This is a genomic window from Roseibium sp., assembly GCF_965233565.1.
GTDB lineage: Bacteria > Pseudomonadota > Alphaproteobacteria > Rhizobiales > Stappiaceae > Roseibium.
Window position 1 is genome coordinate 283,196 of the sequence record NZ_OZ247494.1, and the last position, 57,671, is coordinate 340,866.

The window sequence follows — 57,671 nt, forward strand, 5'->3', positions numbered from 1 at the left end:
ATCATGGCCAGCGCCTCGCATTGAGTCGGATTGACCTTGCCCGGCATGATCGACGAACCGGGTTCGTTGGAGGGGATCTTGAGCTCGAAGAAACCGCAGCGCGGGCCGCAGGACAGAAGACGAATATCGTTGGCAATCTTGAACAGGGACACCGCCAGCGTCCTGAGCGCCCCGCTCAGCATCACCAGCGCATCGTGACTGCCCTGGGCGGCGAACTTGTTCGGCGCGGAAACAAAGGGGAGCGCCGTCAGTTCGGCAATCCTGCGCGCAGCAAGATCGGCAAAATCCGGATGGGTGTTGATCCCCGTGCCGACGGCGGTGCCGCCCAGCGCCAAGGCATAGACATCCGTCAGGGCATGTTCAATCCGGTCGATATCCTGACGGATCATCTCCGCATAACCGGAGAATTCCTGGCCCAGCGTCAGCGGCGTCGCATCCTGCATGTGGGTGCGACCGATCTTGATGATATCGCTCCAGGCTTCCGCCTTGCGTTCCAGGCTCTTGTGGAGCGTTTCCACTCCCGGCAGAAGCCTGTCATTGACCTGCAGGGCGGCGGCCATATGCATCGCCGCCGGAAATGTGTCGTTCGAGGATTGCGACATGTTGACATGATCGTTGGGATGCACGGGTTCCTTGGATCCGAGCACCCCACCAGCCAGCGCTATGGCCCGGTTGGAGATCACCTCATTCACGTTCATGTTGGTCTGCGTTCCGCTGCCTGTCATCCAGACATGCAAGGGAAAGTGATCATCAAGCTTGCCGTCGGCTACTTCCGACGACGCCCTTGCAATCAGGTCGGCAAGATCCTCCCGCAGCAGTCCGAGCTCCGCGTTCGCACGTGCGGAGGCCTTTTTCAGGTAGCCATAGGCATGAACAAGCTCGATCGGCATCAGATCCGTGCCGATGGAAAAGTACTTTAAGGAGCGTTGCGTCTGGGCGCCCCAGTACTTGTCCTCCGGAACGTCGATTTCACCGAGGCTGTCGCTTTCGGTCCGCATGTCGCTCTCCTTCAGATACGGCCTAGGTCTCCACCAGAGCCGAGGTCAAACCGCTGCCCGGATCCTTCAACCCGTCGATGACATCGAAATGATGCCGGTCCGGATCCTCATGATAGCTGGCTGCCGGCCAGGCCTCGGCAAGCAGTTTCGATTGCCTGAGGAATTCCGGCCGCTCCGCTCCTCCAACCCAGGCAACGACCGGACAAGGGCCCGAAGGCTCCTTGAGCGCCGGGCTTTCCGCGACAGCATCCTCTTCGCTCATCCCGAAGCTCTCGTTCATCTTCGTCTTGCGCAGCGGCCGAAGGTCATGAAGCCCACTGACGGAGACGACCTTCTCGATCCGCTCCAGCACCTCCGGTTCCAACAGGCTGTCTTCGCACACCATACGGCTAACGAGATGACCTCCGGCGGAATGACCCGTCAAACGGATTGGACCGCTGACCCGGTTGGCCACCTTTGTGATCGCTTTTGCGATCTGGCGGGTGATATCGGCAATGCTTGCATGTGGCGCGAGATCATAGGACGGCAGGCAGGTGGTCCATCCCCTGGCGAGGGGGCCTGTGGCAAAATGAGACCAATAGGACTTGTCGAAGCGCATCCAGTAGCCGCCATGGACAAAAACCGCGAGCCCTCTCGATTTCCCCTCGGGATGAAAGACATCGAACCTGTGGCGCGCGCCCTCCCCGTAGACGACATCGATATCCTTCTTCATCCAGGATTTCCGGAAGGCCGCCGAATCGCTTTCCCAACGCGCTATAAAAACTTTTGCACCCGGTATATGGGCAGCGTTGGCATAAGCGTCGTCCCAATCGGTAATCGTCATCTCAGTCATAAATGGCCTCAGGTTTCCCTCTTCATCTTGTGGCCGGCATCCTGCACGATTTGCCGTGAAAGCGGAATGACTTGCTGCAAGACATGCTTGTCAAATCGATCAAGGCCGACCTAACGTCTTCTCCAACGAAGCATCTGGAGACTGAAACTGATGGTAACGCGCTGTTCGGACCGGGTAATCAATCTGGCGCAGTTCCTGACAAAAAACGCAGCACGCTGGCCCGACCGGCCTGCCATCGTCTCGGAGGGAACCACCTGGAGCTGGAAAGAACTCGACACCCGCGTGTCAGCTCTTGCGAACGCGCTTGTCTCCGAATACCGCCTCTCCAAGGGAGACAGCCTGCTGGTTCAGGCACAAAACTCCAGCCAGATGATCGAGATCATGCTGGCCGCTTTCCGGCTGGGTGCCATATGGGTACCCTGCAATTTCAGGCAGGCCCCCGCCGAAACCGCCTATGCCGCCGGAAAGGCAGCTGCAAAGGTGTTTGTCTGTGATGCGGCCTTCGCGGCACAGGCGGACGCGGTGAAGACCGCCTGCCCTGGTCTTTCGGGATGTATCAGCATTGGCGACAGCGGATTCGGCGCCGAGTATGAAGACCTGATCGATCGACACATGGGTGGCAAAGTCAGGAATGCCGAGGTCGACTATACCGATCCCTGCTGGCTGTTCTTCACATCGGGTTCCACGGGCCGGCCGAAAGCGGTGGTTCTGAGCCATGGCCAGATCGGATTTGTCTGTGTCAACTACATGGCCGACCTGATTCCCGGCACGACGGAAGAAGATGCCTCCCTGGTCATTGCACCGCTGTCTCACGGCGCCGGTCTCCAATTGATTGCCCAGCTCGCGGCGGGGTCGGCACATGTCCTGATGCCACCGGGCGGTTTTTCCCCGTCAATAGCGTTTGAGCTGATCCAACGGCACAAGGTCTCCAACCTGTTCACGGTCCCGACCATCGTCAAACGACTGGTCGAGGATCCGGCGGTAGACCGATACGACCATTCCAGCCTGCGCCATGTGATTTATGCGGGTGCGCCCATGTATCGGGAAGACCAGAAGACGGCTCTGAAGAAACTCGGGTCCGTGCTCGTCCAGTATTACGGGCTAGGCGAAGTCACCGGAAACATCACCGTGCTTAGGCCCCAGGACCACGTTCTGGAGGACGGGCCAACCGCCCGTGTCGGCACCTGCGGCACGGAACGCACCGGCATCGAAGTCTCCATCCAGGATGACGACGGCAACATTCTGGCACCGCATGAGACCGGAGAGGTCTGTGTCATCGGTGCCGCGGTCTGTGCCGGATACCTGGAAGATGAGGCAGCGAACGCCAAATCGTTTCGCAATGGCTGGTTCCGCACAGGCGACATCGGTCACATGGATGAGGCCCGGTTCCTCTATCTGACCGGTCGTGCCTCGGACATGTATATTTCAGGCGGATCCAACGTCTATCCGAAGGAAGTGGAAGAGGTCCTCCTGACCCATCCCGGACTCTCTGAAGTCGCGATTCTGGGCATCCCGGATCCGGAATGGGGGGAAATCGGACTGGCTGTCTGTGTACCCGTAGACGGTTCTTCACCCGATCCGGCCGAGCTATCCGATTTCCTGAACGGTCAGGTGGCACGCTACAAGATGCCTGCACGCTATCTGTTCATCGAGGAGATGCCGACCAGCGCCTATGGAAAGATAACCAAGAAGCTGGTCCGTGAACATTTGACTGAAAAGGGGCTGCTATGAGACGCCCGGCGCCAAAGTCCCTCGCCGAAATCCGTCATCCGGGTCCTAAGGCGGCAGACCGGCGCCCGTTCATTCCTTGTGCAGCTGAAGCCGTTTCCTTCGAGATCGCCTCTGACCGCCCTCTGCTGGAGGCGCTGGGCCACTGGGCCGAAGCGGAAGGCATTGATTCCGCCATCTTGAATCTCGGCGGTGTTGCCCTGGCTCCATTCGACTACGTCATGCCGGACAGAGCGATAGATGATCGTCATGCAGCCTGGTACAGCGACACCCGCTCCTGCGAGAAAGCCCGGCTTGAGGAAGCCGTTGCCGTGTTCGGTTGGCGCGACGGTGGCTGGTTCGCCCATATCCACGCCTTCTGGCTCGAGGGCGGACAGAAGCGATTGGGCCACCTTCTGCCGGACACATTGACCTTGGCAACAACGAGCACGCTCACCGGTTATGGTCTCAAGGGAGCCCGGTTTGAAGCTGCATTCGACCCGGAAACAGAGTTCACCCTGTTCCGCGTCAAGGAAACTGTAAGCCGCCACAGCGGATTGCCAATAAATGCTCTGATCGCGACCCTGGCACCGTTCGAAGACATTCACCAAAGTGTCGAAAGCCTTGCTGCAACACTCGGCACGCCGGCCTACGAGGTCATGGGACTCGGCAGCTTTGCTGGCGCATCCTTTCATGACACTGCGTCGATGACGGGACTCATATCGGAGATCCTGTTACGCCCGGGAGCTGGATCCCCGGAAGGCAAAGGACTGTCGATCCCCGTGCGTTGTGTTGATCTTGACGGCAATTACCACCAGGGAACGGTCCTCGCAGGCCAGGCCCCGACGCTGGTGACATGCGAACTCCTCATCCGGTCGGAGGACTCTTCCCCGTGAAACACACAGATGAACCACCTGAGCGCAGGATCAAACAGAGGGAACAGTAAGAGAACATTTACCCTTGCAGAACACAATGAGAACAGGTACTGTGTTCTTGATTTGTACCAGCCCATTCTGCGGTAGGGGATGCCGATATGCTGACGCGCAAGCAGTACGAACTGCTCATGTTCATTCATGAACGACTGAAGGAAACCGGTGTTCCGCCGTCTTTTGATGAAATGAAGGATGCGCTGGACCTCAGATCCAAGTCCGGCATTCACCGGCTCATTACCGCACTCGAAGAACGTGGCTTCATCCGCCGCCTGCCCAACAGGGCCCGCGCCATGGAAGTTGTCCGCCTGCCAGACTCAATCGCACCCGGTCTTGGCGCCCCGCGGCCGCGGGGCAGCTTCTCGCCAGAAGTCATCGAAGGCTCTCTCGGCAAGCCGGAGGCCCCCAAACCGGTCGAAGAACCAGTCGCCGCCGGAACCGAGATCCCCGTAATGGGCCGTATCGCGGCCGGTGTGCCGATCGAGGCGATCCAGACACACAGTCATTCGATCACCGTGCCACCGGAACTGCTTGGCAAAGGGGAGCATTATGCCCTGGAAGTCCGCGGCGACTCCATGATCGAGGCCGGCATCCTTGATGGCGACACGGTGCTGATCCGCAGGACGGACAGCGCCGACAGCGGTGATATCGTGGTCGCTCTTGTGGATGACGAGGAAGCGACCCTGAAACGCCTGCGCAAAAAAGGCGCCTCGATTGCGCTGGAGGCCGCAAACCCAGCTTACGAAACGCGTATTTTCGGCCCGGGACGCGTACGCGTTCAGGGGCGTCTGGTGGCCCTCTTCCGACAGTATTGATCTGTCCCGGAAACCGGTCACCGGGTCTTGTTGCCCTCTGATCGCCGGAGACTGCCATAGGTCACAGTCCCCGGAAGATGCCAGGGTCGTGGCGGGTCTGGAATGGCATGAACCAAGCGCTCAATGATGGTGGTCCTGCCATTTTCGGTTTCAGTTTCATTGTCGAGGCTACGCGCGGTGGCCTCGAGGGCCGGCCCCCTCGATTTCTGGCTTGAGAGCCAGATGGCCACAGCTCCGCGTCGTGTTCTGACCACCTGGTCAATCACGAGATCTGCACCGCAATTCTCCGGAACGATAAAATCGCTCACGACAATATCGGCATATCGACAATCATCCACCAATGCTTCGAGCGTTTTGGGGACGGCGAGAAAAACAGGTGTCGTCTTTCCCGTTGCGGCTTCGCTTGCTTGCTCATTGCCAAAAGCGCTGAAAACGCATCCTTGCGCGTCGCATCGCCTTTGGGACGCTATCATCCTGCGCGATCCAAGCGCCTGCGATGGAATGCCTTCAGCCTGAAACCAGAGTTCCGTCGCAAAAGAGCTTCTCCTGCCGGAATACCGCAGATTGCCTTCCTCATCTCGCGCGGCAAGTGATGCGCCTGTTGTCGCAATCTGAAGATCGGGCGGCCTTGCTTGCACAGCTGACCCCACTCCGCCTGCAAACAACAGCACCGCGACAAGACGCAGACGCCCCGGCAACAGAAGTCCGGTGAACAGGGAGCCAAGAAGCAATACGGCGGCCACTGCATCCAGTTTGCCGACAGCGCCCTGCCCCGCGTCCAGGGCGGAAGTGAACTCAGCCACGTCGAGCAGGATCGAAATCCCGAATGACATGACGGTCAAGGGAAGCACCGCCAGGCCGAAGGGCATCAGCACCAGCGCAAGAACGCCCATCGGCATCACCAGCAAGGTGAAAACAGGCATGCCCAGCATATTCCCGACCAAACCATAGGGGGCAACGCGGCCGAAGTGATGTGCACCGATTATCCCTGTGGCAAGCCCGGCGACCAACGCAGTCACAAACAGACCCGCCCCCCAGGCACCAACAGACCTGACAATGCGGGCTCGGAGGCCCTGATCTCGCGTCATTCCTTGAAAATCCGCCTCGCGACGCCGCCAGAGCTCATAAACAGCGACAAGACAAATGACCGCTGCAAAAGACATCTGAAATCCAGGGAAAAACAGTCGCTCGGGCGCAAGCGCCAACAGCACCAGAGCGGCCAGCGCAACACTGCGCAAAGTCAGGCCGCGTCGTCCCGCCAGGAGACCCAGAAAAACAAGTGCAATCATCAGGTAGGAACGCTGGGTGGCGACACTCGCACCTGACAGCAGCAGATAGAAAGTTGCTGCAAGAAGCGCAGCAACAGCCGCCCACTTGTGCGTCGGCCATCGCAGAGAAAGGGCTGGGAGCAAGGCCAGGAGCAGCAGGACCCCACCATAGGTTCCACCGGCAAAAAGTGCCATGTGAAGACCGGAAATCGCGAGAATATGTGCGAGACCGGAGGCACGCAGCGCTTCCTCCTGCTGCTCAGAGATGCCGCTGCGGTCTCCAACGAGCAGGGCGACAACCAAGGCTGTTTCCGGTCGGTCTCCCAGATCGGTTCGAATGCGGTTTGCAAGGTCGCCCCGAAGCTTCGCCACCATGGCAGCACCGCGCAGTTTCAGGCCACTTTCAGCTGGTCCGAGCATCTCGGCTGGGCCAAAACTGAAGCCCGTCGCTCCGATTTGCATGAAATAGGCCCGAAAGGAAAAGTCATAACCGCCTGGATGCACCGGACCGGGTGGCGGAAACAGGCGCCCTTTAAGTCGCACTCTCTCGCCAACCTGCCCGCCACTTTCCTTTGGAACGCGTAAGCGCAGCCTGTGTGGAAAGGCGTCGGCATCGATGGCCCTCCGCTTGACCGTCTCGACGGACAAGACCAACCGATCGTGCTTAGGGCCGAATTGGCGTTCCAGAACGATCCCGCCGACTTCAACAGTCATCGGCATTGCAAGTCTGGGCGCGTCAACCAGACTGCTGCGCAAACTCGCCGTCCCTAATCCCGCTGAAAAGGCCAACAAAAGGACGGAATACCAAGCAAGGGCCTGTCGGCGCCTTACGCGCAGCGCAATCAGAAAGGTACACAACCCGACGAGCAAGACTGCAATTCGGGACGGTTCGCTGGGGAGGAGGAAGTAGCCAGCAATCCCTGAAGCGAACGAAAAGGCAACCCATAGCAGCCCCTGCTCATCCCAGAACTGATCAAAAGTCGTCACCCTGGACTTCACGCGGACACTGTGACCGAACAGCCAGCCTTTCCGCCCACGGTCGACAACGTGGCCGAACGGTCTCCTTGCCGCTTCTATTTTGCGTTGGGTGTCGCTGGAGGCTTCCGCTTTTGAGCGGGTTTTATAGTCGATCTGAGGATCCGACCCCGTCGCCGACACGCCTCCTCGCTTTCAGCTCAAGAAACGGCAGAGCTTTCTATTTAGCCTTGCCGAAGCCTGTGCTAAGACCGCGCCACCAATCTGGCGCCTCTTGCGCCCACATTCTGACAGAGACTTTCAAAAAGCACCATGGCACACGACATCGTCACGCGTTTCGCACCGTCCCCGACCGGCTTCCTGCACATTGGCGGCGCCCGCACCGCGCTTTTCAACTGGCTGTTTGCCAAGCATCACGGTGGCAAGATGCTGCTGCGCATCGAAGACACAGACAGGGCGCGCTCGACCGAGGAAGCTGTCGAGGCCCTGATTGACGGTCTTACCTGGCTCGGCCTCGATTGGGACGGCGACCCGATTTCTCAGTTCTCACGCGTCGACCGGCACAAGGAAGTTGTTGAAGAGATGCTTGCGGCCGGCACGGCGTATCGCTGCTATTCCACTCCGGAAGAACTCGATGCCATGCGCGAAAAGGCCCGCGCAGAAGGCAAGCCGCCCCGTTATGACGGCACCTGGCGGAACAAGGACGCCTCAGAAGCGCCGCATGGAGCCAGCTTCGTTATCCGTATCAAGTCGCCTGAAGACGGCGAGACCGTTGTGGACGACATGGTCCAGGGCCGCGTGGTCATTCCCAACAAGGATCTCGATGACTTCGTGCTGATGCGTTCCGACGGAACCCCGACCTACATGCTGGCCGTCGTTGTTGACGATCACGACATGGGCATCACCCACATCATCCGCGGCGTTGACCACCTGACCAACGCGGCTCGCCAGACGTTGATCTTCCAGGCGCTCGGCTGGGATGTTCCGGCCATGGCGCATATTCCGCTGATCCACGGACCGGATGGGGCCAAGCTGTCCAAACGCCACGGCGCCACCGGTGCCGAAGCGTATCGCGCAATGGGCTATTTGCCCCAGGCCATGCGCAACTATCTCGCCCGGCTCGGCTGGAGTCATGGCGATGAAGAGATCATGTCGCTGGAAGACATGATCAAATGGTTCGGCATGGATGCTGTCGGCCAGTCCGCTGCCCGTTTCGACTTCAAGAAGCTGGAAAACCTGAACGGGCACTACATGCGCGCCACAGACGACGCAGAGCTGCTCGCAGATTGGAAGATTTGCCTCGCACACGCGGAAAACGGCGCCCCCGTTCTGGAATGGCTGTCGGATGCAGCCAATGAAAAAACGGCTCTGGCAGCCCTTCCCGGCCTGAAAGAACGGGCCAAGACGCTGGTCGAACTGACCGAGAGCGCCTCCTATCTGTGGCGCCAGCGTCCTCTCGACACGGACGAAAAAGCGGCAAAGATCCTCACTGATGACGCCAGGGCCATTTTGCGGGACCTGCATGAGGTCCTGTCCGGCGCTGCCGACTGGCAGGCAGAACCCCTTGAAACCGCCGTCAAAGCCTACGCGGAAGACAAGGAACTGAAACTGGGCAAAGTGGCCCAGCCGTTGCGCGCTGCACTTACAGGGCGTGGCACGTCACCGGGCATCTACGACGTTCTGATCGCACTTGGCAGGGACGAATCTCTGGCTCGCATCAACGATCAGGCTGCTTGAGCTGACAGGCGAAAGACCGCTTTCCGGCAGAATTCCGGGCGCTTGCCGTTTTGGCAAGGTTCGGAAAGCGGTCTTTGACCAAAGCGTTATATCGGCCAGCTTGCGGCAGTGCAGTAAATGGGCTACCCAAGACGCGAAAAATTCTCCAGTGCTGTCCGGCAGTGGGCATGCGCCCCTCATCCAGAGGGGTCAAACATCAGGACGGCACATCCGGTTAACGTAGAGGGGTTTCTGTATGGCCGACAACAACGCCAAGCTCAACGTCGGTGGCAACGACCACGATTTCGACGTTCTTGACGGATCCATCGGACCGTCGGTTGTGAACATCTCGTCCTTGTACAAGGACACTGGCATGTTCACCTATGACCCGGGCTTCACCTCAACCGCGTCTTGTGAATCCAAGATCACATACATTGATGGCGACGAAGGCACCCTGCTTTATCGCGGTTACCCGATTGAGCAGCTCGCGGATCACGGCGACTTCCTGGAATCCTGCTATCTGCTGCTGTACGGCGAGCTGCCGACCAAGGCGCAGAAAGACGACTTCGTCAATCGCGTCACCTATCACACCATGATCCACGAGCAGATGAACCGGTTCTTCTCCGGTTTCCGCCGTGACGCTCACCCGATGGCCATCATGGTCGGCACCGTCGGCGCCCTGTCTGCGTTCTATCATGACAGCACCGACATCACTGACCCGCATCAGCGCATGGTTGCTTCCCTGCGCATGATTGCGAAGATGCCGACCATCGCCGCAATGGCCTACAAGTATCATGTCGGCCAGCCATTCGTTTATCCGCGCAATGATCTCGGCTATGCCGCCAACTTCCTGCACATGTGCTTTGCAGTGCCTTGCGAGGAATACAAGGTGAACCCTGTCCTGGCCCGCGCCATGGACCGGATCTTCATCCTGCACGCCGACCACGAACAGAATGCGTCCACTTCCACGGTGCGTCTCGCAGGCTCTTCGGGCGCCAACCCGTTTGCCTGTATCGCTGCCGGCATTGCCTGCCTCTGGGGTCCGGCTCACGGCGGCGCTAACGAAGCTGCGCTCAACATGCTGTCTGAGATCGGCTCTGTTGACCGTATTCCGGAATTCGTTGCCCGTGCCAAGGACAAGAACGACCCGTTCCGCCTGATGGGCTTTGGTCACCGCGTCTACAAGAACTACGACCCGCGTGCGCGCATCATGCAGAAAACGACGCATGAAGTGCTCGGCGAGCTCGGCATCAAGGACGATCCGCTGCTCGACGTCGCCATGGAGCTGGAAAAAATCGCTCTCAATGACGAGTATTTCGTTGAGAAGAAGCTCTATCCGAACATCGACTTTTATTCCGGCATCACGCTGAGGGCACTTGGCTTCCCGACCACCATGTTCACCGTGCTGTTCGCCCTTGCGCGTACAGTCGGCTGGATTGCCCAGTGGAAGGAAATGGTTGAGGATCCGTCCCAGCGCATTGGCCGTCCGCGTCAGCTCTATACCGGCGCAACGAAGCGTGACTACACGCCGATCGACCAACGCCGCTGATAGATCCTCTGCCAGCCGGCAATAGAGACACGAATTTGAAAGCGTTCCCGAGATTCGGGAGCGCTTTCTTTTTTTCCCTAACGGAATCCGTGCATTTTGAAGAAAATATTTTCCGCTTTCCACCCAGCCAACGAAGACAGTTTCCAAAACCGAGTGTTGCCTGAATAAGCGGGACTCGAATTCTCCCCAAGCGCCAACAAAAGAGATTTCAATTCATTCTCAATCAAGAATTTTTTCTACTAATTTTTTAGTTTAAAAGATGAATAAGCTCCAGAAAAATGTAATTTAAGATCAATACTTAACATTATTGAAGGCTTGCAAATTTTTACAAATAATAAGGAATCTGTGTCTAGCATACTCCTCAATAAGTTCGCGTGGAACGCGCTCGGTGTCTTGAGGGGTAAATATGAATTTCCTGAAATTCGCTTCTGATCTGAAGTTTGGCGTAAAAGTCGGCGGCAGCTTTGCCGCTGTTGTTGCGCTTACAGGAATTGTCGGCGGCGTCGGCGCATACAGTGTGATGACCCTCTCTGAACGGATGGAAGTTGCCAAACAGTCGACCTCAACGATTGCACAGCTTCAAAATCTCGCCAGCAGACGCGAGAATTTCCTGTCAACGCAGGACACGGCATCAGCTGAGGAAGCACTCAAAAGCATTGGTTTTTTAGGCAGTGAACTGGAGGTTCTTCAGGCACAGCTCAAATCCGACCCTCAAGCCCAAGTGCCCGTTCAAGAGGCCGCCGATGCAGTGAAAGACTTCGGCGGCACCTTTCAGCAAGTCGTCAAACTGACTGAAGCTCAAAAGGCGAAACAGACACAGCTGGACAGCGCTGTTCAGAATCTAGAAGCCGCCGCATCGCAAATACTTGGCAAATCCCTGATGGCGCGCGACGGTGTCAGCCAGGACGAAACGAATGCGCGCAAGACCCTGGTTCTTGCCAACAAGGTCGGTCAGGCAGCAGCAGGGTTTCAGGAAGAATCGCTGACCTTGCAGAACCTGTTCAACGCCGCCGCGAACAACGCGAAACAGCTTGCCGACATCAAGGACCGGGTTGCAAAGCTGGTGCCGTCTGCAAAGCAAATGGCCGCAAACAGTTTTGAAGGTGTAGACCCCGGCAAGTTCTCGCAACTCGCTACAAAGACGGCCGAACTGGAACAGACCCTCGACAAACTGTCCCAGACCAAAGACTACATCGAGATCTTTGATCTGACGGACGCCGCCAAGGCAGGTTTCGAAACCCTGGTTTCTAGCGTCAAGGAAATCCGCGCACAGGCGAATGTCGCGATCGACAACGTCTATGATCAGGCAGACGAGATCAATCAGCGTTTCTACGTTGTCGACAGTGCCGCAGACACGGTCATGCAGATTGAAGCCGATGCGAATGCAGTAAAAGCCGCCGCCTTCTATTTCATGCTGAAGCCGGACGATGCCTCTGAGGCAGCAGTCACCAAAGGCATTGAAGATCTGAACAAGCTTGCCTCGCGCCTGGAAAAAAGCGCCAAGGATTTCCCTGCAATTGCCGACCAGGTACCCGCGGTCAAGGCGTCTCTGGTTTCGTTCGGTGCAAGTTTTGCCGAACTGGCGTCGAACCAGTTCGACCTCGCCAGCAAGATTGGCGAGATGAAGGAACAGTCGCAGACGGTCCAGGCGCGGATTTCAGAAATCTCCGCGGAACAAAGCGAGGCAGCCCAGGCTTCCAGTACCAGCGCGCTCGGCGTGATCACTCTTGCCCTTCTGGCTGCCGTTCTGGCCGGTGTTGGCATGGCGGTCGCCTTGAATTTTGCCGTGACACGGCCGCTGCGACGCACCACCGAGACCATGTCGCAGCTCGCCGATGGCAATACCGATGTTGATATCGATGGCGTCGAGCGTGGCGATGAGATTGGTGACATGAGCCGCACCATGCAAGTGTTCCGTGACAATGCCGTGGAACGGGTCCGACTTCAGTCAGAGACCGAACAGGAGCAGCAGTTGCGCGCTGAACGTCAGGCGCGTGTTGAAGACCTGATTTCGACTTTCCGTGAAAAGGCAACCGAAGTTCTTGGATCTGTTGGAGAAACAGCCACGACCCTCGACGGGACCGCACAGGACCTCAGCGCGATTGCCAGCCAGAGCTCAAGCCTTGCCGACAGCACTTATGGTGTGACCGACGAAGCCACCCAGAATGTTCAGACTGTCGCCAGTGCCGCCGAGGAACTGGCCGCTTCGATCGCGGAAATCTCGCGTCAGGTCAACCAGACAACCCAGGTCGTGGACCGGGCGACACAGGGTACCCAGGTCACCAACGAGAAGGTTCAGGGCCTGTCGACCGCAGCGACAAAGATCGGTGAAGTGGTCAGCCTGATCCAGGCCATTGCCGAACAGACAAATCTGCTGGCACTCAATGCAACAATTGAAGCTGCACGTGCCGGAGAAGCCGGCAAGGGCTTCGCCGTTGTCGCGGCAGAAGTGAAAGAGCTCGCCACGCAGACCTCCAAGGCGACGGAAGAAATCTCCTCGCAGATCTCCGAAATCCAGGGAGCGACCAAAGATGCCGTGACCGCGATCGAGGCGATCACGCAGACCATGGACGAAGTCAACGAGTACACCTCAACCATCGCAGCAGCTGTTGAACAGCAAGGTGCTGCGACCAACGAGATCTCCGTGAACGTCCAACGCGCTGCGGAAGGCACCGGTTCGGTGAAAACCAACATGTCGGATCTGTCACAGGCCGTCTCCCAGACCAGTCAGAACGCCAATCTGGTGCTGGGGGCCTCCAGCGAGCTGTCCCAGAAGACCGAGGGCCTGAAACAGGAAGTCAATCACTTCCTGGACAATGTGGCGAACGCCTGAACCAGACCCTTTTCAAAAAACAAACCCCGGAGGCGACGGCTTCCGGGGTTTTCTTTTTGCGTTCACGTCAGTGCCGCGTGAAGCCGGCTGGTGGTTTGAGCATTTTCCAACCAAATTGGTGCACTCTGCCGGAGCCAGTTTGGTCCAGGACCAAGAGAGCTGACGAAAAGCGTGCTGGCGCCACGGTCGAGACAGCTTCCGCAGGCAATGGGCCAAACACCCTTCGAATTCGTGTCTGGCCGGCGGCGTCTGCTTCGTCGGGCCGATTGTCCATAGCCCCGCTATGGCCTGCCCGCCCCTCCGCGCAGATCGTCTCGCCCGACCTTAAACAGGATGCGCCAATTTGGTGAGAAAATGCTCTAACTCTCAGGGAATGACTTCATGGCCGTCAGCACAACATCAGCCGCTGCTGCCCGCTGGCTGTAGCCATCCGGCAATCTCATTTCCACATCAAGACGTTTCAATTCCGCGATTTGCAGGTCGCGCTCAGGGCCTCCCCTGAGCAAGCCCACCAGATGGTCCGCCAGGATTTGGGGCTGAACTTCATCATCAAGAAATTCCGGGATCGCCTTGCTACCCAGGATGATATTCGGCAGTACGAAGGAATCCACGCTGGCGAACTTGAAGATCCTGTTCAGTTCCTTGATTCTCCGGAAAAACCAGTCGACCTTGTACGCGACCACCATTGGTACACCGGACAGCGCAAGCTCCAGGGAAACCGTACCGGAGGCAGCAAGCGCGGCGTGCGCCTGACGAAAGGCAGCCTTCTTGGCAGCGTCACCCGTCACGATGTCCGGTTGAACCGGCCAGCCGGCAACGCCATCTCGTACTCTGTTTTCCAGATGCGCAACTGCTGGAAGAACAATCCTGAGATTGGGAACTTGATCCACCACCAGTTTCAGGGTCTGACCGAAGTCTCCCAAAAGACGATCGATTTCGCTTCCTCGGCTGCCCGGCAAGACGACGAGAACGGGCTGTTTCTCCCCAAGCGGCGTCCGCTCCCCGTCCGATGGCCTGAGTTCGTCTGCTTTTTCGCAAAGTGGATGGCCGACATAGTGCGTTCTCGGCCCGCCAAGGCGTTTGTGAACTGCCGGTTCGAATGGCAGCAGTGCCAGCAGCTCATCCACATAGGCGCTCATCTTCTTCGCGCGGCCAGGCCGCCAGGCCCAGACCGACGGCGACACATAGCCAACCACGGGAATATGCGGTGCGCGCTTCCGCACGCGCTTTGCTACATTATGCGTGAAATCCGGGCTGTCGACGATCACCAACACGTCCGGTTTGGCCGCAATCACCGCGTTCACAGTCTGATACACGCGCCGCACAATGAGCGGCAACCTGGCGATCACAGCCGTCAGTCCCATAACAGAGACATCGCTCATATTGAAGAAACTGGTCAGACCGAGGCCAGTCATCTTCTCGCCTCCGACCCCACAATAGCGGACACCCTCACCAAGACGGTCATTCAGGGCCTTCATAAGCTCAGAGCCGAGCTGATCACCCGATTCTTCTCCGGCCACGATGCAGATGGTTGGCATCCGGCCGGTCATGACCGCCCCATTCCAGCAGAACGCGAAATACCGATCAGAAAGACTTTCGACTGGTTCGCCTTGCGGATTGTCTCTTCTCGCTCGGCAATCAATGCGCCATCCGCTTCCACCGCAATACCGGCAAGTCCCGCGGCAACCGCAAGATCGATGGTGTGCGGCCCCACAGCCGGAAGATCCACCCGAAGATCCTGATTGGGTTTGGCCGTTTTCACCAGAACACCTGAACGCCCCTTGTTCCGGATGCGGCCAATCTTCTTAAGATCGGCACAGCGTTGCAGCATTGCGTCCGTGCCTTCAGCCCCTTCCAGGGCAACAACCCGGCCCCCTATGGCGACAGCCGCCTGCCCGATATCCAGTTCTCCGAGCTTTTCGGTCGCCGCGAGAGCCAATTCGACGTCACGCCAATCGGCCTCCCTGGGCTGAACCTTGCCCAGAACTCCGCTTGAAGCCAACAGTTGCGGCGCAACGTCCTTGATCCCCACGACGCGGTATCCTTCCTTTTCAAACAGCCGGATGACCTTGGTCAGCAGACTGTCATCACCGCCAGCCAACGCGCGTATGATTGCCGGCAACCGTTTCAAGGTTCCGAAATCACCGAGGATGGACGTGAAATCAGGTCGTTTGGAAACGCCACCAATCAGCAGGACATCCTGGCAGTCATTGGTCTTCAAAAACCTGTACAGCCGGCCGATCTCACCCCAACCGAGTTCTGCGTGAGCGCGCACCCGGGTTGCCTGGTCCGCTTCTCCCCGGATGGCCACAATCCTGAAATCACGTCCCGCCGCAACAAGTCCGTCGGCCACCTGTCGCGGCAACGTGCCGTTCCCGGCAATCAGTGCAATACGCGGGGCACCTTGCAGGGTCCTGCCTGCCATGACTTCAATCTTCGCTGCGCGGCGTACAGAAGCGCCGGTCTTCCTTTTCCAGGATGAAATCGGTCACGGTTTTGACCAGAGGTTGGTCAGCCTGTTCGGCGGCAAGGGCCTCCGCGCGACCACGCAACGTGCCCTCTTCGACCTCGAACAGTGCACGGTAGGCTGCGCGCAGCGCATGGATCTGTTCGCGCGGCAATCCCTTTCGCTTCAATCCGATCAGATTGAGACCTGCCAGTCGGGCCCGATCACCAATGACGGAGCCATAGGGAATGACGTCAAATTCCACACCTGTCATTCCGCCAACAATAGCGCCCGTTCCGATCCGGGACCACTGACGAACGGCACTAAGCCCGCCCATGATGACAAAATCGGCCAGTTCAACGTGCCCGGCCAGCGTTGCATTGTTGGCAAGAATAGCGTGATTACCGACCAGACAGTCATGTCCGACGTGAGACCCCATCATGAACAGGCAATTGTCGCCGACTCGGGTCACCCCCCCGCCGCCTTCTGTTCCAGGGTTCATCGTAACGTGTTCGCGAATCTGGTTGTTGGCGCCGATTTCAAGCCGCGAAACTTCACCGGCAAATTTCAGATCCTGAGGTTTGTGCCCGATACTGGCAAACGGAAAAATATGTGTGCCTGGACCAACATGGGTGTGTCCGGCCACAGCAACATGTGCTTCCAGGACAACGTTGTCGGAAAGCGAGACATTACCGCCGACAATGGAATACGGACCGATACGGACATTTTCGCCGATTTGGGCACCGTCTTCGACAATAGCGGTAGGATGAATTTCAGTCATGCAACCTCACGCATCTATCAGCATGGCGCTGACTTCCGCTTCCGCAACCTTCTTGCCTTCAACAAGCGCGACGGCATCGAATTTCCAGATATTGGCGCGCTGCTTGATTTTCTTCACGTGAAAATGAACCTGATCACCTGGTTCCACAGGCTTGCGGAACTTTGCCTTGTCGATGGTCATGAAATAGACCAGCTGAGGTGGCGCATCATCTCCCCGTGCGTGTACACACAGAGCCCCCGCGGTCTGAGCCATGGCCTCGATGAGCAACACGCCTGGAAAAACCGGTCTTTCCGGGAAGTGGCCGGTAAAGTGAGGCTCGTTAATGGTGACGTTCTTGATGCCGATGCAACTGTTGTCGCCATCCATTTCAATGATCTTGTCGATCAGGAGAAATGGATAACGGTGCGGCAGCAGTTTCATGATCCTCATGATGTCTGCAGTCGCCAATGTCTTGTTGTTTTCGTCTTCCATAAAAAACCCCTGGGCAGTTCCTGCCAAAAAGTTATCGATTGTCCGAATTATCGTTTACGATCCGCCGCCGCGCTCTGCAAGTTTTCTCAAGGCGGCAACCTCCCTGAACCACTGCTTTACCGGCTTTGCCGGCGTGCCGCCATAGCGCCCACCCGCTGGAAGGTCTTCGCTGACGACGCTGACGGCGGCGACCTGAGACCCCATACCTATGGTCACGTGGCCACGAACACCGGTCTGTCCGCCTATCGCCACAAAATCTTCCAGTGTACAGCTTCCAGAGAGACCGACCTGGGACACCAGAACACAATGACGTCCGACGATCACATTGTGTCCAATCTGGACCTGGTTATCGATTTTGGTGCCCTCTCCAATCATCGTGTCCCGGTTCGCCCCCCGGTCAATGGTGGTGTTGGCGCCAATTTCCACGTCGTCCTGAATGATGACCCGTCCGACCTGCGGCACTTTAAGGTGACCTCCCGGTCCCATGGCATATCCGAAACCGTCCTGCCCGCAGGCAACACCTGGATGCAGATAGACCCTGTCGCCAAGCACGGAATGCTGAACGGTAGAATTCGGACCGATAACACAGTCACGTCCGATTTTGACGCCGCGGCCAATCACGGCATTCGATCGGATCACGGTACCTGCTCCGATTTCGGCGTCTGGCCCGACAACTGCGCCCGGCTCTACGGTCACATTGTCTTCAAGTCTTGCTTCCGGGTCCACATGCGCCCTATCGGAGACAATTGCCTCGCCAGGTTCACGCGGCTGCATCGCAGCCGGATATAACCGCGCCAAGACCATTGCCCAGGAGCGGTAGGCATCGGCACATACCAGTACCGCAACACCTTCCGGCACCTTGTCCTTGTGCCTTTTGCCGACCAGACAGGCCGTTGCCGTGGTCGCTTCAAGTTGTTTCAGGTAGGCAGTGTTGTCAAAGAAGACCAAAGCGCCAGATCCGGCATCTTCAAGCGGACCGACACTTGAAATTTCCAGCGAGGGATCGCCGCGATAGATCTCGGCATTCGCCCAAGTGGCAATATCGCTCAGCGAAACCGGGGCTGGCGCCTCGAAGAAACTCGGCTCGGACATGTCGTTACCCTTCTTGCCTCCAAACAAAAACGGCCGCCGATCATATCGGCGGCCGTAACTGTTCTATGAGACCGCAGTTTAGAACCGTGTGCCACCGCTCAGGCGGAACACCTGGGTCTTGTCGTCGTCATCCTTGACCAGCGGGTAGGCAAAGTCGGCGCGCAGCGGACCGAACGGCGAGTTCCAGCGGATGCCTGCACCAACCGACGCGCGGATGTTGAAATCATTCGAGTCCACCCGGCCGCCATTGTTCTCTACGAGATTGACGAGATCGCTGTCTGAATCCCACAGAGACCCGGCATCCGCGAACACCGCACCACTCAGGCCGAATTCCTTCGGCAGGATCGGGAACGGGAAACGTGTCTCAGCAGTTGCAGCGAAGAAGAACTGGCCACCGAGAGCGTCTCCGGTCCCGCCATCACGCGGACCAATGCCCTGGTTCTCGAAGCCACGCACGAGATTGCCACCGAGCATGAACTGTTCTGAGACGCGCAGACGCTCGTCCCCAAGCGCGAAGATGTTACCACCACGAACAGACACGCTACCGACAAGACCGTAGTCCGCCAGGATTTCCTTGTAGGCACGGGCCTGAGCTTCGGTTTTGACGTAGTAGCTGTCACCGCCAACGCCGGCAAATTCCTGACCGAAGGACGCATAGAAACCGTCGGTCGGATCGACGTTCCGGTCGAGTGTGTTGTAGCGCAGTTCATAACCGACGAGAGACGTCAGATAGGTACCGAGCGAGTCACACACCGCCAGCGACAGTTTCGAGGTGTCGCAGTTGTTGATGCCGGTGGACTTGTTGTCCGGGTCGGAGTTGTCCTCAGAGAAGATGTTATAGAACAGACGAAGTGTCAGCTCTTCCTCGCGCAGCGGCAAGGTGAAACCGAAACCGCCACCGGTTTTCTTCTGATCGAACGAACGGTAGTCGTTGGCATCGTCAACCTTGCGATACACATCCAGATCGAGTGCAACCCGACGCCCCATGAAGAACGGCTCGACGAAGCGGAACTCGTAGGACTGCGTGTCTGTACCGCCGCCAACGGCGAGCTTCACGAACTGCCCACGGCCCAGGAAGTTCTTCTCGGTCAGAGAGATATCACCGATAACGCCGTCCACCGTTGAATAGCCAACACCGAAGGAAATTTCACCGGTCGGCTTTTCTTCAACACGCACATTCACGATAACGCGGTCGGGAGAGCTGCCCTGCTGCGTGGTGACAGACACTTTTTCGAAGAAGCCGAGGTTCCGCAGCCGACGCTCAGCCTTGTCAACCAGCGCACGGTTGAAGGCATCTCCTTCGGCAATATCGAACTCACGGCGAATGACATATTCGCGTGTGCGGTCGTTGCCGATGATATTGATGCGCTCAACATAGGCCCGCGGGCCTTCTTCAATGTAGTAGATCAGCGAGATCGTGTTGTTGTCGTAGTCACGCGCACCACGCGGGCGGACCCGGGCAAAGGCATAGCCTTCTTCGGAGACACGCAGCGTGATGTCTTCGACGGTCTGCTCGACCCGAAGAGAATTGAACGTACGACCGCTTTTGGTACGAACCAGACGACGCAGCTCTTCCGGATCGACATCCGGGATCGTGGATACGATTTCCACGTCGCCGATTTCGTATTTCTCGCCCTCATCAACGGTGAAGGTCACGTAGAAGATATTCTGCTCACGATCGAGATCAGCGCTGACCGAAACAATCCGGAAATCGGCATAACCCTTTTTGTTGTAATACTGGCGCAGCAGCTCTTCGTCCGCAGCAAGCCGATCGGGATCGTAGGTATCCGTGCTGCGCAGGAAGCTCAACAGACCGCTTTCGCGCGTCCGGATCACGTCGCGCAGACGGCCATCGCTAAAGGAGTTGTTGCCGATAAAACTGATCCGCTCCACACCGGTCTTGGCGCCTTCATTGATCTCAAAGACGAGATCGACGCGATTTTGACCGCGGTCGATGATCTGCGGATCAACGGATGCGCCGTACCGACCGGAGCGGCGATAGGCTTCAAGAATGTTCTGAACATCGGCCTGAACTTTGGCGCGAGACAGCATCGAGCGCGGCTGAGACCGCACAGCTGTTTCAAGCGCGTCATCCTTGATCTTGCGGTTACCCTCGAAGGACACCCGATTGATGATCGGGTTCTCCGTAACCGTAACGACCACGGTGCTGCCACGCGGGGTGATGTCAACCGTGGCAAACAGACCGGTTGCATAAAGCGCCTTCAAGCTCTCATCGACATCAAAGGCACTGTAAGAGCGCCCCGGGACGATGGTCATGTAGCTGATAACCGTTTCATCCTCGACACGGGTATTCCCGTTGACCTGGATGCTGCGGGCGACGGCTGCTTGTGCCTCGCTGACAAGCGACACAGGCCCAAAGGCCTGCGGCATGGCCGAACCGACCGTGAAAATCGCTGCCGCAAGCAGAACGGCCCGTGTAAGTTTCTGCAATCGCTGCATTATTGCGCTATGCCTTTGTTTTTAATACCCCTCCCGGGAATCCGCACTCACCCCAGCAGATTCTCGGAACCGACGAGTGTTTTATAGGTTTTTACCGATAACGCAACCGCCCTTCCGGGCTGAAAGCGATTTAGTCTGAAGACGTTGCGTCAATGTCACGGGTCTCATGAATTTGTCCCCACCAGCCTCATGATATCCTTCCAGGTGACAAACACCATCAGCATGAGAACAAGCCCCAATCCGATCCGGAAACCAACGTCCTGAACCCGCTCGCTCAGAGGTTTGCCGCGCAGGGCCTCGGCGGCAAAATACACAAGGTGGCCACCGTCGAGAATCGGCACGGGAGCGAGGTTGATCAGGCCAATGCTGACCGACAGCACCGCAGTCAGTGAAATCAGCGGCAGAATTCCCAGATCTGCGACCTGCCCGGAAATCTGTGCCACGCGGATCGGCCCACCAAGCTGATCAGCCGACTGGCGCTGCGTGATCACACCCCAGATATAGCTGGCGGTGCCGTCAATGATCCGCCAGGTCTCCCGACCTCCCTCGGCAATCGCCTCAAGCGGCGTATATTTGATGAGCACGACGTTTTCCGGGTTCGCAGCCCCGCGCAGCCCGATGTCGCCCGCCACCTGCCGCTCGCCCATGAAGACTTCTTTTTCTTTCGCGTCCGGCGTGACGGTCAGGGTGACCAGCTTGCCATTCCGGTCCACTTCAAACACCAGTGGTGTATTGGCGTTCATCAGGACGACCTGACGCAACTCGTTGAAAGTCTGGATCTTTCGCCCGTCGATTTCCTCAACGACGTCTCCGGCCTGGATGCCGCCGCGCTCCGCAGCTCCCCCGGCAAAGACCTCTTCGACGACCGGACGCAGTCCCTGTTTGCCTATCATCACAAACAGGGCGGCAAAGATGACAATGGCGAGAATGAAGTTGGCGATCGGTCCGGCCGCGACAACGGCCGCCCGTTGCCAGACAGGCTTGGCGATAAACGCCGTCTTCCGCTCTTCGTCGCTCATCTGAGCGATCAGTTCCCGACTGGGCACGCTGGCAGCGTTTTCATCACCTGCAAATTTCACGTAGCCACCAAGCGGGATCCAGCACAGTTTCCAGCGCGTTCCTTTCCTGTCGGTGCGTCCGATCAGCTCACGCCCGAACCCGACGGAAAACGCATCCACCTTGACGTTACACCAACGCGCGACGGCAAAATGTCCAAGCTCATGAAAAAACACCACAATCGTGAGCACGAACAGAAACGGCACGATCGTGCCGACGATGAGGGAGTAAGCGGAGAGAAGAAGATCCATGTAAGGTGTCCGATCGCGCGCAGCCTGGATGTGTCTGATGCACCGTACTAAAAGGAAAATTACGGCGTGTTAATGGTGCGCCGTGTTTTTTCGTGACCTGTCAACGTGATAAACGCCTGGCCTCGATCCATTCCTCCGCCCTTTTTCGCGCGATCGCATCTATGGCCAGAACATCTTCGACCGTGCTGGCTTCACGGAGATCGCCCTGCCCGCCCATTGCGTCCAGAACGGCTTCTATTGCTGCAGGAATATCCATGAAGCCGGCTTTGCCGGTCAGGAAGGCGTCAACCACGGCCTCATCAGCCGCATTCAGCGCCGCTGGGGCACCACCGCCAGCCTTCATCGCGTCCAAAGCCAGTCTGAGCGACGGGAACCGGTTCAGATCCGGTGCCTCGAAGGTCAGCGTCGCAATTTCGGCGAGGTCCAGCTTCCTAACGGGCACCTCCATCCTGTCGGGAAAAGCAAGACAGTGGGCAATCGGCGTTCTCATGTCTGGACTGCCAAGTTGGGCCAACAATGACCCGTCCTTGTACTGCACCAGTCCATGCACCACCGATTGCGGATGTACCAGCACGCCGAGATCATCATGCGAAACGGGGAAAAGGTGCGAGGCTTCAATGACTTCAAAGCCTTTGTTCATCATGGTCGCACTATCGATCGTGATCCGCGCGCCCATATCCCAATTGGGGTGTTTCAGGGCCTGTTCCGGCGTAACCCGGTTCATGTCCTCTTTTGCCATCTGCCGGAAAGGACCGCCAGAGGCGGTCAGGATGACTTTTTCCACCTGGTCGGCCTTGTCGGCCTCGAAGACCTGAAAAATCGCGTTATGCTCGCTGTCGACCGGCAGGAGTTCTGCCCCGGTCTCGCGGATCCTGGCCATGAACAGATCGCCGGCACAGACAAGACATTCCTTGTTGGCGAGAGCGATGCGCCGCCCCGGCCGGATCGCACGCATGGTCGGTATCAGTCCGGCAGACCCGACAATGGCGCCGACAACAAGATCCGTTTCCCGGTCGACCGCTTCCAGCACCGCGGTCCCTCCGCCGCTAACGTCGATTCCGGTTCCAGCAAGATGTGCGGCCAGATCGTCGAGGCGCGCCTCGTCAGCAAGAACGGCCGCACCGGCACGAAGTTTCCTGGCCATGTCGGCCAGAAGGTCCGCATTGCGATTGGCGACGAGCGCGACCACCTCGAACCGGTTCGGATTGCGTTCGATGAGGTCTGCCAGACTTTGGCCGATGGAACCGGTCGCTCCCAGAACGGTGATGCGAACCGGACGCTTGTTGTCTTGAACTGCGGGACCACCCGCCATCGGCCTCACTCCAGAATTAGGTCAGTCCAAGCCCGGCGATCGGATCCGACAAGGCCCCTCCAGCGACCAGACCGAGGAGGACCGCAAAGATTGCGGCTGCCACCAGTCCGTCGATGCGGTCCATGATGCCGCCATGCCCCGGAATGAGCTTGCTTGAATCCTTGACGTCAAAGCGGCGTTTGATAGCGGACTCCAGTAGATCACCCGCTTGCGAAACAACCGACAGCGCAGCAGCGAGAAGGGCCCAGAACACCAGGTCTGAGGCGCCTGCAAAATACGCAACACCAGTTCCAAAAAGCGTTGCAAGCAACAGTCCGCCAATCGCACCGGACCAGGTCTTCTTGGGCGAGACTCTGGCCCATAGCTTGGGACCACCGAGTGCACGTCCTGTGAAATAGGCAAAGATGTCGGTCGCCCAAACAACAAACAACAGAAAGAAGATGAACAGCAGTCCACCAGACCCTTCCCTCAGGGCCAGCAGAGAAAAAAGAGCGAGGCCGCTGTAAAGCGTACCTTCTGCGCCCCAGCGGCCACTCCGTGAAAACCCGCTGAAGGCGAATACGGCAAGCGCCCCCAGAAGCAATGCGCCAAGACCGGCCTCCGGCATCCCGGCGGCATGCAACGCCGCGATCACCAGCATCACCCCCTGCCCGATCACGGAGGTAACCGATTTCAAGGGTGTCCCTGTCATGGAAAACCATTCCCAGAGGAACAGCATTGCCGCAACCAGCATGAGCAACGTGAAGGCGAGCCCGCCGAAATAGGCGATAGCGAGCACAACGGGTCCCAGCACAACGGCGGAGGCAAGGCGCACGCCCAGATCGGAGAGTTTCTTCGGTGGTTGCTCTGTCTCTGCCATTCTGACTGCCGGACGTTAAAACGTCTTGGCGCTCACGCCACCGTAACGACGCTCACGGGCGCCGAAACAGTCGAGAGCCTTGTCGAAAGCCGTTTCATCAAAATCCGGCCAGAGCAGGTCACAAAAATAGAATTCGGAATAGGCCGCCTGCCAAAGCAGGAAATTGGAAAGGCGCATTTCGCCGCTGGTGCGAATAATCAGATCGGGATCCGGCAGCCCTGCCGTGTCCAGCTCTTCGGACAGGAGGTCTTCTGTTACGTCTTCTGGATTGAACACGCCGCTGGCGACTTTCTGCGCCACCGCCTGTGCAGCCCGCAGGATTTCATCCCTTGCGCCGTAATTGAACGCCACCACCAGCTCAAGACCGGAATTGTCGCGGGTCAGGTCTTCGGCTTCTTTGAGCAGCTTCAAAATTCCCGGTTCAAGATCGCTGCGCCCGCCAATGATACGGATCTTGACATTTGCCTCATGCAGTTCGCTCAGGTCGCGTTGCACAAACCGGCGCAGCAACCCCATCAAAAACGAGACCTCCGCTTCCGGACGGCTCCAGTTCTCGGACGAGAAACTATAGATTGTAATGACGTCAATACCGACCTTGCCGGCATGGCGGATCACTTTGCGAAGCGCTTCCAGCCCCTGCCTGTGGCCTTCGGTACGCGGCAGTCCGCGCGCCGTTGCCCAACGGCCATTGCCATCCATGATGAAGGCAACGTGACGCGGCAACTTGGCACCGGAGCTGGCCGACGCCGAGGTTTGCAGGTTGTGATCCGGGTTGACGCTCATGTGCTCCCCAACTCACCGGGCCCGGTCCGAACGGATCAGACCTGGGAAATTTCCTGCTCTTTTTTCTCAAGCATTGCATCCACTTCCGCGATCATCTGATCGGTCAGCTTCTGCACCTCATCAGAGGCTGCGCGGCTGTCATCCTGAGAGATATCTCCGTCTTTTTCAGCCTTCTTGGCATCGTCCATGCCATCGCGACGAACGTGACGGATCGCAACCTTAGCGCCTTCGGCATATTTATGAGCGACCTTGATCAGCTCCTGGCGGCGCTCTTCATTCAGTTCCGGGATCGGCAAACGGAGCAGCTGGCCATCAACAACGGGGTTGAGACCGAGATTCGATTCCCGGATGGCCTTCTCGACAGCGGCAACCATGCTCTTGTCCCACACCTGAACGGCAACCATGCGCGGCTCCGGTACGGAAACAGTTGCGACCTGGTTGATCGGCATGGCCTGACCATAGGCATCGACAGAGATCGGATCCATCATGGACGCGGAAGCACGGCCGGTTCGCAGACCTGCAAATTCGGTTTTCAGCACCGACAAAGCCCCCTGCATGCGGCGCTTGAGATCGTCCAGGTCCACACCTTCTACCGACATTTTGTCCTCACTGTTTTTCTTCATTTGGCGGAAGCGGGTCGATCGAAACCGGGCCGTCTGGGCCACATGTCTGCGATTCCGCTCGCAACAGAATCCGGATCTTCAGCAGACCGAAGAGTCTCGGCGCGCGCCAACATGGCATAAACGCACCGAAACACAAGAGCTTGTGCAATGAATGCGGCTAATTCTTTCAGTCACCCACGACTGTGTAGGTGCCCGTTTCCTGGAGCACGCTTACCAAGGCACCCGGTGAATGAATCGAAAACACGATCACGGGAATGGAATTGTCGCGGGCAAGCGCGATTGCCGTCGTGTCCATGACCTTCAGATTGCGCGTGATGACTTCCTCGTAACCGAGGGTCTCATACCGCTCCGCGTCCGGATTGACCTTCGGATCTTCCGAATAGACACCGTCCACCTGTGTGCCCTTCAGGAAGGCGTCGCATTTCATTTCAGCTGCGCGAAGGGCAGCACCACTGTCGGTGGTGAAGAACGGGTTGCCCGTGCCGCCTGCGAAGATGATGACGTCACCGTCCTCCATGTAACGGTCGGCTACACGTTGGGAGAAGGTCTCGCAGATCGACGGTACGGCAACCGCTGACAGCACACGAGCATTGACCTTCAACCGGCGCAGGGCATCTGCAAGCGTCAGGCTGTTCATGATGGTCGCGAGCATGCCCATATGGTCGCCCGTGACGCGATTGCCGCCCTTGGCAGCGACGGCAACGCCGCGGAAGATATTGCCTCCGCCGACGACCACGCCGACCTGAGCACCAAGCGCCACTGCGTCGGCAATCTCCTTCGCGATCCTCTGCACAATGGCCGGGTCAATTCCAAAAGCCTGGGACCCCATAAGGGCCTCACCGGAGAGCTTCAGAAGGATCCGTTTCCAGCGCAGAGAATTCGTCATGGGTCACCCTTTTAGAAAATTGTCTTCCTAAAAAAAAAGCGCCGGACTTGCCGGCGCTTTCTTTCGAGCTTACTGCCCGGTGGCTGCCGCCACCTCTGCGGCGAAGTCTTGCTCTTCCTTCTCGATCCCCTCGCCGAGAGCGAAGCGGACAAAGCCGGTGAGTTTGACGTCTGTGCCGAGTTCTTTCGCGAGCGCCTCGACGGCCTGCTCAACCGTAAGATCCGGGTTGATGACAAAGGCCTGCTTCACGAGGGTAACTTCCTCGTAGAATTTGCGCAAACGGCCTTCCACCATTTTTTCAATGATGTTTTCCGGCTTGCCGGATTCGCGCGCCTGCTCGGAGAACACGGTTTTCTCACGCTCGACCACAGCCGGGTCGAGAGCTTCGGTGTTCAGCGCCAGCGGGCTGGTCGCAGCAACGTGCATGGCGATCTGACGGCCAAGTGCATCGAGCTTGTCCTTGTCGCCGGAAGATTCCAGAGCGACGAGAACGCCAATCTTGCCAAGACCGTCAACCACCTTGCCGTGAACATAGGTGGACACAACGCCTTCGTTCACGCCGAGAACGGCGGAACGGCGCAGGGTCATGTTTTCACCAATGGTCGCGATCGCGTCGGTGATGGCTTCGGAAACCGGCTTGCCATCGAGATTCGCAGCGGCCAGGGCTTCAACGGTGCCGTCAGTGCCGACAGCAATCTTGGTAACCTTGGAGACCAGCTCCTGGAAACCTTCGTTGCGCGCGACGAAGTCGGTTTCGGAATTCAGCTCGACAACGGCAGCCTTTGCGCCGTCTGTAGACACACCGACCAGACCTTCAGCGGCCACACGGCCTGCCTTCTTGGCAGCCTTGGCCAGGCCCTTGGTGCGCAGCCAGTCAACAGCTGCTTCCATGTCACCGCCCGATTCATTCAGAGCGGTTTTACAGTCCATCATGCCAGCGCCGGATTTCTCACGGAGCTCTTTTACCATCGCAGCGGTAATGCTCATCGATTGCCTCGTGGACGGGGGGTTTCAGATGAGACACGGTGTAGCCGATCGCTTTCCGCGTCTTTATGACGGGACTGCAACAAATTGCAGTCCGCCTTGCGAATTCAACATAAATCTGCCGCGCGGGACGCGGCAGAGTTATTCTTTAGGCCTGGGCCGCAGCAGCTTCTTCAGCCGGGGCAGCTTCAGCAGCTTCGACCGGAGCTTCTTCGCCTTCAGCGGCGAGAGCTTCTTCAAGCGGAGCCTCTTCCGATTCGCCGATATCCATGCCGGCGGCACCCTGGGCACGGGAAATGCCGTCGATGGCAGCGCGGGCAATCAGATCGCAGTAAAGCGAGATCGCACGGCCTGCATCGTCGTTGCCCGGCACCGGATAGGTGATGCCATCCGGATTGGAGTTGGAATCGAGGATTGCTGCAACCGGGATACCCAGACGACGGGCTTCCTGGATGGCGATGGCTTCACGGTTGGTATCGATCACGAAGATCAGGTCCGGGATACCGCCCATGTCCTTGATGCCGCCCAGGTTCCGCTCGAGCTTTTCACGCTCGCGGTCCATGAACAGACGCTCTTTCTTGGTCAGAGCGTTGGCAGCGTCGGAGGACAGGGTCTCTTCCAGCTTGCGCAGGCGCTGAATGGACTGGGAGATGGTCTTCCAGTTGGTCAGCATGCCGCCGAGCCAGCGGGCGTTGACAAAGTACTGAGCGGAGTTGCGCGCGGACGAAGCAACAGCTTCCTGAGCCTGGCGCTTGGTGCCGACCAGAAGAACGCGGCCACCGCCGGCAACCGTGTCGGACACAGCCTTCAGAGCCTGGTGCAGCAGCGGAACGGTCTGGGACAGATCCATGATGTGAACATCGTTGCGTACACCAAAGATGTACTGACCCATGCGCGGGTTCCAACGGTGTTTCTGGTGACCAAAGTGCACACCAGCTTCGAGCAGCTGGCGCATGGTGAAATCGGGCAATGCCATGGCCCTTATCTCCTGAGTTTTCCGGTTTGACCTCCGCAAGAGGATGTGGACCGGAGGAAACGTTCCTCGCGGGCACCGGATGGACCCCGATAAGCTCAGGTTCCGCCCCTTGCGTGTGGAATGCGCGCCTTATAGTGGGGAAGAAATTTTATTTCAAGGCCCAAACGCCAGTTTTCTTCAGGGATTGGCCCGGTTCTCGACGCTGCCGCGAATTCTCTCGGCCAGACCCTGGCGTCAATCGGGTCTGCGCCGTGTTTTGCTACCAAATACCGTTTCTGACCAGTTCTCGGACCAGCGGCCGAATGGTTGCAGCAGGCCAAACAGCTCCTGCCCCATCGCGGTCAGCACATATCCGGTGCCGTCATGATCGACAAGTGCACATTCCCTAAGCTCCTTGAGCCGCTTGTTGAGAACGGTCGGTGACACGCCTTCGCACCTCTTCTGCAAATCCCGAAAGGTCAGACCGTCTTCAGAAAGTTGCCAGATGACGCCGAGCGCCCAGCTTCGGCCCAGAAGGTCGAACAGGGCCATGATCGGTTTGCCGGTTTTCGATCCCCTGACCGGCGCTCCGGGCTTCGGAATGGAGTGAGACATATTCCCTCTTGCTATCTTTTTTGTAGCAAACTATTGCTACGTGATCAGTAGCAAGCCTGAAGGAGATTGTCATGTTGTTCCTGCCTGTTGCCGCGGCGATCGGAGCCTCGACAGGCTGGGCTACCGGAATTGTCCTGGCACAGTCCCCTGCCCGCCGCCTCGGAGCCTTTGAATTCACACGCATACAGTTGACCGCTTGCGCAGCTATCCTGTCCCTGATCTGCACGCTCCTGGGATTTTGGCCTTCCGTGCTCTGGCATCACTGGCCGGCCTTTGCCTTGAGCAGCGTTGTCGGTATTCTTCTGGGAAACCTGGCAATGATCGAGTGTCTGCGCAGAGGCGGACCGAGGCGCACGGAAATCCTGCTTGCCCTCAAGGGACCTGTTGTTGCCGTATTGGCTTTCGTCTGGCTCGGGGAAACGCCTTCCGCAAATGTTCTGATTGGCGGACTGGTTGTCCTAGGCGGCATTTTCCTTGCCATTCAATTTGGCGGGAGCGAACAATCGGCCAGCGACAGACTGAGCGGCGGCCTGTCCGGCGTCGTCCTCCTCGGATTTCTGGCCACAATTTGTCAGGGCCTCGGATTTCTGGTTGTCAAACCGGCCATGGCCGAGGGCATGTCGCCCCTGACGGTTTCCGCGGTCAGGTTGCTGGGCGCAGCTTTCCTGCTCTCTGTCGTGGCATTGTGGCCTGCGCGCGCATTTCGCCCGAGCCATCCTCTGACCCCGGTGCTGCTTGGACGCACCATCCTGCCCGGTGTGATCGGGTACATCGTCTCGTCGTCGCTTCTGCTTTATGCCTTCAAGAACCTGGATGCGGGCCTGGCTGCGCTGTTGGGGTCGCTTTCCCCTGTCCTCGTGCTGCCGATCCTGTGGTTGAAGGAGGGACAGCCACCGACACTGCCTGCGGTGCTCGGGGCGCTGGTCACCCTTGCAGGAATAGCACTCATCCTACTTTTCTAGGGGTTTTGCAGACGCCGCCCCTCCTCAATCGGCCCTGGGGTCCTGACCCTAACCCAATCCGAGAAACCACTTGATCAGGAAGGCATTGGCCAGGTCGACAAAAAACGCCGAAATCAGCGGCAAGACGATAAAGGCGAGCGGTGACGGTCCGTAGCGCTGCGTCACAGCCTTCATGTTGGCAATTGCCGTTGGCGTGGCCCCCAGTGCAAAGCCGGCAAACCCGGCGGAGAGGACCGCGGCAAAATAGTTCCTACCCATCACACGGAACACGATCAGGACAATGAAGAGCGACGCAGCCACAGCTTGTAGCATCATGGTGACCACCAGCACGCCGGCACTGCTGGCCAGCGTCCAGAGTTCCATGCTCATCAGCGACATCGACAGGAACACCGAGAGGCTGAACTCGTTGATCAGATCCATCGACTGCGACCCGGCGGGGGCCTTGGCTTTCTTGAAGACAAGGGGCAAGAGATTGGACAGAAGAATGCCCGAAATCAGACAAGGCACAAACAAGGGCAGTTTGAGTCCGGCAGCCTCCAGGCTTTCGCTCGCGGAATAGCCGATCGCGATCGCCAGATGGATCCAGAGAATGCAGCGCATGATCTCGACATGATTGATCGGCGCCCGTGTCTCATCCGTAGCAGCAGCTTCTGACGTTTCGGCTGCACCATCCTCAGACGTTGCCGTGATGTTGTTTCTGGTGATCAGGTATTTGGCGATGGGGCCACCTAGGACACTGGCCAGAATGAGGCCGACCGTGGCCGAGGCGATCCCCAGTTCCGCCGCGCCGACGACCCCATAGTCAGACGCTATTGTCGGGCCCCAGGCGATCGCCGTGCCATGCCCCCCGATCAGGGAGGCTGTTCCCAGAAGCACACCGGCTTGCGACGGCATGCCGAACAGGAGCGCTCCGGCCATGCCGACAAAATTCTGCACCACCATGAAGGTCAGCGTCAGGCCGAGCATGATCGCCAGGATCGGACCACCACGCATCAGGTCGGAAATGCGCGCGTTGAGCCCGACTGTCGTAAAAAAATAGACCAGCAGGAAATCCCGGACGGACAAATCATATTCAATCACCCTGCCCGTCGCGATCACCACAAGAAGCGCGCAAAAGGCTGCAGCCAGACCACCACTCACCGGTTCCGGAATACTGTAGGCCGACAGGATGTTGAAGCGTTTGGTCAGCCGCGCACCCAGAAAGTAGACAATGATGCCAAGCGTGAATGCGGCAAAACTGTCAATCACGATCGGGGAAACGTCTGCGGCGGGATCCATGACAAGCTCCGGATTGATCAATGAATTCTGGGCAATAGGCAGAGGATCGGCAACCAGGCCGTCCTCGGATAATGGTCGGTCGCGGCGTTCAGTTTATTCGGCGCAAGCAGAGCATTTCGCAGCCATTCCGGCAACCGCTGTCTCATCAATTGAACTGCAAAAAAATCGGCCGGTGCAGAACCGGCCGATCTGTTGTGCTGGCTTTTTAGCGTTAGCCGACGAGGCCACCATCCTCGCGCGTGACCGCAATGATGGCCGACCGCGGGACCGACTCGCCGCCTTCCGGCCAGTGGCTGTCGCCGCGCTCACCCGGGTGCTGGATCCCGACAAACATCGTCCGGCGGTCCGGCGACCAGGTCAGACCAGTGACTTCACATTCATTCGGCCCCACCAGGAAGCGTCGGATTTCTCCGGTAACCGGATCGCCCGCAAGCATCTGATTGTTGCCCTGGCCGGCAAAATCACCTTCGTTCTTGTAGCTGCCGTCGGTCTGGATCCACAGGAGGCCATTGTCATCGAAGGCAAGCCCGTCCGGCGAGTTGAACATGTTGTCGGCAGTGACATTGGCCGAACCGCGATAGGCATCGGAATGCACCGTCGGATTGCCGGCCAGCACATAGAGATCCCAGGTGAAGCCCGGCAGCGTGTGATCGCCACCATCCGGACGCCAGCGAACGATCTGACCGTAATTGTTCTTCTCGCGCGGGTTCGGACCGTTGACGGAGGTGTCATCCCCCCCTGCATTCGGTTTCACACCACGGTTCTTGTTGTTTGTCAGACAGCAGTAGACTTCCGCAACATTGGGATTGGCCGCAACCCATTCCGGCCGGTCCATGGTCGTCGCACCGACAGCGGAGGCTGCCTGGCGGGTGTGGATCTGGATCTCGGCCTGAGACGCCATGCCGGTCGATTCGGGGGTCAGTGCCACCCAGGTTCCCGTGCCATTTGCGTTGAACTTGGCAACGGAAAGCGTCCCGTTCTCCATCAGCTCATTGGTGTCGACACCTGGCGCATAAACACCGTCGGAGACATAGCGGTAGAGAAATTCGCCACGTTCGTCGTCGCCCATATAGATGACAATGCGGCCATCATTGTTGACGACGGCTTCGGCGTTTTCATGCTTGAAGCGGCCAAGGGCGGTGCGCTTTTTCGGCGTGGACGTCGGGTCGGTCGGGTCGATCTCGACAACATAGCCTGCCCGGTTCGGCTCGTTGGGATGTTTGGCGACATCGAACCGCTCGTCAATCTTTGCCCAGCCATAGCCCCAGTCACTCGTGTTGACGCCGTAGCGCTTCATGGCCGGTGTGATGGACTTGGGATTGTCGTCCTGAACGTCTTCGCTGGAGGAGAAGTAGCCATTGAAGTTTTCTTCACAGGCCAGATAGGTCCCCCACGGCGTCGTGCCGTTGCCGCAGTTGTTCCAGGTACCGAGCGTTTTGGTACCGCTCGGGTCGGCATCGGTTTTCATCAGGTCGTGGCCGGCAGCCGGTCCGGTAATCACCATTTCCGTCTTCGGCGTGATGCGGCGATTATAAGGGCTGTCCTTGACAATATGCCACTTGCCGTCGGTGTTGGCGATTTCGACGACAGATACACCGTGCGCCATCATACCCTTGGCAATGTCATCGTCCGATGCCGGTTTCGCATCCGGGTTGTTGCCCCAAAGAATGTCCCGGTTGGTGTATTCGTTGTTGACCACCAGAAGCGTCTTGCCGTTATGCGAAAAGACGTCCATGCCGTCGGTGTTGTCGCCAAAAGCGCGCTCCTGGCTGGCAGCCGTGCCGCGGGTCGCATGATCGAATTCCGGCGCGTCGGACCACATCGGGTCACCCCAGCGCACCAGGATCTCGGCCTTGTAGCCTGCCGGAACCACAACGTCGTCGGCAACGGATGTGCCGATCTGATCGAAGGCAAAGCGGTCGGTGGCTGCCTTGGCAACTCCCGGCACCAGGCTGCCGCCAACTGCGGCAAAGCTGCCAAAGGCCAGAACGCCGCCCAGGAAGCCGCGGCGGCTCAATGCAGCTTCCACGACCCGGTCGAAATCGCACTCCTCCGGTCGCGGATTGATCTTTTCGTCGAATTCATCGAACGAGAGCGTGTGGTTCTCGGTATCTTTCATGAATTTCACTCACTGGCTCACTGAAGATTAGCTGGCTAATGTGTTTACAAACGCCACCTTAACGATAGGCGCGTTAACTCACAACCTTCGATCAGGTAACCCGTTTGTTGCGGGTTACACGTGGCGCCCGTCGAACCGGGCCTCACGATACCGGTACGGTAGTATCCGCATTTTTAGGTTTGATGACGGCAGCCGCAAAATTGCTCCTGCGGGCAGGCGCAAAGAGGCTGTGATGCCATCAAATTTTTCCCCAACCTGCAACAGTCATAAGAGGTCTAGCCCACTTCCTCGCGTTCGTCATGTTACATATTTTTCATTGACTTAACGCCTTCCGGACAAAATCGCCTTGGCCTCTGCGTGGCAAGGTTTGCCGATCCGGCCGGACCAGGCGTAGAGGCATGCCAGGAGCCTGTCCGTCGGACCGACACCGGCACAATGAGACCGAATGTCCTTCGCGCAAATTTCCCTGAACTTCGAGTCTCGCGCTGTCCCCTTTAGAGAGTTCAAATCGGCTGGCACCATTCGCTGGAAGGTTCCGCTGCGCGTGACCTTTGTAAGTTCCGGTTTACAGGCACCTGAAATCTTGTTGCCATGCGCAAACAGGCAGGCAGAAATTCGGCCGCGCCCTTCCTTGACCCCATTGCACAACGAAGCGACGTCCACCTTGCAGGCCGTCATGAGAGAGCTTGCGTGCGCGTGACCGCTCGGTGTCGCAATCGCAGCAAAGAGAATCGCAGCGCCAAACAGTGCTTGCTTGAACCCGCCAGCCATCCGTTGTCACCTCGCAAGATGCAATGGCCCCCAGCCAGAAGCTTCAGGCCCGTATGGTAGCGCATCAGATTACGTAACGGAAGTTTGTGGTTCGATTCATCTCCGTCAGGCTTGCTGACGACCGAAAGCCGACCGGCCGTCCTCGGGATAAACCAGGCACCACTTGACGCATTGTCTTGGCATTTTTACGCATAAGAACTGATAACCACAGGACTGGAAACTTCCCTTGATCACCAAAGGTATCAATCATCTTGGCCTCACCGTCCGCGACCTCGATCAGACAACGGCCTTTTTCACCGAGTTGCTTGGCTGGAAACTGCTGGCCCGGGACGACAGCTACCCCCGCACGACCGTCTCTGACGGCACAGCCAGGCTGACGCTCTGGCAGGCGGACCGGACAGCACCGATGACGGATTTTGACCGGAAAACCAATATCGGCCTGCACCACGTCGCCCTTGAGGTCGAAACGGAAGATGATCTGAAGGCGCTCGCCGGCAAGATAGAGGCCTGGCCCGGGGTGACGATGGAATTCGGCCCGGAACCGCTCGGCAATGGCCCGCGCAAACACATGATGTTTGCCGAACCCGGCGGCATCCGTCTTGAAATCATCTGGGCCGCTGGTCAATAGCAAACCGGCGCACGGCCTCCGTCACGCCAACTGTACGTCCGTGACGCCCGGAACCGCTTTCAACGCCCCGGCGATTTCCGGAGACAGACGGAATCTGCCTGGAAGCTTGACTTCGACTTCACGCGCACCGTTCTCCAGAAGCACAATCACAGTGACATCGCCTTCACCGCGCACCTGAAGCTGTTTGGCGAGACTCTGGATCGGGCGTTCGTCACGCACGAAGACGCGCATGCTCTTTTGAAGCCGCGCAGCCATCTTGTCGATCGGGTCGACCTGCTCGATGCGCAAGGACGGCTCATCATCGCGCATGTCCGCGCCCACAAGCACGATAACCGAACGCCCGGCCTGCAGCACATCCCTGAACTGTTCCAGCTTTTCCCGAAACAGCAGTGCCTCGTATTGCCCCGTGGCGTCCGACAACCGGGCAATGCCCATACGTGTGCCGCTCTTGGTCTTACGTTCCTGCATCGACACCACGGTGCCGGCCAACCGGCCGTGGGAAGCGCCCTGCTTGACCGCTTCGGCAAATTGCGTCCAGGGCTGCGCCCGCATCTTCTTCAGGACCGACGCATATTCGTCGATCGGGTGTGCAGAGAGATAAAAGCCAATGGCTGCATGTTCGCGCTGCAGCTTTTCTTCGTTCGTCCAGCCGTGGACTTCGTCGAGCTGAAGCGGTTCCTCACTGTCACTGCCGCCAAAAAGCTCGTCCTGCCCAAGCGTCCGGTTTTCCTCGCTGCGCTGTGCCAGACCCATGATCCGGTCAAGACCCTCGAACACCTTTGCTCTGCTGGGCTCCAGTTCATCGAAGGCGCCGGCGGCCACAAGATTTTCAAGCGTACGCTTGTTGAGCGCCTTTGGTGAAATCCGCCGCGCGAAATCCCCGAGGCTCTTGAACGGCGTCTCGCCACGTACTTCGACGATGTGTTCGACCGCCTGTTCACCGACACCCTTGATGGCGCCCATGGCATAAAGGATCTGGCCATCAGCGACGTCGAAATAGACCTGGGACCGATTGATCGACGGCGGCACGATCTCGATGCCCATGCGCCGGGCTTCCTGGCGGAAATCGCCCAGCTTGTCGGTGTTGCCGAGATCCAGCGTCATGGACGCGGCCATGAATTCCACCGGGTGGTTCGCCTTCAGCCACGCCGTGTGGTAGGAGACCAGCGCGTAGGCGGCCGCGTGCGACTTGTTAAAGCCGTAGTTGGCGAATTTGGCCACCAGGTCGAAGATCGTTCCCGCCTGGCTCTTGTTGATGCCGCGCTCAACGGCGCCGTCGACAAAACGCGCCCGCTGGACTTCCATTTCAGCGGCAATCTTCTTGCCCATCGCGCGGCGCAGCAAGTCAGCTTCACCAAGCGAATAGCCGGACAGAACCTGCGCGATCTGCATCACCTGCTCCTGATAGACGATGATGCCATTCGTCTCCATCAGGATCGGTTCCAGCAGCGGATGCAGGCAGTCCGGCTCCTGTTCGCCATGTTTCACGGCGTTGTAGACCGGAATGTTTTCCATCGGCCCTGGCCGGTAGAGTGCCACCAGCGCAATGATGTCTTCGAACCGGTCGGGCTTCATGCCGGCAATGGCCCGGCGCATGCCCTGACTTTCCAGCTGGAACACGCCGAACGTCTCGCCGCGCGCCAGCAATTCATAGGTTTTCAGATCGTCAATGGGCAGACCTGCGACATCCACGGTGATCCCGCGCCGCTCGATCAGCTTCACGGCCGTGTCGATCACGGTCAGCGTTTTCAGGCCGAGAAAGTCGAACTTAACAAGCCCTGCATCCTCGACCATCTTCATGTTGAACTGGGCGACCGGCATGTCGGACCGCGGATCGCGATAGAGTGGCACGAGCTGTTCCAGCGGACGGTCACCGATCACCACACCGGCCGCGTGGGTCGAGGCGTGACGGTAGAGCCCTTCCAGCTTCTGGGCCATGCCGAGCAGACGCTCGACGATCTCCTCTTCCCTCGCGGCTTCGCGCAGGCGCGGCTCATCCTCGATGGCCTGCCCCAGCGTGACCGGATTGGCGGGGTTCGCCGGCACCAGTTTGCACAGCCGGTCGACCTGGCCGTAGGGCATCTGCAACACGCGGCCAACGTCACGCAGAACGGCGCGCGCCTGCAGCGATCCGAAGGTGATAATCTGCGCCACCTGCTGACGGCCGTATTTTTCCTGAACGTAGCGAATGACCTCTTCACGCCGGCTCTGGCAGAAGTCGATATCGAAGTCCGGCATCGACACACGTTCCGGATTGAGAAAGCGTTCGAACAGCAGCGAGAAGCGCATCGGGTCCAGGTCGGTGATCGTGAGCGCCCAGGCCACCAGCGACCCGGCACCGGAACCACGGCCCGGCCCGACCGGAATGTCGTGCGCCTTGGCCCATTTGATGAAATCCGCAACGATCAGGAAGTAACCCGGGAATTTCATCCGTTCGATGATGCCGGTCTCGTAGTCCAGCCGTTCCCAGTAATCCTTTTCCTCCAGGCCCGGTGCCAGCCCATGCGCATCGAGACGCGCCTGCAGACCCTCGCGGGCCTGGCGCATCAGCTCAGCCGATTCCGCGCGCTCCGCTTCTTCCGGATCGGCGTCGGCGCCCGCAAAACGTGGCAGGATCGGCGCCCGCTTGAGCGGGCGAAAACTGCAGCGCCGCGCAATCTCGACCGTCGACGCCAGCGCTTCCGGCAAGTCGGCGAACAGAGCGCACATTTCGGCCCGGCTCTTGAAATAGTGTTCCGGCGTCAGTCTGCGCCGGTCGTCCTCGATCAGGACACGCCCTTCGGAGATACAGATCAGGGCATCGTGGGCCTCATAATCTTCTCGCTTGGGAAAAAACGCCTCGTTGGTTGCAACGATTGGCAGCTCAAAATCATAGGCAAGAGCCAGAAACGCGTCCTCGGTCTTGCGCTCGGCTTCCATGCCGTGACGCTGGATCTCGACGTAACACCGGCCGGAAAAAGCACCTGCAAGGGTCCGAAGCCGGGTCTCGGCCAGATCCTTGCGGCCCGCCAGCAAGGCCGCTCCGACTGGTCCCGAAACGCCACCGGTCAACACAATGACATCATCGGACTTGGACAGAAGATACTGCGCCGAAACATGTGGCCGCAAACCGGTCTCGGTATCCAGGAAGGCTCGCGAGGTCAATTCCATGAGGTTGCCGTAACCGACTTCCGTCATGGCAATTAGGACAACATCTGCTAGGGCTGGCTCTCCCTTGCGCGCGCCTTCCAGACCATCATCGAAAAATACCGACAGCTGGCAGCCCGTGATCGGCTGAATGCCGCTTCCCCAGGCCTTGCCGGAGAACTCCTGAGCGCCAAAGAGGTTGTTCGTGTCGGCAATCGCAAGGGCCGGCTGGTTGTCGGCCGCAGCCAGATCCAGAAGTTTCTTGATCGGCAGCGCGCCTTCCAGCAGCGACAGTGCCGAGTGCACTCTCAGATGGACATAGCCCGGCCCTGCATGACCACTGCCCTCCGGCGCACTCGTACCATTTTCAGGAGAAGGATCGGCAACAGAGCCGGACATAGCGCACCCACGACGTCTTCCAGGAATCAGCGTGTCAGTGAAGCTGTTTCATGGACGTCTGTCGAGATGGCAGAGCCGTCGTCCCCGCTGTTCTTTTCGCTGGCGCGCTCCTGCTCGTCGCACGGCGACAGGAGCGCCTCCGAAGCACGCCGATAAACAACGGCGGGATCTTAGTGAACGGAAAACAGCACGTCGCCCCAGACGGCGAGCGTGGTGCAGAAGCAGACGAGAGACCCGAATGCGGCAAAATCACGAGCGATATGGAACATGTCGTCCTCCAAGCTTTAGGCCTTGCGTAAAGGGACTATGTTCCATTTATGTTCTCTTTGCAAGCGCTTTTTGTTCCACTTGCCAGCAGGCAAATCAAATTCTCTGAAATCTTGCGTTTTTGCTTTGTTCACACCAATCTCAGCCCTTCGAAACCATAGATCTCGAAGGGGCCACACGCGCCGGCGCATCTTTGTTGTTGGGTAATCTGATCCGGCTAAAGATCCTTGACCTGACCGTCCTGAAGCGTGATTGCGCGGTCCATACGCCCAGCCAGCTCCATGTTGTGGGTGGCAAAAAGTGTCGCCACGCCGGAAGCACGCACCAGTGCAGACAGGGCATCGAACACATAGGCTGCAGTCTTGGGGTCAAGATTGCCGGTGGGTTCGTCCAGCAACAGGATGCGCGGCGCGTTGGCAACCGCGCGGGCGACGGCCACGCGCTGCTGTTCACCACCGGAAAGTTCGGACGGCCGGTGTTTGCCGCGCTCGCCGAGCCGCATGTAGCTGAGCAACTCGTCCGCCCGTTCCGCCGCCACCTTTTTCGGCAGGCCGCGGATCATCTGCGGCATCATGATGTTTTCCTGGGCGGTGAATTCCGGCAGCAGATGATGGAATTGATAGACGAAGCCGATATCGTTGCGCCTGATGGCAGTTCTCTCGGCATCCGAAAGGTCGGAGCAATTGACCGGGCCCAGGAAAACATCGCCATCATCCGGTCGTTCCAGCAATCCGGCAATGTGCAACAAGGTCGATTTGCCGGTTCCCGATGCAGCAACAAGGGCGACCATCTCGCCGGCCTCGATCCGCAGGTTGGCCCCTTTCAGGATATGTAGTTCCCTGTCGCCTTCATCGAAGCTGCGCGTGATGCCCGAAAGCTCAAGCGCAGCAGGAGCAAGGCCCGGCGTGCGTCGCGGGTCAACGGCCATGTTCATCTCCCGTCTCCCTATTCATACCTGAGTGCTTCGACCGGATCGAGCCGGGCGGCCCGCCAGGCCGGATAGACGGTCGCCAGCAGGGACAGCCCGAGAGCCATAAGAAGAACGGTCAAGGTTTCGCCGCTGTCGATATCTGCTGGCAGCTTTGACAGGAAATAGAGCTCGGGCGAGAACAACTCGGTGGTTGTCATCCAGGAAACAAACTGCCGGATACTCTCGATGTTGAGGCAGACAACCAATCCCAGAAGAAAACCGGCCAAGGTTCCGACGCAGCCGATACTGGCTCCGGTGATCAGGAAGACACGCATGATTGCACCGCGGGTCGCGCCCATGGTTCGCAAGATGGCAATGTCCTTGCCCTTGTCCTTCACCAGCATGATCATGCCCGAAATGATGTTGAGCGCGGCCACAAGAACAATCAGGAACAGGATGATGAACATGACGTTCCGTTCCACTTCAAGGGCCGAGAAGAAAGTGACATTTCGCTGGCGCCAATCGGTGACGAATGTTGGTCTGTCTGCGGCCTCTTCGATGGCCGGCTTCATCAACCCCACCTTGTCCGGGTCAACGACATAGACTTCAAGGCCTGTCGCCTTGTCATCCATGTTGAAATACGCCTGTGCTTCTTCCAACGGCATGAACACGAATGTTGCATCATATTCGCTCATGCCGATTTCGAAGATCGCAGTGACAGGATAGGGTTTCATCCGCGGCGTCACGCCGATTGGCGTGACAGCTCCACGGGGAGAAATGACCGATACATTGTCGCCGAGTGTGACCCCCAGTTGCTGTGCCATCCTCGAACCAATGGCAATCCCCTCACCCTGATCGAAATCATCGAGAGACCCGGCTTGAATATTGCCTGCCACCAAGGGCATGCGGCGCAGATCCTTCTCGTGCATACCACGCACGAGTGAGCCGAAATTTCCGGCAGGACCGGACACCATGGCCTGTCCTTCAATAAACGGGATCGCCGCTACGACTTCCGGAACCGTTTCCAGTTTGGGCGCAATGACATCATAGTCGGTCAGCGGCAGGTCGATCGGCTGGACCAGCATGTGGCCATTAATGCCAAGGATCTTGCTGAGCAGCTCCGTACGGAAACCGTTCATCACCGCCATGACAATAATGAGTGTCGCAACCCCGAGCATGATTCCGGCAAAGGAAAAACCGGCGATCACCGAAATAAAGGTCTCACGCCGGCGCGATCGCAGGTAACGGCCGGCAATCATCCATTCGAAAGGCGAGAAAGGGCGCGTTGAAGCTGCAGGTTTCTGACTGTTGTCAACGTCTGCCGTGTCTACCGCTGTCATTGTCCATCCATTTCAGCCATGCCCCGGCGGCGCGCTGTAATAAAGCGCGCCGAATCCCAATGCCAAAGCATCGACGGATGGCTTTAGTCCGTCAATGCCGCGGTCAGCTTGTTCAAGGTGGCCTCCGGAGAAAGCATTTCCTTTTCCCCAGTTGCACGGTCCTTGACTTCCAGAAGGCCGTCTTTCAGCCCCCGTGGCCCCGCCACCACCTGGTAAGGCAGGCCGATCAGGTCCATCGTTGCGAACTTCGCACCCGCCCGCGTGTCGGTGTCGTCGTATAGAACTTCCATGCCCGCTGCCTCAAGCTTGGCATAAAGGTCCTCAGACGCGGTGTCCGTCAGCTCATCGCCCGGTTTCAGATTGACCAGCCCGACATGGAACGGCGCGACCGACTTCGGCCAGATGATTCCGTTGTCGTCATGATTGGCTTCGATCAAGGCACCAAGAAGGCGTGAAACGCCAACACCGTAGGAACCCATGTGCACCGGAACCTCTGTGCCCTCGGCGGTGGCGACTTTCGCGCCCATGGCTTCGGAATACTTGGTACCGAAATAGAAAATGTGACCAACCTCGATGCCCCGCGCAGAAACACGCGTGTCTTCCGGTAGCGCATTAAAGGCTGTCTCGTCGTGCATTTCGTCGGTGGCAGCGTAAGGCGTCGTCCACTCAGTCACGATTGACGTCAGATCCGAGAAGAAATCCGTGTCTTCCGCCGGGGTCGGCATCTCCAGCAGCGACTTGTCGCAGAAGACTTCGCTTTCACCGGTCTCGGCAAGAATGATGAATTCATGGCTCATGTCGCCGCCAATCGGCCCGGTGTCGGCCTTCATCGGGATCGCCTTCAGACCCATGCGCTCGAACGTACGCAGATAGGCGACAAACATGCGGTTATAGGCATGGCGCGCGCTTTCCTTGTCGAGATCGAAGGAATAGGCGTCTTTCATCAGGAACTCACGGCCGCGCATCACGCCAAAGCGCGGACGCACCTCGTCGCGGAACTTCCACTGGATATGGTAGAGATTGAGCGGCAGGTCCTTGTAGGAACGCACATAACCGCGGAAGATGTCGGTGATCATCTCCTCATTGGTCGGCCCGAAGAGCATGTCGCGCTCATGACGGTCGGTGATGCGCAGCATCTCCTTGCCGTAGGCATCATAGCGGCCGCTTTCGCGCCAGAGATCCGCGGACTGGATGGTCGGCATCAGGAGCTGGATGGCTCCTGCCCGTGCCTGTTCTTCCTCGACGATGCGTTCGATCTTGCGCAGCACCTTCAGTCCCAGCGGCAGCCAGGAATAGATACCGGCCGACTGCTGGCGGATCATGCCTGCACGCAGCATCAGCCGGTGTGACACGATTTCCGCCTCTTTGGGCGTTTCTTTCAGGATGGGCAGGAAGTAGCGGGAAAGACGCATGAAGGTTCTCTTGAAGTTGGCATCGCCTGTTTGGTGCGCAGTCAAAGCGCATGCAGCGCACAAAAACAAGCCCTTTACGATTTTCCGCGCTGGTTTTGCATTTAGGCGTGTCGAATTGGCCAAAAAACAAGGCAGTCCCTGACATTTGCCAGCTAACTGATTACACGCCTAAATACGAAGAATTTAGTAGAAATTACCGCTAAGGAAATAGACAAGCAAAAAAATTGAGCTGTGCACGACAAATAGGTGACAAGCCTGAATCAATCAGATAGGTTCCATCCTCATAACAACAAGATGCCTTGGCAGAAATGTCAGGAGGCTCAAGGACATCGCGGTCTGAGTCTTGGGAGGAAGGACCCTCAGGCGCACCTTTACGGTCCGCAGCCGCCCGGCCAGGTTGAACAATCGACCGGTACGGGTTTAAGGGTCAAATTTAGACGCGGAACTATTCAAGGCAGAGCTTCGGCTCTGCCTTTTTTCTTGTATTCAGTCTTTCAGAAATCGCCTTGGGCGCGCATCCGACCGCCGGGGCTATGGAATCAGCTTCCCGGCTGGCTGTAGCTGTTTCCCGGCGGGTTCAGAAACGGAATGTCATCCAGTCCGAATCCCGAGTTTCTGAGGCTTACATAAGCGGTGAAGATCACGGACGCGACGATTGTCGTGATAACGATCACTTTCAGGAACTGGGGTCTTTCCGGAGCACTCGGCTCGGAGCCAGGCAACACCTCCCCGGCCTCTTCCTGGGTCCGGCGCAAGCCGAAAGGCAGGATGGCAAACAGGACGATCCACCAGATCAGAAAAAAGACCGCCAGAGCATACACCACGGACATTGATCAGGCCTCTTCCAGTTCCGTCAACGTGCCGAGAAAGTCCTTGGGATGCAGGAACAGCACGGGTTTGCCATGAGCGCCGATCTTCGGCTCGCCATCGCCGAGCACGCGCGCACCTTCTGCCATCAGCTTGTCGCGGGCAGCGCGAATGTCGTCGACCTCGTAACAGACATGGTGGATGCCACCAGACGGATTCTTTTCCAGGAACTTTGCAATCGGGGAATTTTCCCCGAGCGGCTCCAGCAGCTCGATCTTGGTATTCGGCAGATTGATGAACACCGTGCTCACACCGTGATCCGGTTGTTCTTCCTTCGCTGAAACCTCGGCGCCGAGCGTGTCCCTATAGACAGCGGTCGCCGCTTCGATGTCTGACACTGCAATCGCCACGTGATTGAGCCGTCCGATCATGCATTCACCTCCACAAAACGACATTGACTGCAGGACCAGGATCCTCCTGGTCGTTCAAGCAGGTTCAAACCTCGCCCTGAGAAAAGCCGTAGGACAGTCGCGAAGTATCGGCAACACGCTCTTTAACGAGCGCTGTTCCTTCGAGACGTACCTTCTGGCCCTGGTCTGGACGAAAGCTTCCGGGTTTTACCCCATCAAAGCCAGGCTTCGTAGTTGACTATAGTTGCGACACCATCACCTTGCAGAGCGTCTTTTTGCCCCACACGTCGAGGATCTCGGACCGGGCTGCGCGCCGGGCGGCCTCGCCCACCAGATCCTTGTCTTTGCGACGCGCCTTCGGGATGCTCGTCACGGCACCTATCACGGCCTTGGAAACGATCTCTTCCATGGGCTCACCGTCGTCATCCGTGTCCGGCAGGCCAAGCAACGTGATCAGCGGATCGGTCAGAAGTTCGCCCTTCCGGTTCACCACGAGCGCGATGATCGCCGCACCTGCGAAGGAGAGCTTGCGCCGTTCCTTGACGCCAGTGACCTCCGGGTCGTCCAGAATATCACCATCCTTGACCAGAATTCCGGACGGGGCTTCGTCGATGACCCCGGCCCGGCCTGCGGAGAGGCGAACAACGTCGCCGTTCTTGCCACGCACCACTTCCGGAACACCCTGTGCCTTGGCAAAGGCGGCATGGGCGGCCAGGTGCAGCGGCTCGCCATGAACAGGCAGAACGACCTTCGGCTGAACAAGCTTGTAGAGCTGTTCCAGTTCACCGCGGCGCGGGTGACCGGAAACATGAACCAGCGCATCCCGGTCGGTGACAATCTCGACATCCTTGTCGGCAAGATTGTTCATGACCGCGCCGACTTCCTTTTCGTTGCCCGGAATGGTGCGCGAGGAGAAGATCACCATGTCGCCCTTGGTGAGCGCAACATTGCGATGATCCCCTGCAGCGATCCGGGCAAGCGCAGCCCGGCTTTCCCCTTGCGATCCCGTACAAAGCAACACGGTCTTTTCCCGGGGCAGATAGCCATAAGCCTCTTCGTCATGGAACTGGGGCAGACCATCCAGATATTCCAACTCACCGGCAACCTCGATCACCCGGTGCATCGAGCGGCCGACAACCACGATATCCCGGTCATTGGCGGCCGCTGCTTCGGCAATCGCCCGGATCCGCGCGACGTTGGAAGCAAAGGTGGTAACGGCGATCCGCTTCTTGGCGCGGGCCATCACTTTCTTCAGTTCTTCGGCCACATCCTGTTCGCTCGGGCTCACCCCGTCGCGGACAGCATTGGTACTGTCGCACACCAGGGCCATCACCCCTTCCCGGCCAAGCTCTGCCAGCCGGTCCAGATCGATCGGCTTGCCGACACCAGGGGTCAGGTCGATCTTCCAGTCGCCGGTGTGCAGCACAAGACCTGCAGGTGTGCGGATCGCAAGCGCGCAGGGTTCCGGGATCGAGTGCGCCATCGCGACGAACTCCACGTCAAACGGTCCGATCTTGTGCCGCTCGCCCTGGCGCACAACGGTGACCGGAACTTCTTCCGCCCCCGGTTCGCTTTCCGCCTTTGCCGCCAGCAGACCGGCCGTGAAGGCCGTCGCATAGACCGGCACCTTCAGATAGGGCCATAAGTGCAGGATGGCGCCGTAATGGTCTTCGTGGGCATGCGTGATCACCATGCCGACAATATTGTCGACCTCATCTTCCAGAAACTTGATATCCGGTACGATCACGTCGATGCCCGGAAGGTCCGGACCGGCGAAACTCACGCCACAATCGACGATCAGCCAGCTTCGGTCATCTTCAGGACCAAAGCCATACAGCCCGAGATTCATTCCGATTTCGCCGACCCCACCCAGCGGCAGAAACACGATGTCATTGTCTGTCATCTTGGCCGAAGCCATGGATTGCTCCTTCAACATACCGCGGGCCTGCAGCGTGGCGCTCAACGCCCTGGTAAAAACACGTCGCCCGCATATAGCGTGCGCTGGCGGCCATCATCCAGTCTCACAACCAGATGGCCGCGCGCATCCAGATCGGCAAAAATGCCGGTAATCTCTTCCTGGGCCGTTCTGACCGTAATGGTCTTGCCCAGATGGGCCGCCCGCTTGAGCCAGTCTCTGCGAATACTGTCAAAACCGCCAGGCAGTTGCCAGCGTGCCAAAGTGTCGGCCATTGCAGCGGACAGACATTCAAACAACCGTTCCGCAGTGACCTGAAAACCCAGGCTCCTCAAGTCCGTTGCCTGATAAAGCGACAGCTGCGGATGGGTCACACAATTGACGCCGAACCCGATCACGACAGCCTGCCGTCCATCGGAGAGCGTTTCCGCTTCCAGCAGGATGCCCGACAGCTTTTCACCTTCAACCAGAAGATCGTTCGGCCATTTCAGCGATACCAGTTGCAGTGTCCCGGCGGCTTTGTCAACGGCCTCGGCAAGTGCGACAGCTGCTGCAAGCGGCAGTTCACCGATCCGATCAGCCGGTTGCGGATTGATCAGCAGCAGACTGGTGAAGAGGTTTCCGCCGGGAGAGGACCAGTCGCGGCCACGCCGCCCCCTGCCCTCTGTCTGCTGGTCCGCCCTGATCCAGAGCTGGCCGGGATGTCCCCTCTGCGCCCTTTCAAAACAGAGCGAGTTGGTCGAACCGACACTGTCATGTTCTTCAAAGCGAAAGTCCGGCGCACCTGGCGCCGGACGTTCCTCGGATCTTCCTGTCATGTGACCGGTCAGAACAGCGACTGCGCTGCTGCGCTGGCTGCATTGACGACCTGTCCCGGTGCCAGCCAGAAGAAGATCACGAACACGCTGGACAGGCCAAGCACGACCTTCAGCTCCGCCGGCATCTTCTCAAAGCCTTCAACCGGCTCGTCGAAGAACATGATCTTGACGATGCGGAGATAGTAATAAGCGCCGACAACCGACATCAGGACACCGATGATCGCCAGCGGATAAAGCCCGGCCTCAACCGCTGCAACGAAGACGTACCATTTGCCGAAGAAACCGACCAGCGGCGGAATGCCGGCAAGTGAGAACATCAAAAGGCCCAGCAGGATGGCCATCGGCAGATTGGTTTGCGACAGACCGGACAGATCGCTGATCTCCTCGACCATGCCATCCTTGCGGCGCATGGAGAGGATGCAGGCAAAGACGCCGAGCGTCATGCCGAGATAGGCCATCATGTAGAAGATCACGCCTTCCACGCCGGTCTGCGTTCCGGCCGCCAGGCCGACCAGCGCATAGCCCATGTGACCGATAGAGGAATAGGCCATCAGGCGTTTCAGGTTGCGCTGACCGATCGCGGCAAAGGCGCCAAGCGCCATGGAGGCGATGGAGACAAAGACGACGATCTGCTGCCAGTCGCTGGTGACCGGCTGGAACGCGTCGATGACGATCCGCACCATCATGCCCATGGCCGCCACTTTGGGTGCCGCAGCCAGGAAGGCGGTGACCGGTGTCGGAGCGCCCTCATAAACGTCCGGCGTCCACATGTGGAACGGAACGGCGGAAATCTTGAAGGCAAGGCCGGCCAGAATGAAGGTCAAGCCGAAGACCAGGCCAAGCGAAGCGCCTTCGTGAGACAGAACCTCTGCGATACCGGCAAAGGACACCTGACCAGAGAAACCGTAGACCAGCGACATGCCGTAAAGCAGCATGCCCGACGACAGCGCGCCAAGAACGAAGTATTTCAGGCCGGCTTCCGTCGACCGGACACTGTCGCGGTTGATGGCGGCGACCACGTAGAGCGACAGACTCTGCAGCTCCAGGCCCATGTAAAGCGCGATCATGTCGTTGGCCGACAGCATGAGCATCATGCCGAGCGTCGCCAGCACGATCAGGATGGGATATTCAAAGTGATCGAAGGACTGGCTCTTGGCATAGGCCCATGACATCGCAATGGCGAAGAAGGACCCCATCAGCACCAGCAGCTTCAGAAGATAGGCGAATTCATCGAGAACGAAGGATCCACCGAAGGTCTCCCCAAAGGTTGGCACGAACAGCAGCACAAGGAAGGTGCCGCCGAGCAGGCCCATTGCGCCACCGAAGACGGCGTAGCTGACACCCTTGCCGCCAAAGGCGCCGATCATCAGCAGCGTCATTGCTCCGAGGGCCAGGATGATCTCCGGCAGGACCGGCATGAGATCTGGCAGTTGGCTCATATCTGACATGGCTCTGTCTCGTCCTCGAAACCTTAGTGGGCCGCGGCGGCGGCCGCCGCAGCATGCTGGGTGACCCCAGCTGCTTCAAGCGCTGCGGTATAGTGATTGATGAGATTGTCGACCGCGCCCTGGGTCACGTCCAGGATGGCCATCGGGTAGAAGCCGAAGAAGATCGTCAGCACCACCATCGGCAACAGGATCGCCTTTTCCCGGAGGTTCAGGTCGAGCATCGACTTGAGGCTCTCCTTCTCCAGCGCGCCGAACACGACACGGCGGTAGAGGTAAAGCGCGTAGGCTGCCGACAGGATTACACCGGTCGTTGCAAAGAACGCCACCCAGGTGTTGACCTGGAACGCACCCATCAGCGTCAGGATTTCACCGACAAAACCGGACGTGCCCGGCAGGCCGACATTGGCCATCGTGAAGATCAGGAAGGCCACCGCATATTTCGGCATCCGGTTGACCAGCCCGCCATAGGCAGAGATCTCACGGGTATGCATGCGGTCATAGATCACGCCGACACACAGGAAGAGAGCACCGGAGACGATGCCGTGCGACAGCATCTGGAAGATACCGCCCTGCACGCCCTGCTCGGTCATCGTGAAGATGCCCATGGTGACGTAGCCCATATGGGCGACCGACGAATAGGCGATCAGTTTCTTGATGTCTTCCTGCGCCAGCGCCACCAGAGAGGTGTAGATGATCGCGACCACCGAGAGCGTGTAGATCATCGGCGCGAACATGTCCGACGCTATCGGGAACATCGGCAGGGAGAAGCGCAGGAAGCCATAGCCGCCGAGCTTCAGAAGGATGCCTGCCAGGATGACAGACCCTGCCGTCGGGGCTTCCACGTGCGCATCCGGCAGCCAGGTATGCACCGGCCACATCGGCATCTTCACCGCGAAGCTGGCGAAGAAGGCCAGCCATAGCCACGTCTGCATCTCCGCCGGGAAGGCGTTGCTGGCGACGAGCTCTGCGATGTTCGACGTTTTTGCCGTCCAGTACATCGCCATGATAGCGATCAGCATCAGCACCGAGCCGAGCAGCGTGTAGAGGAAGAACTTGTAGGAGGCATAGACCCTGCGCGCGCCGCCCCAGACGCCGATGATCAGGAACATCGGGATCAGACCGGCCTCGAAGAAGACGTAGAACACCACCAGATCCAGCGCGCAGAACACGCCGATCATCAGCGTTTCCAGCACCAGGAAGGCAATCATGTATTCCTTGACGCGCTTCTGGATGCTCTCCCAGGAGGCGAGAATGCAGAACGGCATCAGGAACGTGGTCAGGATCACGAACAGGATCGAGATGCCGTCGACGCCCATGCGGTACTTGATGTCTTCAACACCCAGATGCGCGGCAATGCCGCTCGGCAACCAGTCCTTCTCCTCGATGAACTGAAAGCCCGGATTGGCGTAATCGAAGTTGCCCCAGATGAACAGTGACAGCAGGAAGGTGACCGACGTGGTCACCAGCGCGACCATCCGGATATTCTTCTTGCTGCCCTCGTCATCACCCGGAACCAGCAGGATGAAGAGCACGCCAAGCAGCGGCAAGAAGGTTGTGAGTGACAGAATTGGCCAGTCAATCATTAGTGAGCACCCCCGCCGGTGCTGCCACCGGTGAACATCGACCAGGTGATGAGCAGAGCCACCCCGATCAGCATCGCAAATGCATAGTGATAGAGATATCCGGTCTGCAGACGGACGACCCAGGACGTCACGTTCTGAACGCGCGCCGAGATACCGTCAGGGCCGAAGCCGTCGATCACGGTGCCGTCGCCCTTCTTCCAGAGCATGCGGCCGAGCCACTGCGCAGGCCGGACAAAGAGGAAATCGTACAGCTCGTCGAAATACCACTTGTTGAGCAGGAACTGGTAGAGGCCGGAATGGCGTTCCGCCAACTGCTTCGGCATTTCCGGCGAGCGGATGTAGAACTGGTAGGCCACCAGGAAGCCAAGCACCATCATCACGAAGGGCGAGACACGCACCCAGGCCGGAACATCGTGCATGGCGTGCAGCACATGGAGGTCGGCGAAGGCCGGCAAGGACTCGTTCCAGAAGGCGGTGTAAGCGTCTTCTGAGTAGAAGAACGAGTTGTAGAACACCATACCCGCGAACACGGCTCCGACCGACAGGATGAACAGCGGCACGGTCATGACCAGCGGCGATTCATGCACGTGTTTCATGACATCCACTGATGCACGTGGCTTGCCGTGGAAGGTCATGAAGGTCAGACGCCACGAATAGAACGATGTCAGCGCAGCGGCAATCACCGTCAGCCAGAAGCCGTAAAGCGCCATCGGGTTGGCATGTTCGAGCATTGAACTGCCGAAGGCCGCTTCAATGATGCCGTCCTTGGAAACAAAACCCGCAAACCCGAGATGTGTGAACGGAATGCCGACACCGGTCAGCGCCAGCGTGCCGATCATCATCGTCCAGTAGGTGATCGGGATGTGCTTCCGCAGTCCGCCCATCTTGCGCATGTCCTGTTCGTCGGAGACCGCGTGAATGACGGAACCGGCGCAAAGGAACAACAGCGCCTTGAAGAAGGCGTGCGTGAACAGGTGGAAGATGCCGATCGAATAGGCCCCGACGCCGAGTGCCACGAACATGTAACCGAGCTGCGAACAGGTCGAATAGGCGATCACGCGCTTGATGTCGTTCTGAACGAGACCGACCGTTGCGGCGAAGAAGGCAGTCGTTGCCCCGAAGAAGACGATTACGGTCAGCGCGGTTTGCGACAGTTCCATCAGCGGCGACAGGCGCGCCACCATGAAGACACCGGCCGTCACCATGGTCGCGGCATGGATCAGCGCGGAGACCGGCGTCGGGCCTTCCATCGCGTCCGGCAGCCAGGTGTGCAGCAGGAACTGCGCCGACTTGCCCATGGCGCCCATGAACAGAAGCAGACAAACGATCGTCATCGCTGACTGCGGGTCGAGCTGATAGCCGAGGAAGGACATCACCGGCTCATCGCCTTTGATGAAGGACGGCGCATCGTTGAAGATGGTGGTGAATTCGATGCTGTTGAACAGCACGAAAATACCGAAAATGCCGAGGGCGAAGCCGAAGTCACCCACCCGGTTGACGACAAAGGCCTTGATCGCAGCGGCGTTGGCGGAGGGTTTCTTGTACCAGAAGCCGATCAGCAGATAAGACGCAAGACCCACGCCTTCCCAGCCGAAGAACATCTGCAGGAGATTGTCGGCGGTGACCAGCGACAACATCGCGAAGGTGAACAGCGACAGATAGGCGAAGAAACGCGGCCGGTGCGGGTCGTGATGCATGTAGCCGATGGAATAGACATGCACGAGCGCGGACACCGTGTTGACCACCACCAGCATGACGACGGTCAGCGTGTCGATCCGGAGCGACCAGGAAACGTTCAGGGCGCCGACATTCATCCAGCGGAAGAGATCGTAGGTGCCGCCCTGGGCCCCGCCGAGCCAGAAGCCGAAAAAGGCGATCCACGACAGGAGCGCTGCAATGATCAGGAGGCCGCTGGTGATATATTCACAGGCCTTGGCGCCGATGGCGCGGCCGAACAGGCCGGCAATCAGGAAGCCGATCAGCGGCAGGAACAGAATTGCGGAATACATCGGTTCCTATCCCTTCATCACGTTGACGTCTTCCACGGCGATGGAGCCGCGGTTCCGGTGGAAGACCACCAGGATCGCCAGACCGATGGCCGCCTCGGCGGCCGCCACGGTGAGGACCAGCATGGTGAACACCTGCCCCATCATGTCGCCGAGGAACGACGAGAAAGCGACAAAGTTGATGTTCACCGAGAGCAGCAGCAGCTCGATCGACATCAGAATGACAATCACGTTTTTCCGGTTCAGAAAGATCCCGAAGATCCCGATCGTGAACAGGATCGCCGCGACCGACAGATAGTGCGACAGACCGATTTCCATGGGCGCCTCGCCGTGCTCCCCTCGTTTACCCCAACCTGGCACCGCACGGAGGAGCGTGCATGTACCAGGACATTCTCGAATGACGCCTTTGCGTCAGATACCTTTGCCACTCTCCACTTTCCGGACCTCGATGGCGGTTTCGCGGTTGCGCGCAACCTGCTCCGGAATGCTTTGACGTTTGACATTCGGCTTGTGGCGCAGGGTCAGGACGATTGCCCCGATCATGGCCACCAGAAGGATCAGGCCAGCGACCTGGAAGAAATAGATGTATTTGGTGTAGAGCACCGAGCCGAGCGCCTGGATGTTGCTCATCTCGGTGAGCGCCGGCGTCGGTTCGGACCCGTGCCCCAGTACCTCCGGCGCGATGATCCAGGCACCGAGCCCCATCAGCAGTTCGACCATCAGGATCAGGCCGACCAGCGCACCGACCGGCAGATACTGCAGGAAACCCTGGCGAAGCTCGACGAAATCGACATCCAGCATCATCACCACGAACAGGAACAGCACCGCGACCGCGCCGACATAGACAACGACCAGCAGCAGGGCCAGATACTCAGCACCAAGCAGGATGAACAGACCAGCGGAATTCACGAAGGCCAGGATCAGGAACAAGACCGACGTCACAGGATTGCGGGACGCGATCACCATGAAGCCGGACGCCAGGGTGACGCCGGCAAACAGGTAGAAAAAGAGGGCTTTCAGGATCATTGCAAAGACCTGCCTGTCGTGTGGCCTTTCGGCCGGAAGTGCGGGGCCCGGCCGGATTGCCGGGCTGAAATCTGAAGTTCGGGTAGCTCCTAGCGGTAAGGAGCATCCATTTCAATGTTGCGGGCGATCTCGCGTTCCCAGCGGTCCCCGTTCGCGAGCAGCTTTTCCTTGTCGTAGTAAAGCTCTTCGCGGGTTTCCGTGGCGAATTCGAAATTCGGCCCTTCCACGATCGCGTCCACCGGGCAGGCTTCCTGGCAGAAGCCGCAATAGATGCACTTGACCATGTCGATGTCGTAGCGGGTGGTCCGGCGGGTGCCGTCATTGCGGCGCGGACCGGCCTCGATGGTGATGGCCTGCGCCGGGCAGATGGCCTCGCACAGCTTGCAGGCAATGCAGCGTTCTTCGCCGTTCGGATAGCGGCGCAAAGCGTGCTCGCCGCGAAAGCGCGGGCTCACCGGCCCCTTCTCGAACGGATAGTTGACCGTAGGCTTCGGCTTGAAGAAGTAACGCATCGCCAGAATGAAGGCGGACACGAACTCCTGCAGGAACAGCGATTTGACGGCTTGACTAAGTCCCATCGCTTTTTGCCTCTCTTTCCTCAACCAGCCAGCATGTTGCCGGCCAAATAGCCAATGATCGGAAAGCCGATCACCGGAACTCCAAAAATCAGTGCGCTCCAGAGCGCCTTGTACCTGGCTGCGACGCCACCGTCGCCGCCAGCCTGTCTGTTCTTCGTTTCCGCCGCCTGAAGCATGCCCTTCAGGATCTTCCAGTCGAGCCAGCCCATATAGAGGCCGACGGCGGCGCCGATCACACCGGCGAGCGAGATGCTCACGCCGCGCCCGGAGCCCAGCCCATGATCATCAGAACGGCTGCGACAACGACGACCATGCCAAGCGACAGCGGCAAGAACACTTTCCAGCCCAGGCGCATCAGCTGGTCATAGCGGTAGCGCGGCACCATCGCCTTCACCATGGCGAACATGAAGAAGCCCAGGAAACACTTCAGCACGAACCAGACAACGCCCGGCACCCAGGTGAAGGGTGCGAAATCGAATGGCGGCAGCCATCCGCCCATGAAGAAGATCGTCATCAGGGCGCACATCAGGCAGATGGCGACATATTCACCGAGCATGAACATCATGTACGGGGTCGAGCCGTATTCCACCATGAAGCCGGCAACCAGTTCCGATTCCGCTTCGGCAAGGTCGAACGGGGGACGATTGGTCTCGGCCAGGGCCGACACGAAGAAGACCACGAACATCGGGAACAGCGGCAGCCAGTACCAGTTCAGGAAGGCGAGCCAAGGCACGCCGAGCCAGGTCGCAAGACCCGTCTGCTGCGCCATCACGATGCCGGAGAGGTTCAGCGTGCCGGCACAGAGCAGAACGGTCACGATCACGAAGCCGATCGACACTTCATAGGAAACCATCTGCGCGGCAGAACGCAGTGCCGACAGGAACGGGTATTTCGAGTTTGACGCCCAGCCACCGATAATGACGCCGTAGACTTCCAGCGAAGACACCGCGAAGACGAACAGGACGCCGATATTGATGTTCGAGATCACCCATCCGTCCGCGACCGGGATCACCGCCCAGGCGCTGAGCGCGAGCAGCACGGAGACAAGCGGCGCGAGCAGAAACAGGATCTTGTTGGAGCCTGCCGGAATGACCGGCTCCTTCAGAACGAATTTCAGAAGATCGGCGAAACTCTGCAGCAAACCCCAGGGACCGACCACGTTCGGACCGCGCCGGATCTGCACGGCCGCCCAGATCTTGCGGTCGGCGTACAAGATGTAGGCGACAATCACCAGGAGCACGACCATCAGCACCACGCTTTGCAGTGCCATCACCAGGAATTGCCCCAGGTAGGTCGTCGTAAAGAACTCAACCATTTCGGTCCCCTAACCCTTATTCTGCAGCTTCTGCCGCCCGCGACTTCGCGAGCGCCGAACACTCGGCCATCACCTTGGAGGCGCGGGCGATCGGGTTGGTCAGATAAAAATCACGGATCACGTTGGCAAAGCCGGCGCTGTCCATCTTCGCCTTGGCATTGGCCAGCTGTTCAATGTCTGCGGCAGCCCCTGTCTCGATCATGTCGATCGAGGCCATATGCGGAACAGCTTCAAAGAGCTTGCCGCGCAACTGGCTGAGCGAGTCGAAGTCGAGCGTTTGCGACAGGGTCGCGGACAGTGCCCGAAGGATTGCCCAGTCTTCCCGCGCTTCACCCGGAGGGAACGCGGCGCGGTCGGCCATCTGGACGCGACCTTCGGTGTTGACGTAGATCGCGGACTTTTCGGTGTAGGCCGCTCCAGGCAGGATCACGTCGGCCCGGTGTGCGCCGCGATCGCCATGGGTGCCCTGGTAGACGACAAAAGCGCCCTCGGGAACCTCGACCTCGTCGACACCCAGCAGGAACAGGATGTCCATGGCACCCGGCTCGAGCATGGCTCCGGTGTCCTTGCCGCCTTCGCCCGGGACAAAACCGAGATCCAGCGCGCCAACCTGAGAGGCTTCGGTGTGCAGGATGTTGAAACCGTTCCAGCCGTCCTTGATCACGCCAAGCGACTTGGCGGCTGCGGCGATGGTCGCCAGGACTTCCGCACCGTCCGGACGGTTGAGCGCGCCCTGGCCGACAATGAACATCGGCCGTTCCGCCTTCGCCGGAGCATGTTCGACAAACTGCTTCAGGCTGTCCGGGCCAGCGCCGAGATAGGTCACCGGATAGGTCAGGTCGGCGTTTTCACCGATCAGGCCGACATGCAGGTCACCACGGGTCCAGCGCTTGCGGATCCGGGCATTCAGCACCGGTGCTTCCTGGCGCGGGTTGGTGCCGATCAGCATGATGGCGTCGGCGTCTTCAATGCCTTGAATGGTGGAATTGAAGATGTAGCTGGCGCGGCCGTTCTTCGGATGCAGCGGCGAGCCCGGGAAGCGGCTGTCGATATTGGTGACGCCGAGCTTTTCCATCAGGCTCTTCAGGGCGAACATCTCTTCAACGCCCGCCATCTGGCCAGCCAGTGCACCGATCCGGTCACTGGAAGCGCCCTTCACCTTGTCGGCGATGATCTGGAAGGCTTCGCCCCAGGAAACTGGCTGCAGCTTGCCGTCTTTCTTGGCGTAGGGCCGGTCGAGACGCTGGGTCTTCAGACCGTCCCAGATGTAGCGGGACTTGTCGGAGATCCACTCCTCGTTGACCTCTTCATTGAGGCGCGGCATGACCCGCATGACTTCCTTGCCGCGGCTGTCGACACGGATCGCGGACCCGACCGCATCCATCACGTCGACGCTTTCGGTCTTGGTCAGCTCCCACGGACGGGCATGGAATTCGTATGGCTTATGGGTCAGCGCGCCGACCGGGCAGAGATCGGCGACATTGCCCTGCATTTCAGACGACAGGGCCGCATCGAGATAGGTGGTGATTTCCGCGTCTTCGCCGCGGCTGATCAGGCCCATGTCGGTGACACCGCAGACTTCCGTGGTGAAACGGACGCAGCGGGTACAGTGAATGCAGCGCGTCATGATCGTCTTGATCAGCGGGCCGATTTCCTTGTTCTCGACCGCGCGCTTGTTCTCATGGAACCGCGACCCGTCGACACCATAGGCCATCGCCTGGTCCTGCAGGTCGCACTCACCGCCCTGATCGCAGATCGGGCAGTCCAGCGGGTGGTTGATGAGCAGGAACTCCATCACCCCTTCGCGGGCCTTCTTGACCATCTCGGACTTGGTCTCGACCACCGGCGGTTCGCCGTTCGGGCCCGGACGCAGGTCCTTCACGCCCATGGCGCAGGAAGCGGTCGGCTTGGGCGGTCCGCCCTTCACTTCCACCAGGCACATGCGGCAGTTGCCGGCAATCGACAGCCGGTCGTGGTAACAAAAGCGCGGAACCTCGGCACCCGCTTCTTCACAAGCCTGAAGCAGCGTGTAATCCGCCGGGACATCCACTTCGTTGCCGTCGATGATGAGCTTCGTCATCCGTTGCTCTCCAAATCCCGTTCCGCTTACTCAGCCGCCACCATGGTCGAAGACGACTTCGACTTGGCGACATAGTCATCGATGCGTTGCTCGATGACCGGCCGGAAATTCTTGATCAAACCCTGGATCGGCCAGGCGGCCGCATCCCCGAGCGCACAGATGGTGTGGCCCTCGACCTGCTTGGTCACCTTGAACAGCATGTCGATTTCCTCGTAGGAGGATTCGCCCTTCACCATGCGTTCCATCACGCGCCACATCCAGCCGGTGCCTTCCCGGCACGGCGTGCACTGGCCGCAGCTTTCATGCTTGTAGAAGTAGCTGAGCCGGGCAATGGCCTTGATGATGTCCGTGGACTTGTCCATCACGATCACGGCCGCCGTGCCAAGGCCGGAACCAAGGCCGCGCAGCGTGTCGAAATCCATCGGCGCGTCCTTGATCTCGTCCGCCGTGCAGCACGGCACGGAAGATCCACCCGGGATCACCGCCAGGAGATTGTCCCAGCCGCCGCGAATGCCGCCGCAATGCTTGTCGATCATTTCCGAAAACGGAACGCCGAGCTCTTCTTCGAAGGTCGCGGGCTGATTGACATGGCCGGAGACGCAGAAGAGCTTGGTGCCGGTGTTGTTCGGACGACCGAGTGCGGAGAACCAGGCCGCGCCGCGGCGCAGGATGGTCGGTGCAACCGCGATCGATTCCACATTGTTCACCGTGGTCGGGCAGCCGTAGAGACCGACATTGGCCGGGAATGGCGGTTTCAGGCGCGGCTGGCCCTTCTTGCCTTCCAGGCTTTCCAGCAGCGCCGTTTCCTCGCCGCAGATATAGGCACCGGCGCCGTGGTGAACGTAGATGTCGAAATCGTAGCCGTTCTTGTTGTTCTTGCCGATCAGGCCGGCATCGTAGGCCTGGTCGATCGCCGCCTGCAGGCGCTCGCGTTCACGGATGAACTCGCCGCGCACATAGATGTAAGCGGCAATCGCGCCCATTGCGTAACCGGCGACCAGACAGCCTTCGACCAGCGTGTGCGGATCGTGGCGCAGGATCTCGCGGTCCTTGCAGGTGCCCGGTTCGGATTCATCGGCATTGACGACGAGATAGGCCGGCCGGCCATCCGATTCCTTGGGCATGAACGACCATTTCAGGCCGGTCGGGAAACCCGCGCCGCCACGGCCGCGCAGCCCGGAATCCTTCATTTCCTGAATGATCCAGTCGCGGCCCTTGTTCAGCAGCGCCTTGGTGTTGTCCCACTGGCCACGCTTTTTCGCGCCGTCCAGGCCCCA

General features: G+C 58.8%; 47 protein-coding genes (2 of these 47 running past the window's edge). 8 read left to right on the top strand and 39 right to left on the bottom strand.

From position 1 onward, the window contains the following. Together fumC and ACO6TG_RS01315 are read right to left on the bottom strand one after the other, a co-directional pair. Positions 1-998 carry the 5' portion of a class II fumarate hydratase gene (gene fumC, locus ACO6TG_RS01310; RefSeq protein ID WP_422376535.1) on the bottom strand. It extends 388 nt beyond the left edge of the window, so only the first 998 of its 1,386 coding nucleotides appear in the window; the start codon lies at positions 996-998; the stop codon falls past the left edge of the window. Between the two features lie 22 nt (positions 999-1,020). Then, the gene (locus ACO6TG_RS01315) at positions 1,021-1,830 is read right to left on the bottom strand and encodes an alpha/beta hydrolase (RefSeq protein ID WP_422376536.1); all 810 of its coding nucleotides are present in this window, start codon (positions 1,828-1,830) and stop codon (positions 1,021-1,023) included. Between the two features lie 150 nt (positions 1,831-1,980). On the opposite strand from ACO6TG_RS01315, the gene ACO6TG_RS01320 reads away from it, so the two are divergent. From ACO6TG_RS01320 to lexA, 3 genes are all read left to right on the top strand, one after another. Beyond that, on the top strand, positions 1,981-3,561 hold the full coding sequence (locus ACO6TG_RS01320; RefSeq protein WP_422376537.1) for an acyl-CoA synthetase: 1,581 nt from the start codon (positions 1,981-1,983) through the stop codon (positions 3,559-3,561). Then, positions 3,558-4,433 carry a hypothetical protein gene (locus tag ACO6TG_RS01325; protein WP_422376538.1) on the top strand — a complete coding sequence of 292 codons (876 nt, stop codon included), beginning with the start codon at positions 3,558-3,560 and terminating at the stop codon, positions 4,431-4,433. The genes ACO6TG_RS01320 and ACO6TG_RS01325 overlap by 4 nt, the downstream gene beginning before the upstream one ends. A 137-nt stretch (positions 4,434-4,570) precedes the next feature. Continuing rightward, positions 4,571-5,281, top strand: coding sequence for a transcriptional repressor LexA (gene lexA / locus ACO6TG_RS01330; RefSeq protein ID WP_094070908.1), 711 nt, complete (start codon positions 4,571-4,573; stop codon positions 5,279-5,281). A gap of 17 nt (positions 5,282-5,298) precedes the next feature. Here lexA and ACO6TG_RS01335 read toward each other — a convergent pair whose 3' ends face one another. Next, positions 5,299-7,707, bottom strand: coding sequence for a ComEC/Rec2 family competence protein (locus ACO6TG_RS01335; RefSeq protein WP_422376539.1), 2,409 nt, complete (start codon positions 7,705-7,707; stop codon positions 5,299-5,301). A 129-nt stretch (positions 7,708-7,836) separates the two neighbouring features. Here ACO6TG_RS01335 and gltX point away from each other — a divergent pair, with 129 nt between their 5' ends. From gltX to ACO6TG_RS01350, 3 genes are all read left to right on the top strand, one after another. After that, entirely contained in the window at positions 7,837-9,261 is a 1,425-nt protein-coding gene (gene gltX, locus ACO6TG_RS01340) for a glutamate--tRNA ligase (RefSeq protein WP_422376540.1), read from the top strand. A gap of 235 nt (positions 9,262-9,496) precedes the next feature. Next, positions 9,497-10,789 carry a citrate synthase gene (gene gltA, locus ACO6TG_RS01345; RefSeq protein ID WP_094070911.1) on the top strand — a complete coding sequence of 431 codons (1,293 nt, stop codon included), beginning with the start codon at positions 9,497-9,499 and terminating at the stop codon, positions 10,787-10,789. 406 nt (positions 10,790-11,195) lie between these two features. Next, complete coding sequence (locus ACO6TG_RS01350) at positions 11,196-13,622, top strand: methyl-accepting chemotaxis protein (RefSeq protein WP_422376541.1); 2,427 nt, start codon at positions 11,196-11,198, stop codon at positions 13,620-13,622. 359 nt (positions 13,623-13,981) lie between these two features. Here ACO6TG_RS01350 and lpxB read toward each other — a convergent pair whose 3' ends face one another. From lpxB to ACO6TG_RS01425, 15 genes are all read right to left on the bottom strand, one after another. After that, complete coding sequence (lpxB, locus tag ACO6TG_RS01355; RefSeq protein WP_422376542.1) at positions 13,982-15,172, bottom strand: lipid-A-disaccharide synthase; 1,191 nt, start codon at positions 15,170-15,172, stop codon at positions 13,982-13,984. Continuing rightward, positions 15,169-16,047 (bottom strand): LpxI family protein, encoded by an 879-nt coding sequence (locus ACO6TG_RS01360; protein WP_422376543.1) that lies wholly within the window; start codon positions 16,045-16,047, stop codon positions 15,169-15,171. Before ACO6TG_RS01360 ends, lpxB begins: the two co-directional genes overlap by 4 nt. Positions 16,048-16,051: 4 nt before the next feature. Beyond that, complete coding sequence (gene lpxA, locus ACO6TG_RS01365) at positions 16,052-16,849, bottom strand: acyl-ACP--UDP-N-acetylglucosamine O-acyltransferase (RefSeq protein ID WP_422376544.1); 798 nt, start codon at positions 16,847-16,849, stop codon at positions 16,052-16,054. A 6-nt stretch (positions 16,850-16,855) separates the two neighbouring features. Further along, entirely contained in the window at positions 16,856-17,320 is a 465-nt protein-coding gene (fabZ, locus tag ACO6TG_RS01370; RefSeq protein ID WP_422376545.1) for a 3-hydroxyacyl-ACP dehydratase FabZ, read from the bottom strand. A gap of 54 nt (positions 17,321-17,374) precedes the next feature. Further along, positions 17,375-18,412 (bottom strand): UDP-3-O-(3-hydroxymyristoyl)glucosamine N-acyltransferase, encoded by a 1,038-nt coding sequence (lpxD, locus tag ACO6TG_RS01375; RefSeq protein WP_422376546.1) that lies wholly within the window; start codon positions 18,410-18,412, stop codon positions 17,375-17,377. A 78-nt stretch (positions 18,413-18,490) separates the two neighbouring features. Continuing rightward, a complete protein-coding gene (bamA, locus tag ACO6TG_RS01380; protein ID WP_422376547.1) occupies positions 18,491-20,872 on the bottom strand; it encodes an outer membrane protein assembly factor BamA in 2,382 nt (793 codons plus the stop codon). Between the two features lie 164 nt (positions 20,873-21,036). Beyond that, a complete protein-coding gene (gene rseP / locus ACO6TG_RS01385) occupies positions 21,037-22,179 on the bottom strand; it encodes an RIP metalloprotease RseP (protein ID WP_422376548.1) in 1,143 nt (380 codons plus the stop codon). A 100-nt stretch (positions 22,180-22,279) separates the two neighbouring features. After that, positions 22,280-23,491, bottom strand: a complete 1,212-nt coding sequence (locus ACO6TG_RS01390; protein WP_422376549.1) for a 1-deoxy-D-xylulose-5-phosphate reductoisomerase — start codon at positions 23,489-23,491, stop codon at positions 22,280-22,282. Positions 23,492-23,507: 16 nt separating this feature from the next. Next, positions 23,508-24,350, bottom strand: coding sequence for a phosphatidate cytidylyltransferase (locus ACO6TG_RS01395; RefSeq protein WP_422376550.1), 843 nt, complete (start codon positions 24,348-24,350; stop codon positions 23,508-23,510). A 15-nt stretch (positions 24,351-24,365) separates the two neighbouring features. Then, entirely contained in the window at positions 24,366-25,133 is a 768-nt protein-coding gene (locus ACO6TG_RS01400; RefSeq protein ID WP_422376551.1) for an isoprenyl transferase, read from the bottom strand. A 35-nt stretch (positions 25,134-25,168) separates the two neighbouring features. Further along, positions 25,169-25,732, bottom strand: coding sequence for a ribosome recycling factor (gene frr, locus ACO6TG_RS01405; protein ID WP_094074564.1), 564 nt, complete (start codon positions 25,730-25,732; stop codon positions 25,169-25,171). 190 nt (positions 25,733-25,922) lie between these two features. Next, positions 25,923-26,642, bottom strand: a complete 720-nt coding sequence (gene pyrH / locus ACO6TG_RS01410; RefSeq protein WP_094070922.1) for a UMP kinase — start codon at positions 26,640-26,642, stop codon at positions 25,923-25,925. A 69-nt stretch (positions 26,643-26,711) separates the two neighbouring features. Then, the gene (gene tsf / locus ACO6TG_RS01415; protein ID WP_422376552.1) at positions 26,712-27,629 is read right to left on the bottom strand and encodes a translation elongation factor Ts; all 918 of its coding nucleotides are present in this window, start codon (positions 27,627-27,629) and stop codon (positions 26,712-26,714) included. 145 nt (positions 27,630-27,774) lie between these two features. Then, complete coding sequence (gene rpsB, locus ACO6TG_RS01420) at positions 27,775-28,602, bottom strand: 30S ribosomal protein S2 (protein ID WP_094070924.1); 828 nt, start codon at positions 28,600-28,602, stop codon at positions 27,775-27,777. Positions 28,603-28,836: 234 nt separating this feature from the next. After that, on the bottom strand, positions 28,837-29,196 hold the full coding sequence (locus ACO6TG_RS01425; RefSeq protein WP_422376553.1) for a winged helix-turn-helix transcriptional regulator: 360 nt from the start codon (positions 29,194-29,196) through the stop codon (positions 28,837-28,839). A gap of 71 nt (positions 29,197-29,267) precedes the next feature. Here ACO6TG_RS01425 and ACO6TG_RS01430 point away from each other — a divergent pair, with 71 nt between their 5' ends. Beyond that, positions 29,268-30,158: a DMT family transporter gene (locus ACO6TG_RS01430; protein ID WP_422376554.1), complete on the top strand. Its 891-nt coding sequence runs from the start codon at positions 29,268-29,270 to the stop codon at positions 30,156-30,158. Between the two features lie 48 nt (positions 30,159-30,206). On the opposite strand, the gene gltS is transcribed toward ACO6TG_RS01430, so the two are convergent. The 3 genes from gltS to ACO6TG_RS01445 form a co-directional block, all read right to left on the bottom strand. After that, a complete protein-coding gene (gltS, locus tag ACO6TG_RS01435) occupies positions 30,207-31,436 on the bottom strand; it encodes a sodium/glutamate symporter (protein WP_422376555.1) in 1,230 nt (409 codons plus the stop codon). Between the two features lie 211 nt (positions 31,437-31,647). Continuing rightward, positions 31,648-33,555 carry a PhoX family protein gene (locus ACO6TG_RS01440; RefSeq protein ID WP_422376556.1) on the bottom strand — a complete coding sequence of 636 codons (1,908 nt, stop codon included), beginning with the start codon at positions 33,553-33,555 and terminating at the stop codon, positions 31,648-31,650. 321 nt (positions 33,556-33,876) lie between these two features. Then, a complete protein-coding gene (locus ACO6TG_RS01445; protein WP_422376557.1) occupies positions 33,877-34,326 on the bottom strand; it encodes a cysteine rich repeat-containing protein in 450 nt (149 codons plus the stop codon). A gap of 226 nt (positions 34,327-34,552) precedes the next feature. On the opposite strand from ACO6TG_RS01445, the gene ACO6TG_RS01450 reads away from it, so the two are divergent. Further along, entirely contained in the window at positions 34,553-34,954 is a 402-nt protein-coding gene (locus ACO6TG_RS01450) for a VOC family protein (RefSeq protein ID WP_422376558.1), read from the top strand. Positions 34,955-34,975: 21 nt separating this feature from the next. Here ACO6TG_RS01450 and dnaE read toward each other — a convergent pair whose 3' ends face one another. From dnaE to nuoF, 18 genes are all read right to left on the bottom strand, one after another. After that, a complete protein-coding gene (gene dnaE, locus ACO6TG_RS01455) occupies positions 34,976-38,479 on the bottom strand; it encodes a DNA polymerase III subunit alpha (protein ID WP_422376559.1) in 3,504 nt (1,167 codons plus the stop codon). 484 nt (positions 38,480-38,963) lie between these two features. After that, entirely contained in the window at positions 38,964-39,680 is a 717-nt protein-coding gene (locus tag ACO6TG_RS01460; RefSeq protein ID WP_422376560.1) for an ABC transporter ATP-binding protein, read from the bottom strand. A gap of 11 nt (positions 39,681-39,691) precedes the next feature. After that, positions 39,692-40,996 (bottom strand): lipoprotein-releasing ABC transporter permease subunit, encoded by a 1,305-nt coding sequence (locus tag ACO6TG_RS01465; RefSeq protein WP_422376561.1) that lies wholly within the window; start codon positions 40,994-40,996, stop codon positions 39,692-39,694. Positions 40,997-41,079: 83 nt separating this feature from the next. Further along, the gene (proS, locus tag ACO6TG_RS01470) at positions 41,080-42,408 is read right to left on the bottom strand and encodes a proline--tRNA ligase (RefSeq protein ID WP_422376562.1); all 1,329 of its coding nucleotides are present in this window, start codon (positions 42,406-42,408) and stop codon (positions 41,080-41,082) included. A gap of 539 nt (positions 42,409-42,947) precedes the next feature. Continuing rightward, positions 42,948-43,238, bottom strand: a complete 291-nt coding sequence (locus ACO6TG_RS01475; protein WP_094070933.1) for a DUF1467 family protein — start codon at positions 43,236-43,238, stop codon at positions 42,948-42,950. A 3-nt stretch (positions 43,239-43,241) separates the two neighbouring features. Continuing rightward, complete coding sequence (gene mce, locus ACO6TG_RS01480) at positions 43,242-43,646, bottom strand: methylmalonyl-CoA epimerase (protein WP_094070934.1); 405 nt, start codon at positions 43,644-43,646, stop codon at positions 43,242-43,244. A 217-nt stretch (positions 43,647-43,863) separates the two neighbouring features. Next, the gene (locus tag ACO6TG_RS01485; RefSeq protein ID WP_422376563.1) at positions 43,864-45,543 is read right to left on the bottom strand and encodes a ribonuclease J; all 1,680 of its coding nucleotides are present in this window, start codon (positions 45,541-45,543) and stop codon (positions 43,864-43,866) included. Positions 45,544-45,584: 41 nt separating this feature from the next. Further along, positions 45,585-46,358 carry a biotin--[acetyl-CoA-carboxylase] ligase gene (locus tag ACO6TG_RS01490; RefSeq protein WP_422376564.1) on the bottom strand — a complete coding sequence of 258 codons (774 nt, stop codon included), beginning with the start codon at positions 46,356-46,358 and terminating at the stop codon, positions 45,585-45,587. A gap of 8 nt (positions 46,359-46,366) precedes the next feature. Beyond that, positions 46,367-47,806: an NADH-quinone oxidoreductase subunit NuoN gene (gene nuoN / locus ACO6TG_RS01495; protein WP_422376565.1), complete on the bottom strand. Its 1,440-nt coding sequence runs from the start codon at positions 47,804-47,806 to the stop codon at positions 46,367-46,369. Between the two features lie 23 nt (positions 47,807-47,829). After that, complete coding sequence (locus ACO6TG_RS01500) at positions 47,830-49,389, bottom strand: NADH-quinone oxidoreductase subunit M (protein ID WP_422376566.1); 1,560 nt, start codon at positions 49,387-49,389, stop codon at positions 47,830-47,832. Then, on the bottom strand, positions 49,389-51,398 hold the full coding sequence (gene nuoL, locus ACO6TG_RS01505; RefSeq protein ID WP_422376567.1) for an NADH-quinone oxidoreductase subunit L: 2,010 nt from the start codon (positions 51,396-51,398) through the stop codon (positions 49,389-49,391). Before nuoL ends, ACO6TG_RS01500 begins: the two co-directional genes overlap by 1 nt. 6 nt (positions 51,399-51,404) lie before the next feature. Beyond that, positions 51,405-51,713: an NADH-quinone oxidoreductase subunit NuoK gene (nuoK, locus tag ACO6TG_RS01510; protein ID WP_094070939.1), complete on the bottom strand. Its 309-nt coding sequence runs from the start codon at positions 51,711-51,713 to the stop codon at positions 51,405-51,407. 93 nt (positions 51,714-51,806) lie between these two features. Then, the gene (locus ACO6TG_RS01515; protein ID WP_422376568.1) at positions 51,807-52,421 is read right to left on the bottom strand and encodes an NADH-quinone oxidoreductase subunit J; all 615 of its coding nucleotides are present in this window, start codon (positions 52,419-52,421) and stop codon (positions 51,807-51,809) included. 89 nt (positions 52,422-52,510) lie between these two features. After that, the gene (gene nuoI / locus ACO6TG_RS01520; protein ID WP_094070941.1) at positions 52,511-52,999 is read right to left on the bottom strand and encodes an NADH-quinone oxidoreductase subunit NuoI; all 489 of its coding nucleotides are present in this window, start codon (positions 52,997-52,999) and stop codon (positions 52,511-52,513) included. Between the two features lie 20 nt (positions 53,000-53,019). Next, positions 53,020-53,256 (bottom strand): hypothetical protein, encoded by a 237-nt coding sequence (locus ACO6TG_RS01525; RefSeq protein WP_094070942.1) that lies wholly within the window; start codon positions 53,254-53,256, stop codon positions 53,020-53,022. After that, entirely contained in the window at positions 53,253-54,314 is a 1,062-nt protein-coding gene (nuoH, locus tag ACO6TG_RS01530; RefSeq protein WP_094070943.1) for an NADH-quinone oxidoreductase subunit NuoH, read from the bottom strand. Before nuoH ends, ACO6TG_RS01525 begins: the two co-directional genes overlap by 4 nt. 16 nt (positions 54,315-54,330) lie before the next feature. After that, positions 54,331-56,394 (bottom strand): NADH-quinone oxidoreductase subunit NuoG, encoded by a 2,064-nt coding sequence (gene nuoG / locus ACO6TG_RS01535; protein WP_422376569.1) that lies wholly within the window; start codon positions 56,392-56,394, stop codon positions 54,331-54,333. A 26-nt stretch (positions 56,395-56,420) separates the two neighbouring features. Continuing rightward, positions 56,421-57,671, bottom strand: partial view of an NADH-quinone oxidoreductase subunit NuoF gene (gene nuoF, locus ACO6TG_RS01540; RefSeq protein ID WP_422376570.1) — the 3' portion only. The gene runs 51 nt beyond the window's last position; only the last 1,251 of its 1,302 coding nucleotides appear in the window; its start codon lies beyond the right edge, outside the window; the stop codon is at positions 56,421-56,423.

Coding starts and splice junctions, on each gene's coding strand:
- ACO6TG_RS01315 (WP_422376536.1), bottom strand. CDS start 1,830: ATGACTGAGATGACGATTACCGATTGGGACGACGCTTATGCCAACGCT.
- ACO6TG_RS01320 (WP_422376537.1), top strand. CDS start 1,981: ATGGTAACGCGCTGTTCGGACCGGGTAATCAATCTGGCGCAGTTCCTG.
- ACO6TG_RS01325 (WP_422376538.1), top strand. CDS start 3,558: ATGAGACGCCCGGCGCCAAAGTCCCTCGCCGAAATCCGTCATCCGGGT.
- lexA (WP_094070908.1), top strand. CDS start 4,571: ATGCTGACGCGCAAGCAGTACGAACTGCTCATGTTCATTCATGAACGA.
- gltX (WP_422376540.1), top strand. CDS start 7,837: ATGGCACACGACATCGTCACGCGTTTCGCACCGTCCCCGACCGGCTTC.
- gltA (WP_094070911.1), top strand. CDS start 9,497: ATGGCCGACAACAACGCCAAGCTCAACGTCGGTGGCAACGACCACGAT.
- ACO6TG_RS01350 (WP_422376541.1), top strand. CDS start 11,196: ATGAATTTCCTGAAATTCGCTTCTGATCTGAAGTTTGGCGTAAAAGTC.
- lpxB (WP_422376542.1), bottom strand. CDS start 15,172: ATGACCGGCCGGATGCCAACCATCTGCATCGTGGCCGGAGAAGAATCG.
- ACO6TG_RS01360 (WP_422376543.1), bottom strand. CDS start 16,047: ATGGCAGGCAGGACCCTGCAAGGTGCCCCGCGTATTGCACTGATTGCC.
- lpxA (WP_422376544.1), bottom strand. CDS start 16,849: ATGACTGAAATTCATCCTACCGCTATTGTCGAAGACGGTGCCCAAATC.
- fabZ (WP_422376545.1), bottom strand. CDS start 17,320: ATGGAAGACGAAAACAACAAGACATTGGCGACTGCAGACATCATGAGG.
- lpxD (WP_422376546.1), bottom strand. CDS start 18,412: ATGTCCGAGCCGAGTTTCTTCGAGGCGCCAGCCCCGGTTTCGCTGAGC.
- bamA (WP_422376547.1), bottom strand. CDS start 20,872: ATGCAGCGATTGCAGAAACTTACACGGGCCGTTCTGCTTGCGGCAGCG.
- rseP (WP_422376548.1), bottom strand. CDS start 22,179: ATGGATCTTCTTCTCTCCGCTTACTCCCTCATCGTCGGCACGATCGTG.
- ACO6TG_RS01390 (WP_422376549.1), bottom strand. CDS start 23,491: ATGGCGGGTGGTCCCGCAGTTCAAGACAACAAGCGTCCGGTTCGCATC.
- ACO6TG_RS01395 (WP_422376550.1), bottom strand. CDS start 24,350: ATGGCAGAGACAGAGCAACCACCGAAGAAACTCTCCGATCTGGGCGTG.
- ACO6TG_RS01400 (WP_422376551.1), bottom strand. CDS start 25,133: ATGAGCGTCAACCCGGATCACAACCTGCAAACCTCGGCGTCGGCCAGC.
- frr (WP_094074564.1), bottom strand. CDS start 25,732: ATGTCGGTAGAAGGTGTGGACCTGGACGATCTCAAGCGCCGCATGCAG.
- pyrH (WP_094070922.1), bottom strand. CDS start 26,642: ATGACGAATTCTCTGCGCTGGAAACGGATCCTTCTGAAGCTCTCCGGT.
- tsf (WP_422376552.1), bottom strand. CDS start 27,629: ATGAGCATTACCGCTGCGATGGTAAAAGAGCTCCGTGAGAAATCCGGC.
- rpsB (WP_094070924.1), bottom strand. CDS start 28,602: ATGGCATTGCCCGATTTCACCATGCGCCAGCTGCTCGAAGCTGGTGTG.
- ACO6TG_RS01425 (WP_422376553.1), bottom strand. CDS start 29,196: ATGTCTCACTCCATTCCGAAGCCCGGAGCGCCGGTCAGGGGATCGAAA.
- ACO6TG_RS01430 (WP_422376554.1), top strand. CDS start 29,268: ATGTTGTTCCTGCCTGTTGCCGCGGCGATCGGAGCCTCGACAGGCTGG.
- gltS (WP_422376555.1), bottom strand. CDS start 31,436: ATGGATCCCGCCGCAGACGTTTCCCCGATCGTGATTGACAGTTTTGCC.
- ACO6TG_RS01440 (WP_422376556.1), bottom strand. CDS start 33,555: ATGAAAGATACCGAGAACCACACGCTCTCGTTCGATGAATTCGACGAA.
- ACO6TG_RS01445 (WP_422376557.1), bottom strand. CDS start 34,326: ATGGCTGGCGGGTTCAAGCAAGCACTGTTTGGCGCTGCGATTCTCTTT.
- dnaE (WP_422376559.1), bottom strand. CDS start 38,479: ATGTCCGGCTCTGTTGCCGATCCTTCTCCTGAAAATGGTACGAGTGCG.
- ACO6TG_RS01460 (WP_422376560.1), bottom strand. CDS start 39,680: ATGAACATGGCCGTTGACCCGCGACGCACGCCGGGCCTTGCTCCTGCT.
- ACO6TG_RS01465 (WP_422376561.1), bottom strand. CDS start 40,996: ATGACAGCGGTAGACACGGCAGACGTTGACAACAGTCAGAAACCTGCA.
- proS (WP_422376562.1), bottom strand. CDS start 42,408: ATGCGTCTTTCCCGCTACTTCCTGCCCATCCTGAAAGAAACGCCCAAA.
- ACO6TG_RS01475 (WP_094070933.1), bottom strand. CDS start 43,238: ATGTCCGTGGTGTATGCTCTGGCGGTCTTTTTTCTGATCTGGTGGATC.
- mce (WP_094070934.1), bottom strand. CDS start 43,646: ATGATCGGACGGCTCAATCACGTGGCGATTGCAGTGTCAGACATCGAA.
- ACO6TG_RS01485 (WP_422376563.1), bottom strand. CDS start 45,543: ATGGCTTCGGCCAAGATGACAGACAATGACATCGTGTTTCTGCCGCTG.
- ACO6TG_RS01490 (WP_422376564.1), bottom strand. CDS start 46,358: ATGACAGGAAGATCCGAGGAACGTCCGGCGCCAGGTGCGCCGGACTTT.
- nuoN (WP_422376565.1), bottom strand. CDS start 47,806: ATGTCAGATATGAGCCAACTGCCAGATCTCATGCCGGTCCTGCCGGAG.
- ACO6TG_RS01500 (WP_422376566.1), bottom strand. CDS start 49,389: ATGATTGACTGGCCAATTCTGTCACTCACAACCTTCTTGCCGCTGCTT.
- nuoL (WP_422376567.1), bottom strand. CDS start 51,398: ATGTATTCCGCAATTCTGTTCCTGCCGCTGATCGGCTTCCTGATTGCC.
- nuoK (WP_094070939.1), bottom strand. CDS start 51,713: ATGGAAATCGGTCTGTCGCACTATCTGTCGGTCGCGGCGATCCTGTTC.
- ACO6TG_RS01515 (WP_422376568.1), bottom strand. CDS start 52,421: ATGATCCTGAAAGCCCTCTTTTTCTACCTGTTTGCCGGCGTCACCCTG.
- nuoI (WP_094070941.1), bottom strand. CDS start 52,999: ATGGGACTTAGTCAAGCCGTCAAATCGCTGTTCCTGCAGGAGTTCGTG.
- nuoH (WP_094070943.1), bottom strand. CDS start 54,314: ATGGTTGAGTTCTTTACGACGACCTACCTGGGGCAATTCCTGGTGATG.
- nuoG (WP_422376569.1), bottom strand. CDS start 56,394: ATGACGAAGCTCATCATCGACGGCAACGAAGTGGATGTCCCGGCGGAT.